Consider the following 57,102-nt stretch of genomic DNA (forward strand, 5'->3'; position numbering starts at 1 on the left):
GGTGCCGATCAACACCAGGTGGAAGGTGCACGAGGTGCTCGACGCGGCCTGGGCGTACGCGGCCAAGACCAAGCGGCGGGTGTCGATCGAGTACGCACTGATCAAGGACATCAACGACCAGGAGTGGCGGGCCGACCTGCTCGGCAAGCTGGTGAAGCACAAGCTGGTGCACGTCAACCTGATCCCGCTCAACCCGACTCCTGGATCGAAGTGGACGGCCTCGCGTCCTGAGGACGAGCGGGCGTTCGTGCGCCGCCTGGAGTTCCACGGGGTGCCGGTGACCGTTCGCGACACCCGCGGGCGCGAGATCGACGGCGCCTGCGGCCAGCTCGCCGCGGCCGAGTAGCCATCCCGTACGGCCCGCCGGTCGGTGGGGTCAGTCCTCCAGGCCGAGCCGGCGCGCGGCACGGATGGCCAGCCACACCTCGGTGAAGGCCGCGCTGGACGACAGGTCGCGCCCGGTCAGCTCGGCGAACCGCCGCAGCCGGTAGGCCAGCGTGTTCGGGTGCACGTGGAGCGCCGCCGCCGCGTCCTCGGTGCGCCGGTCGCGCTCCATCCACGTGCGCGCGGACGTCAGCAGCCGCGAGCCGTGCGCGGAGTCGTAGGCGATCACCTTTCCCAGGACGTGCTCCACCAGCGCGGTCAGCACCCACGGGTCGTCCTGCAGCCACCTGCCGGTCGTGTCGTCGCCGTAGTGGACCAGCGCTCTGCCCGACTCGGCGGCTCTGGAGGCCGCCCACACCGCCTCCCGCTGCGCCACCCGCATCGGCTCGCCAGGGGTGAACGGCCTGGACACGCCGGCCGCCACTCCGGGGAGCTCGGCTACGGCGCCGGCGAGGTCGGGGGCGCCGAGCACGTAGCGGTCGTCGCCGCGGCGCAGCATCAGGTGCGGGGCGTCGTCGAGGGCGCGGCGCAGCGCCTCGTCGGTCACCCGGCGGACCGCGAGCAGAACGATGGGCGCCTCGAGCCCCATCCTGGCCAGCCGCCGTCGCGCAGTGGCCGGGTCGAGCACGTCCTGAAGGAGCTCGGACAGCGTCTCCGCGCCCTCTCTGCGCAGCGTCTCCCTCTCGTGCCTGACCATGGCGACCTGCAACGCGGCGACGGTGGCGATGTGCTGGACGACGGCCAGGCCCGCGGGCCGCGCGCCCTCGCGCTCGAAGGCGACCAGGAACCCGGCGGGCCCTCCGGGCGACGGCACGGGCAACACGAATCCGCCGGGGATGGTCGGCGGCGCGTCGGGCGCGGAGGGCAGCACGTCGAGCGAGGGCACGGGCACGCCGGGCAGCAGGGGCCTGCCCTGCGGGGTGCAGAGGAAGACCTCGTAGCCGCTCAGCCGTTCGAGCCGCCTGAACAGGGTGGCGTGGTCGAGGTCCTCCGCGGCCAGCCAGCGCAGCGCGCCGAACACCTGCAGCTGGGCTCCGAGCCGTTGCCTGGCGTCCTCCTGTACGGCCGCGGCCACCTCCTGCGCGATGGCGATGAACGGCACCGCCAGCGGCACCTCGAGGACGGGCATGCCGCGTTCCTCGGCCGCCTCGAAGAACGCGCCGTGCAGCGGCGGCATGTGCAGCTGCGCCGACAGCGCCAGCGCGGACACTCCCGCGTCGTCGAGCCGTTCGAGGTAGGCCCGCTGTTTCGCGGCGGTGCGCGGCACGCCCAGCCCGGTCGTCATGATCATCTCGGCGCCGAGCAGCCACGGCGTCGGGTCGTCGAGCTCGCTGACGTGCGCCCACGACACCGATCGCGACAGGCCCGCCTGACCCGCGAGGAGGCGCAGTTGCAGAGCAGGGGAGCGGAGAAGATCCTCGACCGAGACCTTTGTGGCCATTCACAAAGAGTATGAAGAACTTCATGACCTGCACAATTGTTCCTCGTGGCGGCGCCCCGCACACTCGTGCAAACAGCAGCCTCGAGAAACGGAGACAGGACATGCCCAGGGGGCCCGTCGACTCCTCCAGCACCCCGCGCTTCGCGGGGTTCGCCACCTTCGCCCGCCTGCCCCGCCTCGACGAGGTCGAGCACGCGGACGTCGCGGTCGTAGGCGTGCCGTTCGACAGCGGCGTCTCCTACCGGCCCGGCGCCCGTTTCGGCCCCGCCGCCGTGAGGGAGGCCTCACGGCTGCTGCGGCCGTACCACCCCGGCCTGGACGTCTCGCCCTTCGAGCGGCTGCAGGTCGCCGACGCGGGCGACATCGCCTGCAATCCTTTCAACATCGGCGAGGCGGTGGAGACCATCCAGCACGCGGCCGCCTCCCTCGACAGCAGGCTGGTGACGATCGGCGGCGACCACACGATCGCGCTGCCGCTGCTGCGCGCCGTGGCCGCGAAGCACGGCCCGGTGGCGCTGCTGCACTTCGACGCGCACCTGGACACCTGGGACACCTACTTCGGTGCGGAGTACACCCACGGCACCCCGTTCCGCAGGGCGGTCGAGGAGGGCATCCTCGACACCGAGGCGCTCAGCCACGTCGGCATCCGCGGCCCGCTGTACGGCAAGCGCGACCTGGACGAGGACCGCAGGCTCGGCTTCGGCGTCGTCACCGCCGCCGACGTGCTGCGCCGCGGCCTGGACGAGGTCGTCGACGCGCTGCGCCAGCGCATCGGCGACCGTCCGCTCTACGTCTCGGTCGACATCGACGTGCTCGACCCCGCGCACGCGCCGGGCACCGGCACCCCGGAGGCGGGCGGCCTGACCAGCCGCGAGCTGCTGGAGATCCTGCGCGGACTGGCAGGAACGAACCTGGTCGGCGCCGACGTGGTCGAGGTCGCCCCCGCCTACGACCACGCGGAGATCACCTCCGTCGCCGCCTCCCACGTCGCGTACGACCTGATCAGCCTGCTGGCCGTGAAGGAGAAGCCGTGAGCCGCCGGGAAAGCCTCACCGAGATCGAGACCTACGGCGTCGACCGCATCCCCGACGCCGACCGTAGCGCCCGCCCCATCGACCTGTTCAGGCTCGCGTTCGGCGGCGCGAACACCTTCGCCACCTGCGTGCTCGGCGCCTTCCCCATCCTGTTCGGCCTGTCGTTCTGGCAGGGACTGGCCGCCACCGTGCTCGGCCTGGTGGTGGGCGCGCTGATCCTGGCCCCGCTGTCGCTGTTCGGTCCGCTCAACGGAACCAACAACGCGGTGTCCTCCTCGGCACACCTGGGAGTCCACGGCCGGATCGTCGGCTCGTTCCTGTCGCTGCTGACCGCGATCGCGTTCTTCTCCATCTCCGTGTGGTCGTCGGGCGACGCGCTGGTCGGCGGCGCCCACCGCCTGGTGGGCCTGCCCGAGAGCGGGCCCGCCTACGGCGTGGCGTACGCGCTGTTCGCGAGCCTCGTGCTGATCGTCTGCGTGTACGGCTTCCGCTTCATGCTCTTCGTCAACAAGATCGCCGTCGTGGCCGCGTCGCTGCTGTTCGTGCTGGGCGTCTTCGCCTTCGCCGGCGACTTCGACCCCTCCTACGCGGGCACGATCGGCCCCGGTGACCCGCTCTTCTGGCCCTCGTTCATCGGCGCGGCGCTGATCGTGCTGTCCAACCCGGTCTCGTTCGGCGCCTTCCTCGGCGACTGGTCGCGCTACATCCCGGCCGAGACGCCGCGCTCGCGGGTGATGGCCGCGGCCTTCCTCTCGCAGATCGCCACCATCCTGCCGTTCTTCTTCGGCCTGGCCACCGCCTCGGTCATCGCGGTCAAGGCGCAGGAGTACGTCGACCCGGCCGCGCCCAACTACGTCGGCGGCCTGCTGGCCATCTCGCCCGCGTGGTACTTCGTGCCGGTCTGTCTCATCGCTCTGGTCGGCGGCATGTCCACGGGCACCACCGCCCTGTACGGCACCGGCCTGGACTTCTCCAGCGTCTTCCCGCGCTTCTCCCGGGTCCAGGCCACGGTGTTCATCGGCGTGCTGTCGATCGCCTTCATCTTCGTCGGCCGCTTCGCCGCGAACCTCACCCAGAGCATCTCGACCTTCGCAACGCTCATCATCACCTGCACGGCGCCGTGGATGGTCATCATGATGCTGGGCTACGTCACCCGCCGCGGCTGGTACGACGCCGAGGCGCTGCAGGTCTTCAACCGCCGTCAGCGCGGTGGCCGCTACTGGTTCACCCATGGCTGGAACTGGCGCGGCATGACCGCGTGGCTGGCCTCGGCGGCGCTTGCCATCCTGTTCGTCAACCTGCCGGGCCAGTTCGTCGGCCCGCTCGGTGACCTGGCAGGCGGCGTGGACATCTCGCTGCCGCTCGGCCTCTCGGTCGCGGCCGTGCTCTACCTCGCCCTGCTGTTCGCCTTCCCCGAGCCGCGCGCCGTGTACGGTCCCGAGGGCCCGCGCCTGGTCGGCTCGACCGACGCGCCCGTCCCGCCCATCGTCTCCGCCGACGCGGGGGTGCTCAGGTCCGAGGCGCCGCTCGTCGGCTAGCGTGGCGGGCATGGCGCTCGACGTCCGCCCGATCGGCCGCGAAGACCGCGAGATCGTCCTGCGCGTGCTCGCCTCCCGCTGGGGCGGCCCGCTGGTGGTCGGCCACGGCGAGGTGATGGACGCGGGCTCGCTGCCGGGCCTGCTCGCCCACCTCGACGGAGACCTGGCGGGACTGCTCACCTACGCGCCGCGCGGCGACGCGTGGGAGGTCGTCACCGTCGACGCCCTCATCCCAGGAAAGGGGGCGGCGACCGCCCTGCTCGACGCGGTCAGGCAGGCCGCGCGCGAGGCGGGCGCCGCCCGGCTGTGGCTCGTCACCACCAACGACAACACGCACGCGCTGCGCTTCTACCAGCGCTACGGCTTCGATCTGGTCGCCCTGCGCACGAACGCGGTCGACGAGGCCCGCAGGCTGAAGCCTTCCATCCCGGCCGTCTCCGACGGCATTCCGATCAGCCACGAACTGGAGCTCGCCCTCACACCCTGACGTCACGCGATTCACGCACCCCGCCTTTCCCTCGACGAGAACGCGGCAACACGCGGCGGCGCAAGGGGATGTCCGAAAACCGAGAGGTTGCGCGAATGTTGCCAGGTCTTTACGTCGTGCAGTTGTCATGACATATTGGCCCAGGCTTTTCGGACACTCTCGGAGGGTTGCGTGAAAAGATCCATTGGCGCTGTCGCGGTGCTCACCGTGACCGGGATGGCGCTCACCGCGTGCGGCCAGTCGTCCTCCGGCTCTGACGCCATCGAGCTGACGATCACCCAGAACGCCATCGCGGGCGGCAAGAACGCCGCCGCCGCCGACCACATCGCCAAGTGGGTCATCCCCAAGTTCGAGGCGGCGCAGAAGGCCAAGGGCAAGAACGTCAAGGTCAAGTTCGTGCCCAGCGGCGTCGACGACGAGCAGTACAAGACCAAACTGGCTCTCGACCTGAAGTCCAAGAAGGGTGCCGATGTCATCGACATCGACGGCATCTGGGCGGGAGAGTTCGCCGAGGCCGGATACATCAAGCCGCTGTCGGAGGTCGTGGGAGCCGAGGCCGACGGCTGGGACGGCTGGTCCCAGATCCCCGAGGCCGTACAGGGGCTGACCACCTACAACGACAAGAAGTACGCCCTGCCGATCGGCACCGACGGGCGCGTCCTCTACTTCAACAAGACGCTCTTCCAGAAGGCGGGGCTGCCCGCCGACTGGCAGCCCAAGAGCTGGCAGGAGGTCCTCGACGCGGGGGCCAAGCTGAAGGCGGCGGGCATTCCCACGCCGATCCAGATCAACGCGGGCACCGCCATGGGCGAGGCCACCTCGATGCAGGGCGTGCTCCCGCTGCTGGCGGGCGCGGGCGGCGAGGTCTACAAGGACGGCAAGTGGTCGGGCGCCTCCCAGCCGCTCAAGGATGCCCTCGGCCTCTACCAGAAGATCTACGGCGGCAGCGGTCTCGGCGACCCCAAGCTCCAGCAGGAGGCCAAGGGCAGGGACAAGTCGTTCGCCGAGTTCGCGTCGGGCAACATCGGCATCCTGATGGAGGGCGACTACTTCTGGCGCGGCGTCGTCAACCCCAAGGACGGCGTGGCCAAGATGGCCGACCGTGACCAGGTCGTCGGCTTCGCGATGATCCCGGCCATGGAGCCGGGCAAGGGCATCCGCGGCCAGGACTTCGTCAGCATGTCGGGCGGCGCGCTGCGCACCGTCAACCCCAACAGCGCCCACCCGAAGGAGGCCTTCGAACTGGCCGCCTTCACCCTCTCTCCCGAGGCGCTGAAGGAGGAGACCAAGTCGAACGTGCGGATCACCCCGCGTACGGACGTCAACAAGGAGATCCTCACGGGCGACCCGCTGCTGATGTTCATCTCCGAGAAGGTGCTCCCGCTGACGGCCTACCGGCCGCCGCTCGCGGTCTACCCGCAGGTCTCGGCCGCGCTGCAGGAGGCCACCGCGCAGGTGGTCGGCGGCACGGCACCCGACCAGGTGGCCACGGCGTACCAGTCGAAGCTCGAAGGACTCGTCGGTGGCGCAGGCAACGTCGCTTCCTGAGAAGGCTCGCTACAGCGCGGACGCGGCGGGTCTGGGCACGCCCAGAGCCGCCGCGTTCATCGCACCCGCGATGGCCCTCATCGCGGTGTTCCTGGTGTTCCCCGCGCTGTGGGTCATCTACCTGGGGCTGACGAACTACCGGCTGACCGGCGTGGCGGCCGCGGAGCCGCAGTTCGTCGGCCTCGACAACTTCGTCAAGGCCATCTCGGACGGAGGCTTCTGGAACTCCGCCTGGCTGACCGTGCAGTTCGTGCTCGGTTCGGCGGTCATCGGCCAGGTCGTGCTCGGCTTCACCATCGCCTGGCTCCTGCGCGACCGGCGCGGCCCCCTCAAGCGCGTGGTCGAGGGCCTGGTCATCCTCGCCTGGATCCTGCCGGGCGCGGTCGTCTCCTTCCTGTGGATCGCGCTGCTCGACCGCGACGGCGGCACCCTCAACGCGCTGCTCGGCCTGCCCGGCTTCGCCTGGCTGCTCGACCACCCGATGCTGTCGATCATCGTCTTCAACACCTGGCGCGGCACCGCCTTCTCGATGATGCTGTACGGCGCGGCACTCGGTAACGTGCCGCCCTCGCACCTGGAGAGCGCCCGCCTGGCCGGCGCCTCGGGCTGGCAGCAACTACGTGACGTGGTCTTCCCCCACATCAGGGGTCACATCCTGACGAACCTGCTGCTGATCAGCCTCTGGACGTTCAACGACTTCACCCCCTTCCTGCTCACCGCGGGAGGGCCCGACCACAAGTCGGAGGTGCTGGCCGTCTACGTCTACAACGTGGCGCTCAAGGGCGGCGAGCTCGGCTTCGGTGCCGCCGTGTCCACGATCATCCTGCTGATCAACCTCGTGGTGGCGATCTTCTACCTGCGGCTGCTCAGGAGGAAGTCATGACCCGCTTCGTCCTCGGCAGGATCGGCTTCTACGCGCTGATCGCCGTGCTGATGGCCTTCTTCACCGTGCCGCTGCTGTGGCTGGCCGCCGCGCCGTTCACCTCGGACCCGACCTACGAGGTCTCGCTGCCGGACTTCACGCTGGCGAACTTCCAGGCGATCCTGGAGCACCCGTACGCGCTGGGCTCGCTGTACAACTCGGTGCTGCTGGCCGTGGGCACGGCCGTCCTCGTCGTGCTGCTGGCGGCGCTGGCCGCCTACGCGCTCAGCAGGGTGCGCATGCCGGGCCGCGACGCGCTGCTCTACGCGCTGCTGCTGCTGTCCTCGATCATCACGGGGACGGCCGCGATGGTGCCGCTGTTCCAGCTGGCCGTCGAGCTCAACCTCATCGACTCCCAGCTCGGCCTCATCCTCATCCTCACCGGCGGCCTGCTGCCCGCGGCGATCTTCATGCTCAAGGACTTCATGGACTCCACGCCCAAGTCCTACGAGGAGTCGGCACGGGTCTTCGGCGCCTCCCCGCTGCAGATCGTCGGCCACGTGGTCGTCCCCCTGGTACGGCCGGGCCTGGCCACGATCGGGGTCTGGGCCATCGCCAACGTGTGGGGCAACTTCCTGATGCCCTACCTGCTGCTGAGCGACGTCGAGAAGCAGCCGGGAGCGGTGATCATGTTCACCCTCTACACCGAGGGCGGTCAGGCCAACCTGCCGCTGCTGTCCACCTTCGGCCTGCTCTACTCCGTGCCGGTGGTGCTCATGTACCTGTTCGTCAGCAAGAAGTACGGCTTCCGCTTCCACGGAGGGATCAAGCGCTGATGGCCGCGATCGAACTCACAGGCCTGACCAAGGTCTATCCAGGCGGCGTGAAGGCGCTCGACTCGCTCGACCTGGTGATTCCCGACGGCGAGTTCTTCGCCCTGCTCGGGCCGTCGGGCTGCGGCAAGACGACGCTCCTGCGCACGATCGCGGGCCTGGAGACCGCCACCGACGGCTCGATCGTCATCGGCGACCGCGACGTCACGGGTGTCCAGCCGGGCGCGCGGGACGTGGCGATGGTCTTCCAGGACTACGCGCTCTTCCCGCACATGGACGTCACCGACAACATCGCCTACCCCTTGCGGATCAAGAAGGTGGGCAAGGCCGCCCGAGCGGACAAGGCGCGCGAGGTCGGCGAACGGCTCGGCCTGGCCCACCTCATGGACCGCCGTCCCGGGCAGCTGTCGGGCGGTCAGCAGCAGCGCGTCGCCCTGGCCCGCGTGATGGCGACACAGGCGCAGGCGTTCCTGTTCGACGAGCCGCTGTCCAACCTGGACGCCAGGCTCAGGCTCGAAGCCCGCACCTTCCTGAAGAAGCTCCAGCGGGAGCTCGGCGTCACCACCGTCTTCGTCACCCACGACCAGGCCGAGGCGCTGGCCATGGCCGACCGGATGGCGGTCATGGAGAACGGGCTCATCAGGCAGATCGGCACCCCCGCCGAGGTGTTCCAGCGCCCCGCCAACACCTTCGTCGCGGGCTTCATCGGCTCGACCCCGATGAACCTGCTCGACGGCGTCGTCAGGGGCGAACGGCTGGAGGTCGCGGGCTGCAAGCTGCCCGTGCCCGCCTCGGCCGAGGGCCGGCTGTCCGACGGCGAGAAGATCGTGTACGGGGTCCGCCCCGAGTACATGACCTACTCGGTCGAGCCCGTCGAGGGCGCCTTCGGCGGGAAGGTGTCGATCGTCGAGAACCTGGGCGCCGCTCACCTGGTGACGCTCGAGGTCGGCGGGGTGATCGTGCAGGTCGTCGTGCCGGAAGGCAGCGAGCCCGCGCTCGGTGCGGAAGGATTCGCGGTGCCCAGGGGTGACCGGGCGCTGATCTATCGCGATGGGGACGTGGTATGACCCTGATCCACGGCCGTTGGAGCCTGGACGACCGGTTGGAGCGGATCCTGCGGGAGCTGCCCTACGAGGTGCCGCCAGGCGCCGAGGGGGTGACCGTCAGGCTGAGCTACGACAGGTCCAAAGGCGTGCTCGACCTGGGCGCCGCCTCGCCGTACGGCTTTCGCGGCTGGTCGGGTGGCGCGCGCGACGAGTACACGATCACCCGTGACTGGGCGACGCCCGGCTACCTGCCGGGCGAGCTGGAGCCCGGCGCGTGGCAGGTGTGGCTGCGGCTGCACAGGGTGCCGCTGGAGGGGCTGGAGTTCACGCTGGAGGTGACCGTCCACCGGCGGGCGCCCCTGCGGCCCACCGAGGAGGAGCCGCCGCCGGCGGTGAAGCCGCCGCGTCGCGACATCCCCGACGTGGAGGGCCTGCGGTGGTACGCCGGCGACTTCCACGCCCACACCGTGCACAGCGACGGCTCGCTGACCATCGCGGAGCTGGCGGCGCTGGCCACCGGCAGGGGGCTCGACTTCCTCGCCGTCACCGACCACAACACCGTCAGCCACCACCCCCACCTGGCGAAGATCCGGGAGATCACGCTGATCCCCGGGCAGGAGGTGACCACCGACCGGGGCCACGCCAACGTGTTCGGCGACGTCGGGTGGGTCGACTTCAGGCAGCCCGCCGACACCTGGGGCGAGCGGGGGCTGATGTCGATCAACCACGCCCTCGGCGGCGACTGCGCGTGGCTGCAGCCGCTGTCCGAGCGGCCGCGGGTGGCGGAGGTCTGGCACTCGGGCTGGTGGGACCGGCGCTGGGGCGCGCCGCTGGCGTGGGCGCAGGCCTGGCGCGACGACGTCATCGCCATCGGCGGCAGCGACTTCCACCGGCACGGCTCCGACGGGCTGCCGGGCGCGCCCACCACATGGGTGCTGGCCGAGGACCCGGGCGCGGTCCTCGACGGCGTGCGCGCGGGCCGTACCGCGGTCTCGGCGGGGCCCGAGGGGCCGTTGCTGCTCAGGATCGGCGACGAGCTGCTGGCCCTCGATGCCGACGGGCTGGTCCTGGTGCGCCGCTCGGGGGCGCGTCAGGTCATCCGCGGCGACCGGGTCCTGGTGCCCGCGGGCGAGGGACCGTTCAGGTTGGAAACCCACGAGAACGAGGTGATGGCGCTGTGCGCGTGACCCAGGAGATCGTCGTCGTCCCGCACACGCACTGGGACAGGGAGTGGTACGAGCCGTTCCAGCGCTTCAGGCTGCGCCTGGTCGCGCTCATGGACGAGGTCCTCGACACGATGGAGCGCGAGCCCGACTACCACTTCACCCTCGACGGGCAGCTCGCCTGCGTGGACGACTACCTCGAGGTGCGGCCGGAGAACCGCGACAGGATCGTCGCGCTGGTCGAGGCGGGACGCCTGGCGATCGGGCCGTGGCAGATCCTGCTGGACGAGTTCCTGTGCTCGGGCGAGACCATCGTCCGCAACCTCGAACTGGGCATGGACAGGGCCGACAAGCTCGGCGGCGCGATGCCAGTCGGCTACCTGCCCGACATGTTCGGCCACACCGCCCAGATGCCGCAGATCCTCAGCCTGGCGGGACTGACGCAGGCGTGCGTCTACCGGGGCGTGCCCTCCTCCGTGGTCACGGACGCCTTCGCGTGGGTGGCACCGGACGGCACGGCCGTGCGCGCGCAGTACCTGCCCGCGGGCGGCTACGGGAACGGGGCCCACCTGTTCGAGGCGCCGGGCCGGCTGCTCGCGCGGGCGGAGGAGTTCGTCGCGACCATGCGGGAGTGGCAGGGCGCGGCGAAGCCGCTGCTGGCGATGTACGGCACCGACCACTCGGCCCCGGTGCGGGGCCTGCCGGAGATGGTGGCGTCGCTGGGCGCCCGCATGGACACCCTGTCCGGCTACATCGGCGCATCGGGCGTCGAGGGGCTGCCCCGCGTCCACGGCGAGCTGCGCTCGCACGCCCGCGCCAACATCCTGCCCGGTGTCATCTCGGTGCGCGCCCACGTCAAGCAGGCGATGGGCAGGGCCGAACGGATGGTCGAGCGCTACGCCGAGCCGCTGGCCGCGCTCTGGGGCCAGTCGTGGCCCGAGCGCTTCCTCGACATGGCGTGGTGGCGGCTGGTCGACGCCAGCGGACACGACTCGGTCACCGGTTGCGGCGTCGACGAGACCGCCCAGCAGGTCGCGGCCCGCATCGCCGAGGCCGAGCACCTCGGGCAGGCCGTCCGCGACATGGTGACCTCGCGCCTGGCCGCGACCGTCCCCTCCGGCGGGGTCCTGGTCGTCAACCCCTCGCCCTTCCCCCGCACCGGCGTGGTGCTGATGGACGTGGCGGGCACCGATCCGCTGGTGGACGCCGCCGGGGCGCCCGTGCCCGCCCAGACGCTCGAGTACGCGCCGACGCTGCTGCTCGACGAGGAGATGGACCCCAGGCTGGCCTTCTCGTTCGTCCACGGCACCGAGCTGTACGGCCAGCACATCACCGGCTGGTCGATCGCCGACGGGGCGCTGATCTTCAGGGTTGCCCGCGAGGCGGCGGGGCCGTTCGACGTGGCGGAGGTGTCGGCGGCGCTGGCGGAGGCGGAGGGCGAGGTCACTCGCGTCCGCATCGTCGCCGAGGCCCGCAGGACCGTCGCCGCCCTGGTGGAGGCTCCCGCCCTCGGCCACACGAGCGTCCGTCCTGGACCTCCGTTCTCCTCGGGGACCTCGGCCGGCGGGCACGGCAGGCCGCCGCTGGGAGGCGGGGTGCGGGCCGAGGGGCAGGTGCTCGACAACGGCCTGCTGCGGGTCGAGGTCGCGGGCGACGGCACGCTCACCCTGACGGGGCCTGACGGCGTGACGATCACCGGCGCGGGCCGTGTCGTCGACGGCGGCGACGTGGGCGACACCTACAATCACGCCCCGCCCGCCCTTGACCGCCTGGTCTCCGAGCCCGAGTCGGTCGAGGTGAGCCCCGTCTGCACCGGGCCGCTTGTCGCCGCCCTCGACGTGCGGCGCGTCTACGCCTGGCCCAAGGGCTCCGACGTGACCGAGGCCGACGGGCCCGCCGACCCGCTGCCCTCCGCCGCCCGCACCGAGGACGTCGAGAGCGTCGTCGTCACCACGCGGGTCGAGCTGCGGGCGGGCGAGCCGTACGTCAGGCTGCACGTGGAGTTCGACAACCGCTGCGCCGACCACCGGGTCAGGCTGCACGTGCCGCTGGCCGAGGCCGCCGGCACGTCCTTCGCCGAAGGCCAGTTCGCCGTCGTGGAGCGCGGCCTGACGGCCGAGGGCGGCTGCGGCGAGACCCCGCTGGCCACCTTCCCCGCCTCGTCGTGGGTGGCCGCCGGCGGCGTGGCCGCGCTCCTGGAGCACGTCACCGAGTACGAGCTCGTGGACGACGAGCTGGCGCTCACGCTGCTGCGCTCGGTCGGCTACCTGTCGCGCAACCGCAACGCCCTCAGGCCCGAGCCCGCCGGGCCTCAGCTCCCGACGCCGGCCGCCCAGTCGAGGGGGGCGCGCTCGATCAGGCTGGCGCTGATGCCGTACACGGGGACGTGGGCGGCGGTCCCGGAGGCGGCCGAGGTGTTCCGGCACGACGTGCTGGCCGTCCCCGGCACGGGCGACGGGGACCTGCCCCTTCCCGAGCCCGCCACGGGGCTCACGGTGTCGGGCGAGGGCGTCGTCATGACGTCGCTGCGCCGCCGCGACGGCTGGAAGGAACTGCGGGTGCTCGCCATGACCGGCGCTGACACGGTGGCGAGGATCGAGGGCGACTTCACCGAGGCCCGCCGTGCCGACCTGCGCGGCCGCCCCGGCGACCCTGTCGACCCCGGCCGCCTGCCGCTGCGCGCCTGGGAGATCGCCACGATCCAGGTGAGGTGAGTGCCGGCGCCGGGGGTCGGCTCGTCCGATCCCCGGCGCGGGGGCGATGTGACGGCGGGAGGCGGAGTCCCGCTGGAGCGCGCGTGAGGGATGGACGGCGGCCGGTGACCATGGTGGCCATGACCCGGCTTGCCGGAAAAGAGGGCAAGTTTTACCGGGTGCCCCAGGAGTAGGTCTGCTTACGCAGTTTCAGGTACACGAAGGACTCGGTGGCGCGGACTGCGGGGATCGCGCGGATTTTGCCGAGAATCTCCAGTAGATGACGATCACCCTCGCACACCACTTCGACAATGACGTCGAAGGAGCCCGCGGTGAGCACCACGTAGTCGATCTCCTCGATCGAGGCGAGCTCGTCGGCGACGCTGTCGAGGTCGCCCTCGCAGTTGATGCCGATCATCGCCTGGCGGGGGAAGCCCAGTGTGAGCGGGTCGGTGACGGCGACGATCTGCATGACGCCGTCGGTCTGGAGCCGCTGCACCCGCTGGCGTACCGCGGCTTCCGACAGCCCGACCGCCTTGCCGATCGCCGCGTACGGCTTGCGCCCGTCCTCCTGCAGCTCCTCGATGATCCGCTTGGACAGGTCGTCGAGAACGACCTGAGCCGGTCGGCCGTCAGCGTCTCTGCGTACCTTGGGCGGGGTCGTCATTGTGTGGCAATCCCTCCTGTGCCGCGCACAGCCTTCGCGCGGTCCTGGTGCGACATGTTGTCAGTTCTGGGCTCACTGTCAAGCGAATTCGTAGCAATTTGATATCTTCGCGACGAAATCCCTTGTCCTGATGCTGACGCTCTGTCAGAGTCGCGACAACTCAGCCACCTCACCAGGAGGTCAACGTTGACCACCCGTCTGCAGAACTTCATCAACGGTGAGTTCGTGGACGCCAAGAGCGGCCGATTCTCCGACATCATCGACCCCTGCACCGGAGAGGCCTACGTTCAGGCGCCCGTCTCCGGTCAGGAAGATGTCGACGCGGCTTACGCCGCCGCGGCCGCCGCGTTCGAATCGTGGGGGCAGAAAACGCCGGGCGAGCGCGCCGGGCTGCTGCTGAAGGTCGCTGACGCGATCGACGCGCGGGCCGACGAGATCAACGAGGCCGAGTGCCTCAACACCGGCAAGCCCCGAGCCCGCATGGCCGAGGACGAGACTCCGGTCGCCGCCGACCACTTCCGCTTCTTCGCGGGGGCGGCGCGCACGCTGGAGGGGCCCACGGCCGGCGAGTTCCTCGCCGAGCACACCAGCGTCATCAGGCACGAGCCGATCGGCGTCGTCGGCCAGGTCACGCCCTGGAACTACCCGATGATGATGGCGGTCTGGAAGATCGCTCCCGCGCTCGCCGCGGGCAACACCATCGTGCTCAAGCCGTCGGACACCACACCCGTCTCCACGCTCAAGCTCGCCGAGATCCTCGGCAGCGTGCTTCCTCCCGGCGTCTTCAACGTCGTCACCGGCGACAGGGAGACCGGCGCGCTGGTCGTCGGCCACCCGACGGCGGCCATGGTCGCCATCACCGGTTCGGTCGGCGCCGGCATGGCCGTCGCCAAGACCGCCGCCGAGGACCTCAAGCGCGTGCACCTCGAGCTGGGCGGCAAGGCTCCGGTCGTGGTGTTCGAGGACGTCAAGGACCTCAAGGCGGCCGCCGAGGCGATCGCCACCGCCGGTCTCTACAACGCGGGCCAGGACTGCACCGCGGCCTGCCGCGTGCTGGTCCACGAGAGCGTGCACGACGAGTTCGTCGAGGCGCTCAGCGCGGCCGCGGCGGGCACCGTCACCGGCGACCTGTCCAACGAGGAGGCCCTGTACGGCCCGCTCAACAACGAGAACCAGCTGGCCAAGGTCTCCGGGTTCTTCGAGCGGCTGCCCGCGCACGCCAAGGTCGTCACCGGCGGCCACCGGGTCGGCGACAAGGGCTACTTCTTCGCGCCCACCGTCGTCGACGGCCTCCAGCAGGACGACGAGATGGTGCAGAACGAGGTCTTCGGGCCCGTGATCACCGTCCAGACCTTCAGCGACGAGGCCGACGCCCTGGCCAAGGCCAACGGCGTGCAGTACGGCCTGTCCGGATCGGTGTGGACGTCCGACCACGGCCGCGCCATGCGGATGTCCAACAGGCTCGACTTCGGCGTGGTGTGGGTCAACACCCACATCCCGTTCGTCTCGGAAATGCCGCACGGCGGCTTCAAGCACTCGGGTTACGGCAAGGACCTGTCGGTCTTCGGCCTGCACGACTACACCCGGGTAAAGCACGTCATGCACTACATCGGCGAATAGCAACGACACAAGAGTGGGATAAATCCTGGTATGACCAGCGCTATCGACCTTGATGACGTGATCAAGGAGTACCTCTCGCATGGCGAGGTCGTCCAGGCTGTGAAGGGCGTCTCGCTCTCCATCGCCGAGGGGGAGTTCTTCTCCCTCCTCGGCCCCTCGGGGTGCGGCAAGACGACCACCATGCGGATGATCGCCGGCTTCGAGGCGCCGACGCGCGGTACGGTCAAGCTCCACGGCCAGGACGTCACCAACGTGCCGCCGAACAAGCGCGACGTGAACATGGTGTTCCAGTCCTACGCCCTTTTCCCGCACATGAACGTGTGGGACAACGTGGCCTTCGGGCTCAAGCAGAAGAAGACCCCCGACGCGGAGATCAAGCGCCGCGTCGGGGAGATCCTGGAGATCGTCGACCTGACCGGTCGCGAGAAGCGCAGGCCGCGCGAGATGTCCGGCGGTCAGCAGCAGCGGGTGGCCCTGGCCAGGGCCCTGGTCAACAACCCGAGGGCGCTGCTGCTCGACGAGCCGCTGGGCGCGCTCGACCTGAAGCTGCGCCAGGCCATGCAGATCGAGCTGAAGCGCATCCAGCGCGAGGTGGGCATCACGTTCGTCTACGTGACCCACGACCAGAGCGAGGCGCTCACCATGAGCGACCGCATCGCCGTCATGAACGACGGCCTGGTCGAGCAGCTCGCGAGGCCGCGCGAGATCTACGAGCAGCCCGCCACCGCATTCGTCGCGGGCTTCATCGGCACATCCAACCTGTTGACCGGCGCCCTCACCGCGGGCGTCCTGAAGGTCGCGGGAGGGCGCGTGCTGGTCCCGGGAGGGCAGGACGGCGATGTCACGGTGACCGTCCGCCCCGAGAAGATCACGATCGACGTCGACGAGCCCACAGGCAGCGTCAGTGCCGTTCGTGGCACCGTCTCGGAGGTCGTCTACCTGGGCACCTACAACAGCTATGCCGTACAGCTGGCCGACGGCGCAGAGGTGACCGTCTTCCAGCAGAACGCGCATGACGCGTCGACCACGGCCGAACGTGGCGACGCCGTCTGGCTCTCGTGGAAGCCGCAGCACTCATACGCGATTGGAAGTTGATATCCGTCTCATGGACGTTCGCACGAACCCCGCCTTCCTGCGCGGCATGACCACCAGTCGCCGCGACGCACTCAAACTGGCCGGCATGTCGGCCGCCGCGCTGGCCCTCGCGGCCTGCGGTGTCGAAGGGAAGAAGACCGCCGCAACACCGAAGCAGGACGCCATCGCCGACTTCTGGTCCGGCAAGAAGCAGAACGGCGTGCTGCGCTTCGCCAACTGGCCTCTCTACATCGACAAGGACGGTAAGAACTACCCGTCCCTGCAGATGTTCGAGAAGGACAAGGGCATCAAGGTCACCTACAACGAGGCCATCCAGGACAACGGCACGTGGTTCGGTAAGATCCAGCCCCAGCTGGCCGCCAACACCGACATCGGCTTCGACCTGATGGTCATGACCAACGGCAACCAGCTCGCCAAGGCCATCAACCTCGGCTACCTGGCCCCGCTGGACCACTCCAAGCTTCCCAACTTCGCCGCCAACGCGGCGCAGAAGGTGAAGAACCCGCGCTGGGACCCGAACAACACCTACACGATCCCGTGGACGGTGGGCGTCACGGGCATCGCCTACAACCCGAAGTACGTCGACGAGGTCACGAGCATGAACGACCTCTGGAACCCGAAGTACAAGGGCAAGGTCGGCATGATGCTCGACTCCCAGGAGATCGCCAACTTCGGGATGTTCGCGCTCGGCATCGACCCGGACCAGTCGAAGGAGGCCGACTGGCGCAAGGCCGCGGCCAAGCTCCAGGAGCAGCGCGACCAGGGTCTCGTGCGCAAGTACTACGAGAACGACTACATCGACGCGCTCGTCCGCGGCGACATCTGGATCACGATGGCCTGGTCGGGCGATGTGTTCCAGCAGGTCGCCGAGGGCAAGGACCTGAAGTTCGTGGTGCCTCAGGAGGGTGCCACCATCTGGACCGACAACATGTGCATCCCGAAGACCGCGCAGAACCCGGTCGACGCGCTCACGCTGATGGACTACGTCTACCAGCCCAAGATCGCCGCGATGCTCGTCGAGTACATCAACTACATCACTCCGGTGCCCGCCACCAAGGACATCGTGCTCGCCGACGCGGCCAAGGCCACGGGCGAGGACAAGGCGGCGCTCGAGCAGGTCGCGAAGAGCCCGCTGATCTACCCGACCGAGGCGGATCTGGCCAAGATGCGGTCCTACCTGCTGCTGGACAGCAAGACGGACCAGCTCTTCGAGAGCATCTTCCAGCCCATCACGCAGGGCTAGCGCGATGAAGCGCCTCACCCCCTACCTGCTGATCCTGCCGGGTGGGCTGTGGCTTGCGATCTTCCTGGTGGTGCCGATGGTCTTCATGGCCTCGGTGTCCACCCAGGAGGGTAACGTGGTCGACGGGTTCACCCAGACCTTCCACTTCGCCACCTACACCGACAGCCTCGTGCAGTACAAGACGCAGTTCCTGCGCTCGGTCGGCTACGGCCTGGCGGGTACGGTGATCTCGATCGCCCTGGCCTATCCCATCGCCTACTGGATCGCCTTCAAGGGCGGAGCGAGGAAGTCCACCTACCTGCTCCTGGTCCTGCTGCCGTTCTTCGTCTCGTTCGTGCTGCGGACGGTGTCGTGGAAGTTCCTGCTGGCCGACGAGGGCATCGTGCTGCAGCCGTTGAAGGCCATGGGTGTGGTGTCCGAGGACTTCCACGTGCTGCAGACCACGGTCGCGGTCGTCGGCGGGCTGGTCTACAACTACCTGCCGTTCATGATCCTTCCGATCTATGTGGCCCTGGAGCGGGTTGACCCGAGGGTCGTCGAGGCCGCCCAGGACCTCTACGCCACGCGGAGGGAGGCGTTCCGCAAGATCGTGCTGCCGCTGTCGCTGCCGGGCGTGTTCGCGGGCGTGCTGATGACCTTCGTGCCGATGACGGCCGACTACGTGAACGCGGGCATCCTCGGCGGCCCGGAGAACACGATGATCGGCAACATCATCCAGACCCAGTACCTGGTCAACAACAACTATCCGACGGCCTCGGCCCTGTCGTTCACGCTGATGGCGGCCATGCTCGTGGGCATCTTCGCCTACGCCAAGGCGCTGGGCACCGAGAACGTGCTGGAGGCGGCGGCCCGATGAGATCACGCGCACTCGCCGACCGGCTGCTGTTCATCTACGTCTGGGTGATCATCGCCTGGCTGTTCCTGCCGATCGCCGTCATGATCGCATTCGGCTTCAACGACACGCAGAGCAAGTCGAACGTCTCCTGGCAGGGCTTCACGCTCAAGTGGTGGGGACGGCTCGACGAGTATCCCGACCTCACCCAGGCGGTGATCAACTCTCTGCAGCTCGCGGTGCTGTCCGTCCTGATCACCACGGTGCTCGGCACCCTGATGGGTCTCGCGCTGGGCCGCTACCGGTTCAAGGGGCAGGGCGCGACGAACCTGGTCATGTTCGCCGCGATCTCCTCGCCCGAGCTGGTCATGGGCGCGGCGCTGCTGTCGCTGTTCGTCAGCAACGGCGTGGAGATGGGCTTCACGACGGCCCTCATCGCCCACGTGCTGTTCTCGGTGTCGTTCGTGGCGATCACGGTCAGGGCCCGCGTGGTCGGGCTCGACCCGTCCATCGAGGAGGCGGCGAGGGACCTGGGCGCCTCGCCGTGGATCACGTTCTGGCGGATCACGTTCCCGATGATCCTGCCCGGCGTGATCGCGGGCGCGCTGCTCGCCTTCGCGCTGTCCATCGACGACTTCGTCATCACCCAGTTCACCAGCGGCGCCATGCAGACGTTCCCGCTGTGGATCTGGGGGGCCACCCGCATCGGTGTCCCGCCACAGGTGAATATCCTGGGAACGCTCATCTTCGCGGTGGGCGTCGCGATCGCCGTCGTCAACTCGGTGACCGCGCGCCGTCGCACCTAGAAAGCGACCGTGATCCCCCGCCACGGCGGGGGTTTTCGGCATAATGCGCCTCAGGCGGTGGGGGATCGTCCCCCGCTCGTCCTGCTGGACAGGGCCCGTGGCCCGAGGTTCGTCGCGGGCTCAGGTAGGGGTGCGGGTGTACGGCCATGCGGTCCGACACCGGCACCGGGCGAGACCTTGGCAAGGAACAGGGAGGCGAGATCGGATTCAGGCGGGGGGAACCCGCGCGCGATCAACTGACTGATCGGGCAATCAATTCATTGCAGTAGTAACACTCACGTAGGGATGTGAGATTTGTGGATCCGCTGAAGGCTCTTGCTGATGCGGAGCGCAAGCCGTACTGGCTGGACACCCCGGCCAGGCCCGAGTCGCTGAAGCGGCTCATCGGCAACACGAAGGCCGACCTGGTCGTGGTCGGCGGTGGCTTTTCCGGGCTCTGGACCGCCCTGATGGCCAAGGAAAGGGACCCCGCGCAGGACGTCGTCCTGCTGGAGGGCCGCAGGATCGGCTGGGCGGCCAGCGGCCGCAACGGCGGCTTCTGCATGGCGACGCTGACGCACGGGCTGCCCAACGGCCTCGACAGGTGGCCGCAGGACATCGATCGCCTCGAGCGCATGGGCGTCGAGAACCTCGACGAGATCGAGCAGACGCTCGCCCGCTACGGCGTCGACTGCTCGTTCGAACGCACAGGAGAGCTGCACGTCGCCACCGAGCCATGGCAGCTCGACGACCTGTCCGAGCACCTCGACCTCATCCAGGACCTCGGGCTCGACTACGTTCCGATGGACCAGCAGCAGGTCAGGGCCGAGGTCAACTCGCCCACCTACCTCGGTGGTCTGTGGGAGCGCAGCGGCTGCGCGATGGTCGACCCCGCGAGGCTGGCGTGGGGCCTGCGCGAGGCCTGCCTCAAGGTCGGCGTTCGCATCTACGAGCGCAGCCCTGTCAGGTCGCTGGCAGACAACGGCGTCACGATCGAGCTGCGCACGCCGTACGGCACGGCGAAGGCGGGCAAGGTCGCGCTCGGCACGGGCGTCTTCCCTCCCCTGCTGAAGCGGCTCAAGCACTTCCTCGTGCCGGTCTACGACTACGCCCTGATGACCGAGCCGATGTCGGAGGCCCAGCTCGCCTCCGTCGGATGGCGCAACAGGCAGGGCGTCGGCGACTCGGCCAACCAGTTCCACTACTACCGGCTCACCGACGACAACCGCATCCTGTGGGGCGGCTACGACGCCGTCTACTACAACGGCGGGCAGCTCAAGCCGGAGTACGAGCAGCGAGACGAGACCTTCGTCAAGCTGGCAGGGCACTTCTACGACACCTTCCCCCAGCTGTCGGGGCTGCGCTTCACCCACCGGTGGGGCGGCGTCATCGACACCTGCAGCCGCTTCAGCGCCTTCTACGGTCAGGCGCACGGCGGCCGTCTCGCCTACGCGGTCGGATACACCGGCATGGGCGTCGGGGCGACCAGGTTCGGCGCGAACGTGATGCTCGACCTGCTGTCGGGGGAGCGCACCGAGCGGACCGAGCTGGCGATGGTGCGCGAGAAGCCGGTCCCGTTCCCTCCCGAGCCCGTGCGGTCGGGGGTGATCCAGTTCACCCGGTGGTCGATCGCCCAGGCGGATCTGCACCAGGGACGCCGCAACCTGTGGCTGCGGACCCTCGACAGGATGGGCCTCGGCTTCGACTCCTGACCTCGAAGTGATCCCAGAAAACCCCGAAGTCCGGCGGGTCGGGTCCCGTCGGCTTCGGCCGGGGTTCTTCGGGGCGGCCTGTACGGTGTTCGCTTCTTCGGGAAACCCCGGCCGGAGTCCGGCGGCGGCCGGGTGCGGGCCGGTCCCCGATCGGGCGAGACTGAACGCATGAGAGTCGAGTTCGAGGTTGACGGGATCACGCTCGTCGGCGACGTGCGCATCCCCGAGGGCGAGGGGCCGCATCCCGCCCTCGTCTTCACTGGCCCCTTCACCGGCGTCCGCGACCAGGTGACCGGCCTGTACGCGGAGCGGCTCACCGCCCACGGGTACGTCACGCTGGCCTTCGACCACCGCAACTGGGGCGAGTCGGGCGGCCGGCCCCGGCAGCACGAGGACTGGCAGGGCAAGCTGGCCGACCTCAGGGCCGCCGTGTCGCTGCTGAGGAGCAGGCCGGAGGTCGACCCCGAGCGGATCGGCGCGGTCGGCATCTGCCTCGGCGGCGGATACGCGCTCAGGTTCGCCGCGTTCGACCCCAGAGTGAAGGCGTTCGCCGGTATCGCGGGCGCCTACAACAACCCCTACGGCAGGCACTTCGAGGCCGTCCTGCCCGGGCTCACACAGGTGCTCGAACGGCAGGACCAGGGCGGCCCTGTGGAGTACCTGCCCGCCGTGGCCGAGGACGGCGACGCGGCCATGCCGGGCGAGGAGCCGTACGCCTACTACGGCGGCACCGCCTCGCCGCACTGGAGGAACAGGGTGAGTGTGGCCAGCATCCGCGAGCTGGTCACCATGGACAACATGATGGGCGCCGACTTCCTCTCTCCGCGCCCCGGCCTGGTCGTGCACGGCGTCGTCGACCGGTTCTGCTCGCCGGAGGGGGCCGAGGAGGCCTACAAGCGGATGGGGCAGCCCAAGCGGCTCGTGTGGCTGGACGCCAGGCGGCACGTCGACCTCTACGACGCCGAGCCGTACGTCACCCAGGCGGTCGAGGCGACCGCGGAGTTCATGAACGAGCACCTCGACACTGGTGTCACGCGATGATCTAGCGGGAAAGGGTCGGATACTCCCCCGTGTTCGGTGCGGGGGTGGGGAGATGCGCGCGGCGCTGCCGGTCTTGCTGCTGGTCGCGGGCTGTGCCTCGGCGCAGGTGCCCGTGGCACGGCTGGCGCCGATGAAGCTGGCACAGCCCGGCCCGTGCATGGAGACCTACAAGGACAGGAAGGCCGCCGACGCCGCCCGGGGCGCGCTCAGGACCGACGTCAGGCGCTTCCTCGCGCGGCAGCCGGGCCGGGTCGTGTTCATGGCCCACGACCTGCTCACGGGCATCAGGTTCGGCTACGGCGAGCACCAGCACGACATGATCACCGCGAGTGGCGCCAAGGTCGACATCCTCACCGCGCTGCTGTCCCGCAGGCACCGCCTCTCCCCGGAGGAGAGCGAGCTGGCCGAGCGCATGATCACGGAGAGCGACAACAACGCCGCGGACGCGCTGTGGTGGCGGGTCGGCGGCGGTGGCGGCCTGAGCGGGCTCTACGGCCGCCTCGGGCTGCGCGAGACGACGCCGGGGCCGAGCAAGTACTGGGGCGGCACGAACACCAGCCCCGCCGACCGGCTCAAACTCATGGAGGCGCTCGTGCGCGGCGGCCCCGGGCTGCGGCAGAGCGACAGGACGCAGGTGCTGCGGCTCATGGAACGGGTGCAGCACGACCAGGCGTGGGGGATCAGCGCCGCGGCCAGGCCCGGCGACAAGGTGGCGCTCAAGAACGGCTGGACGCCCAGGCCCTTCGTCCACAACACCTGGGCGGTGACCAGCTACGGCCGGGTTCACGGGCCCGGCAGGGACCTGCTGCTGGCCGTGCAGACGGATCAGCAGCCCAGCCACGGCAGCGGGATCGTGGCGATCGAGGGGGTGGCCAGGCTGATGGGGGAGCGGCTCGGCGCGCTGGACCCCGCGCGGGTGCGGCGCTGCCTGAAGGAGCCGCAGTGGCTGCGCGGCCCTAGACGGTCCTGACGAAGGCGCCTGCCTCCCCGATGGCGGCCATGCCCTCCCTGGCCAGGTCGGCGAAGACCTGGAAGGCGTGCACCTGGCCGTGCCAGATCTGCAGGCGGCACGGCACGCCCGCCCGGTCCAGCGCCGCGGCCATCAGTTCGGCGTCGGAGCGAAGCACCTCTCTCGACCCGGCCTGGATGAGGACGGGCGGCAGCACCGACAGGTCGGCGTGCGCGGGCCCCCAGAGCGGGTCGGTCGGCAGGATGCCGGGCCACAGCAGGCCGCCGAGCGCGGGCAGCCGCGACACCGGCAGGTAGGGGTCCTTGCCCGGCCTGGCCGCGTGGTCCAGATCGATGAACGGCGACAGCGCCACGATCCCGGCGGGACGCGGCAGCCCCTCGGCGACGGCGCGCAGCGGGGTGAGGAAGCCGAGGTATCCGCCCGCCGAGTCGCCCGCGATCACGATGTCGCCCGCCGCGTGGCCCCTGGCCAGCAGCCACCGGTAGGCCGCCACACAGTCCTCGACCGTGTCGGTGAACGGAACGCCGGGAGGCTTGCGGTAGGCGACCGAGAGCACGGGCGCGCCCGCCGCTCCGGAGAGTCTGGCGACCAGCCGCCTGTGCGTGCGCAGCCCGCACAGCACGAAGCCGCCGCCGTGGAAGTAGAGGATCACCCGGCCGGCACGCCGGCCGGTGCGGTGGTCCACGCCCTTCGCCGTGACCCACTCCGCCGCGCAGCCGAGCCCCCGCACCCTCGCGGTCCTGGTGCCGCGGGGCGGCCTGAGCACCACGGCCATCAGGTCGATGACCGCGGCGAACCGCATCAGCCCGAACGGCGTCCAGGCCAGCAGCGGATAGACGAACAGGCGGGCAAGCAACGGCACCAGCCGCGAGCCCAGGCTGCCGCCGGGACGCTCTTCGACGACCATGTACCGATGATGTGACATAAAATGTGGTTTTGTCGCGTTGTTCTTTGGCAGACCGCACGGCGGCCGCTCCGAGCGGTATCTACCCCGGTCGAAGCCCACCACGGCGGTGTGCCTCGCAGGGGGTTCTCCGTCATGACCTGGACGGAGACCACTCATGCAGTCCTACCTGAACGTGCTCGCCACGCCCGGCGCCTGGCGGTTCCTGGCACCCGCGCTCGTCGCGCGCCTGCCGTACGCGATGATGCAGATCGGCATCCTGCTGCTGGTGCAGTGGTCCACCGGCTCGTACGGCGCGGCGGGTGTGGCCTCGGCCGCCGCCGCGATCTCGCAGGCCGTCGTGGGACCCCAGACCGGCCGCCTCGCCGACAGGTACGGCCAGCCGCGCGTGCTGCTTCCCCAGGTCACGGTGCACGCCCTCGCCCTCGGCACGCTCCTGGCGCTGGCCGCCTCGCACGCCTCCGCGCCGCTGCTGGTGCTCACCGCCGGGCTCGCGGGCGCCTCAGTTCCGCAGGTCGGCGCCATGGTGCGGGCGCGCTGGTCGTATCTGCTCGGCGGCTCGGGCAGGCTGGGCACCGCCTTCGCCGTCGAGTCGATCACCGACGAGCTGACGTTCACGCTCGCGCCCGTCCTGCTCGTGCTGCTGTCCACCGGCTTCACGCCCGTCGTGGCACTGCTGGTCGCGCTCGTGCTCATCCTCGCGGGGACCGTGGTCTTCGCCACCGTCCGGATCGGCGCGCCCGAGCCGATGCCGGTCAAGGTGCGCTCGACGAGGGGCGTCCTGCGGCTGCGCGGCGTCGCGGTGCTCGCGCTCGGCTTCCTCGCGATGGGGTCGGTCTTCGGCAGCATGCAGGTGGGCATCACCTCCTTCACCGCCCAGCTGGGCGTTCCCGCCGTCGCGGGTCCCGTCTACGCCGCCTTCTCCGGCGCCAGCGTCGTCGGCGGCCTGCTGTACGGCGCCGTCCGCTGGCGCGTCTCCGCCGCCACCCGCCTGGCCTGGGGGCTCGGCCTGCTGGCCGCGGCGACCAGCGCGCTGATGTTCGCCGGCACCGTCCCCCTCCTTTTCGGCGCGGCTGCACTGGCGGGGCTGGTGATCGCGCCGGTCATCATCACCGGCTACACCCTCATCGAAGGGCTGACACCCGCCGAGGTGCGGACCGAGGCGTTCACCTGGCTGACGGGCGCGATCGGCCTCGGGCTCGCGACGGGGGCGTCGGTCGCCGGCCAGCTCGTCGACCGCTTCGGCCCGACGCTCGCCTTCGTGGTGCCCCCACTCATGACGGGCCTGGTCACGCTGCTCATCCTGCTCCGCCTGCCCAGCCTCCGCCCCGAGCCCGAGCCCGTGACGGCGGGCGCCGGGCCGATGACCGCCCAAGGCGTCACGCGCGGGTGAGGACGTCCTCGGGGATGACCTTGGGAACGCCGCGCAGCGCCCGGAAGGCGGCCAGCGCCAGCACGGCCAGCAGGACGCTCGTGGCGAGCGCGGTGAACTGGAGCGCCTCGACGAAGGCGAGCTTGGCGGCCGCGATGACAGAGGGCGGCACCCGGTCGGCCACGCTGAGCGCGCCGCCGAGGCTGTCGGCCACCTGGGGCGGCAGTCCCGCGGGCACCTCAAGGCCATCGCGGTAGGCGCCGGCCAGGAGGCTGCCGAGCACCGCGATGCCGAGCGAGCCGCCCAGCTCGAACGCGGTCTCGGACAGCGCGGCCGCGGCCCCCGCCCGCTCCTTGGGCACCGCGGCCAGGATCGTGTCGTTGGTGACGGCGAACGTGAACCCGACGCCGAGCCCGCCGATCACCATCCCGACGAGCAGGTAGCCGAAGGTCGTGGCGGCGTCCGCCTGGCTGTAGACGGCGAAGGAGGCGGCCGAGAACAGCAGGCCGAGCGAGACGACGGCGTTGCGGCCCCACAGCATGACCAGCTTGGCGGCCAGCGCGCCGCCGACCGCGCCCGCCAGGCCGCCGGGCAGGGAGGCGAGGCCGGCCTGCAGCGGCGTCCAGCCGAGCACGAACTGCATGTACTGCGCGAAGATCAGGTTGAGCGCGATCATGCCGAAGATCGCGAACAGATTGGCGCCCACCGCGCCCGAGAACGCCCGATGGCGGAAGAGCCGCAGGTCCACCAGCGGTACGGCCAGCCGGGTCTGCCGCCATCCGAACAGGCCGAGCGCCACGACGGCCACCGCCGAGGAGAGGGCGACATCGGCGGCGAAACCGTCGATGACCCAGCTCTTGAGCGTGTAGACGGCCGCCACCACACCCAGGATCGACAGCACCACGCTGACCAGGTCGATCGCCGTGGACGCGGGGTTGCGCGACTCGGGCAGCACGAGGATGCCGCCGACCAGCACCAGCGCCATGACAGGCAGGTTGATCAGGAAGACCGAACCCCACCAGAACGACGTCAGCAGCAGTCCGCCGACGATCGGGCCGAGCGCGAAGCCCGCCGCGCCCATGCCGCCCCAGATGCCGACGGCCATGGTCCGCTCGGCCGGGTCGGTGAACACGTTGCGGATGATCGACAGCGTGGACGGCATGATCGTGGCGCCCGCGACGCCGAGCAGCGCCCTGGCCGCGATCAGCAGCTCGGCGTTCGGCGCGTAGGCGGTGACGGCCGAGGCGAGGCCGAACGCGACCGATCCGATCAGCAGCAGCTTCTTGCGGCCGATCCTGTCGCCGAGATTGCCCATGGTGATCAGCAGTCCGGCCAGCGCGAAGCCGTACATGTCGCCGATCCACAACTGCTCGGTGACGGTCGGGTTCAGGTCGGTGGTCAGCTTGGGCAGCGCCAGGTGCAGGACGGTCAGGTCGATGGCCAGCAGCAGCTGGGCCAGGCAGGCGATGGCGAGGCTTCCCCATTTGACGTTCATGGCGGCAGCCTCGCCGCGGACGCTGACCGCTCACTCACCGAGCGCTGACAGCGCTCCCTCCGCGATGGCGGCCAGTGGCAGGTTGGTGTCGCTGACGGCGGTCAGGACCTCGGTGTACCGGCGGCGGGCGGTGTCGTGATCGCCCAGGGCAGCCGCCACCTCGCCCACGCCCAGCATGATGCGCATCCTGGTCTCCTCGGCGCTGTACCAGGTGGCGGGGCACTCCTGCAGCGCCTGCTCCATCAGCTCCTTGGCCTCCCGCAGGTCGCCGCGGATCCTGGCCACCGTGGCGAGCCCCAGATGCGCGCGTGCCAGGGTCTCGCGCGCGCCGGTGCGCGTCGCCAGCTCCACCACGCGCAGGTACTGCCATTCGGCCTCCCCGAGGTCGCCCAGGTGGACGACGGCGTCGGCCTTGCGGCAGCCGTAGTCGGCCAGGTCCTCGACGGCCCCCAGCTCCATGGCGAGTGACTCGGCCTGTGCGGAGAGCTCGACGGAGGCCGCGTAGTCACCGTCCTGGTAGGCCAGGTCGGCCATTCCCGACAGCGCCAGCGTGCTGCCCCACCGCTCCCCGAGCGCGCGGAAGGCCGCCAGGCAGTCCTCGAAGTGCGCCCATGCCTGCTCCGGCCTGCCGCGGCTCTGCTGGATGTAGGCGAGCCCCGCGTGGCTCAGCCCCCTCATCCACGGCGACAGCGTCTCGATGGCCTCGGCCGTCATGCTCGCGACCATGTCGTAGTCGTCGGGCGGGCCGTGGAACATCGGCACCATCACGTTCAGGAACTCCCACCTGAACGGCGTGTCCCCGGCGTAGCGCAGCGGCCCGATATCCACCTTGCCGTAGTCGGCCCAGGCGGCGACCAGCGCGCACATGGCGTACTCCTCGGAGGAGTCGGCCTCGACCCCGCCCAGCACCTCGGCGGCCATGGCCGCGCTCTCGGCCCTCCTGCCCCTCAACCACCAGTAGCAGCCGAGGCTGCTCACCAGTGTGAGCGCGGTGCCGGTGTCGCCGTCGAAGGCCGACCAGCGCAGCGCGGCGTGGAGGTCGTCGCGCTCCTCGTCCAGCAGCGCCAGCCACTCCAGCTGCTCGGCCCTGCGCAGGTGCGGGTCGGCCGCGACGGCCAGGTCGAGGTAGTAGGCGGCGTGGGCCCTCCTGAGCGCCTCGACCTCACCCGCCTCCGCCAGCCGCTCCACGCAGAACGCCCTGATCGTCTCCAGCATGCGGTAGCGCCCGTCGACCACCTCCACCAGGGACTTCTCCACCAGCGAGGTCAGCAACTCCTCGGGCAGCGCGCACACCCGCTCGGCCGCCTCCAGCGTCGCGCCGCCGACGAACACCGTCAGCCGCCTGGCCATCGCCTGCTCGTCGGCGTCGAGCAGGTCCCAGCTCCACGCGACGACCGCGCGCAGCGTCTGGTGCCGTGGCAGCGCCGTACGGCTGCCGCGCGCCAGCAGCCTGAACCGGTCGTCGAGCCGCGCTGCGACCTCGGCCACCGGCAGGGATCGCAGCCTGGCCGCGGCCAGCTCGATCGCCAGCGGCAGCCCGTCGAGCGCCCTGCAGATGCGGACGACATGGCCCTCGTCGTCGAGGGTGAACCCGGGCCTGACCGCGGCCGCCCTGTCGGCGAACAGCCGCACCGCCGGATACTCGAGCGCGCCCGGCCCGCCTGGAGGCGGCAGGCGCAGCGGCGAGACCGGGAAGATCGACTCGCCGGTGATGCCGAGAGCCTCGCGGCTGGTGATCATCAGCCGCAGGTGGGGGCAGGCGGCCAGCAGCCTGTCGGCCAGCGCGGCGGCCGCGCCGACCAGGTGCTCGCAGTTGTCGAGGACGAGCAGCAGCCTGCGCTCGGCCAGCGCCGCGACCAGCCTGGCCGTGGCGTCCACGGCGAACGGGTCGGGCGCGTGCAGGGAGTCGCGCAGGCCGAGCGCGCTCACGACAGCCTGCGCCAGGCCCGTCTCGTCGGAGATCGGGGCCAGTTCGACGAAGCACACGTCGCGCGGCGCGACCGCGGCCGCCTCGGCCGCCAGCCTGGTCTTGCCCGCTCCTCCTGGGCCGATGAGCGTGACCAGCCGCGCCTCCTCCAGCAGCGCCTGGACCCGCTCCAGATCCTCGGCGCGGCCCACGAAGCTGGTCAGCTGCGCGCGCAGCCCCTGGCGTGACACCGCCGCGTCGGGCGGGCGGTGCGCGGGGCCGAGCGAGGGGTCGCCGCGCAGCACCGCGAGGTGGGCGGCGGCCAGCTCGCCACCCGGCGTGACGCCGAGCTCGTCGTCGAGGATCCTGCGGCCCTCCTCGTAGGCGGCCAGCGCCTCGGCCTGGCGGCCGCTGCCGTACAGGGCCCGCATCAGCTGGGCGCGCAGGCGCTCGCGCAACGGGTGCGCGGCGACCAGCTCGCGCAGCTCCGCCGCGAGCTCGCGGTGCGCCCCGAGCTCCAGCTCGGCCTGGACCCGGTCCTCGACGGCGGACAGGCGCAGCTCGGCCAGCCTGGCCGCAGCGGCCTCGGCGTACGGCGCGTCGGCCAGCGGGGCGCCCCTCCACAGGCCGAGCGCCTCCTTGAGCACCGTGGCCGCACGCGCGGGGTCCCCCGCGCGCATGGCCTCGCGCCCTTCGGCCGTCAGGAGTTCGAAGCGGTGCGCGTCGACGTCGGCCGCGTCGGCCGCGAGCCGGTAGCCGGCGGGATGGAACTCGATCAGTTCCCTGCCCAGTGCCCTGCGCAGCCTGGAGACCTGGGACTGCAGCGCGTTGGCGGCCGTCTCGGGAGGCTCGGCGCCGTAGAGGCCGTCGATCAGCTGATCCTGGGTGACGATCCGGCCGGCGTCCACGGCCAGCAGCACCAGCAGCGCCCGGACCCTGGGGCCGCCGAGAGCGACCGGCCGCCCTTCCGCGTCGCGCACCCGGGCGGGACCGAGGATCTCGAAGCGCATACCTCGATTATCGCGGCTGGGGCAGGAGCCCGGCTATCTCCGCGTAGGTGGGCAGCGCCGCGTTCTTGTCGAGGACGGCCAGCGCGCCCTGCAGCGCGGCGCGGTAGAGCAGGGAGCCCGTGCTGATCCGTGCGACGCCCACGCCCGCGAGCTCCTCGACGGGCAGGCCGTAGAGCACGTTCAGCGGCAGAGGGGTGCTCTCGACGATGTTCGCGATCGTGCCCAGGTCGCTCGCACCGGGGACGAAGATCCCGTCGGCGCCCGTGGCGCTGTAGGCGCGCACCCGCTCGATGGTGTCGTCGCCGGTCGCGAGCCACAGGGTGTCGGTGCGGGCGTTGACGAACACGCCCCTGCCCGTGATCGCCTCCAGGATGCGGGTCTGCTCGGCGATCGGGCGCAGCGTGCCGTCGGCGCGGCCGTCCTCCAGGTTGACGCCCGCCACGCCCATGCTCGCCAGCAGGTCGACCAGGTCGGCGATGGCCGCGGGGTCGTCGCCGAAGCCGTTCTCGATGTCCACGGTGAGGTAGGCGGGCAGGCCCTTCAGCAGGTCGACGAGGTCGAGGGTCTCCGCCTTGGTGGCGGCGGCCGCGTCGGGCTTGCCGTGGACGGCGCTGACGCCAAGGCTCGTGGTGCCGATGGCGCGATAGCCGCGGGCGGCGAGGAACACGGCCGAGCCGTAGTCCCACGCGTTGGGCAGGACGAGCGGGTTGCCGGGCTGGTGGAGGTCGGCGAAGGTCATCGGGACTCCATGATCGTTTCGAGGATGCCGGTGGCGATGGCCATGGCGTGGTCGGAGCCGGGGCAGCGGCGCGGGCCGTGGCCGAAGGGGAGGTCGGGCGTCAGGTCGACCTCGACGACCGCGCCCGTGCCGTCGACCCGCTTGGTGGCCTGGACGGGCGGGTCGTGGCGCAGGGTGTCGCGCAGGAGGCCCTCCGCCGTACCGGGCTCGCTGCCGGTGGCGCGGGGCCCGGCGAGCGCGTTGCGCAGGAGGGCGGTGGTGGCGCCGTGGGCCTGCAGCAGGATGGTGATCTCGGGGACGCCGGTGAGGGTGAGCAGACGCGCGACCGCCGCGTCGCATCCGGGATCGCCGGCGCCCGACAGGTAGTCGGTGGCCGCGGTCTCGACGGCGGGTACGAGGGCGTCGAGGTCGCGGATGCCGAGAGCGGCCCCGAGAACCCTGGCGGGCACCCCGTGGGCGAGGACGCGGCCGCCCAGGTCGCCGGTGGCCTCCTGGTCGGCGGTGGCCGCTGCCTGCTCGGAGGGCGCCTCGGGGGACGGCGGGGAGGCGTTCCGGCGTCCTTCGGGAGCGGCGGCCAGGAGGGCGCGGGTGGTCGCGGCGGCGGCGACGCGGAGCGCGGCGGGATCGAGGCGCGACAGGCGCTCCTCCACCAGGGCGCGGCGTTCGGCGTGGACGGGGCCCGAGGCGAAGCGGGAGACCTGCGAGCGCAGCCACCCCAGCGTGCCGTAGGCGGCCCCTGGAGGAGGGGACGGCGGGACGTACGAGGGGTCCGACAGGAGGGCGCGGACTTCCGCGTGACCGGTGATGCGCATGGAACCGACGCTAGGCCACGGTCAGTTCGGCAGCGGCCGAAGGGTGCCGGCGGGGATCTCCAGCAGCGTGGACAGACAGGCCAGGCCGTCGTCGGTCACCATGAGCGCCCGCTGGCCGCCGATCCTGGTGACCCATCCGGCCTCGAAGGCGTGGCGGCACAGCGCGGCGCCCGCCGTACCGGCGAGGTGGGGGCGGCGCTCGGTCCAGTCGAGGCACGGCCTGGCCATCGGCCGCGTACGGCTGGCCTCCAGCGCGATCCCGAGCCGGGCGAACCAGTCGGCGCCCGACGGGCTCAGCGAGAACCCCGGTTCCAGCACACCGTGGGACAGCAGGGCGTCGGTGACGGCGACGCCGAGACGTCCCGCGAGGTGGTCGTAGCAGGTGCGCGCCCTGGCCATGGCGGCCGACGCGCTGGCCGCCCTGAGCGTCGTCGGGGAGGCGGCGAAAGCGGTGGGGTTGACGTGTGCGGCGAGGTCCTCGACGAGTTGCGCGGTGGCCGCGTCGGCAAGCCGCACGTAGCGGTGCCTGCCCTGCCGTTCCTCGGTGAGCAGGCCGCCCTCGACCATCTTGCTGAGGTGCTCGCTGGCGGTGGACGGGGCGACCTTGGCCGCCTTCGCGAGTTCGCCCGCCGTCCACGCCCGCCCGTCGAGCAGGGCCAGGCAGAACGCCGCCCTGGTCGGGTCGGCCATGAGGGCCGCGAACGAGGCGAGACCTTGAGCTGACATGCCTCTACGGTAGGCCCGTGAAGGTTCGGCTCCCGCCGAACCTTCACGCGGCCTTCGCCCGGTCGGCGGGCGCGGTCGTGGCGATGCGGGTCTCCCGCGGGGCCACGGGCAGATCGACGGGGAGACGGAAGTCGAGAGAGGCGGCCATGCCCATGGTGACCACCAGGACGACCTCGGCCACGATCACGGCCCGCTCGAGCAGCCCGTAGTAGGCCTCGCCGCCGATCAGCGGAGAGGTGAGCGCCGCGGGATGGGCGGCCAGGTAGAAGGCCAGGACGACGACGGAGGTCATGGCCAGCGACCTGACCAGGTTCCAGCGGGGGAGGGCGGCGCGACCGCGGGCCAGCGTCCATCCCGCCACGGGCAGCGAGGTGAACACCGCCGCCGAGGCCCACCGGTGCACCTCACCCGACAGGGACTTGGCCATGCCGGGGTCCGTGGGGAAGACCGCGCTCAGCATCAGGCCCCCTGCCGCGGCGATCAGCAGCATCCTGGTCGCGGCGGTGCGGGCGGGGTCGCGTACGGCCAGGCCGTAGGCGAGGAACACGCAGCCGGAGGCCAGCGCCAGCATGCCGACCACGACCAGGGGCGTCCCGCCGGGAACCAGCGCGTAGTCGCTGACCAGCGGCTGCGGGGGCAGCACCAGGTGCGCGTAGGCCAGCGCCGCCAGGCATACCAGCGACGCGACCAGAGGAGCCACCAGGATCATCGGGCGACCTCGCCGTAGATCTCCTCGAAGCGCGCCAGCGAGACCTGGTGGTCGTGGGTCAGCGCCAGCTCGCGGCTGGCCTTGCCCGCCCTGGCCCGCAGGCCCGTGTCGGTCAGCAGCGCGGTCAGGTGCCGCGCGAGCTCGATCACGTCGCCGGGTTCGAACAGGTAGCCGTTGTCCTCCACCAGGTGCGGGAGCGCCATGGCGTTCGCCGCGACGACCGGCAGCCCGCTGGCCATGGCCTCCAGCGTCGCGATGCTCTGCAGCTCGGCGACGCCCGGCATGGCGAACACGTCGGCGGCGGCGAACGCCTGCGGCATCGCCTCGTCGGGCACGAACCCGAGGAAGAACACCCGGTCGCCGACGCCGATCTTCCTGGCCAGTTGCTCCAGGTCCGCCCGCTGGTTGCCCTTGCCGACCAGCGCCACCTGCGCGTCGGTCCGGTTCAGGACATGGGGCAGCGCCCTGACCAGCTCGTCGATGCGCTTCTCCTCGTCGAGCCGGCCGACGAACAGGATCGTCTCGCGGTCCGGCAGGCCGAACGCCTTGCGCGCCCAGGACTTCGGCTCGGCGCGCGGATGGAACCTGGTCAGGTCGATGCCGCAGGAGACCGGCTCCACCTCGCGCGCGAAGCCCTGGCCGGCCAGCAGCCCCGCGGCCAGCGGAGTGGGGGTCGTGACGTGGTCGGCGCGGGAGAAGATCCTGCTGAAGTCGCGCCAGGCCAGCCTGCCCGCCTTCTCCCGCAGCTTGGCCGGGATGTGCGCGAACTGGAAGAGGTTGTCGGGCATGAAGTGGTTGGTCGCCACGACCGGCACGCCGTTCCTGCGCGCGGCGGCCATCGCCGCCCTGCCGACCACGAAGTGCCCCTGCGTGTGCAGCACGTCGGGCTGGATGGCCCTCACCAGGCGGTCGAGCCTGGTCGGGACCGTCACCCGCATCGTCGGGTGCACCAGCAGCGGCGCCGAGCGCAGCCGGTGGACGACCACGCCGTCCTCCACCGAGGCCTTGGCGGGGCCCTCGTCCGACTGGCAGATCACGTGGACGTCGTTGCCGCGTTCGGCCAGGCCCGTGGCCAGCCGGTGGGTGAAGTAGGCGGCGCCGTTCACGTCGGGTGGGTAGGTGTCGGTCGAGATCAGGACGCGGCGGGGCCTGGTGGGCACCGGCTCGAGCGCCGGGCGGGCGGACTCCGCGGAGATGAGCGGCATGGCCATGGTGGGGGACTCCTACGAGTTAGGTACGCGATTCGAGGGGGGTGGTGCGTGCGAGCGCGATCGTGCCCGCCGCCGTGAGCGCGGCGGCCGCGATCGGGACGACGCCCTGGGGGAGGGGCTCGCCGAGCAGGAGGGCGCCGAAGGCGACAGCGGTCAGGGGGTCGGCGATCTGCAGGGAGGCGAAGGACACGCCGAAGTGGCCGACGGCGTAGGCCCGCTGCAGGAGCATGAGGGCGAGCAGGGCGGGGACGGGAAGGGCCAGCAGGTACCACCAGTTCCACGACCCGTCGACCAGGACGCGCATGAGGGTCGCGGTCGCGCCGTACAGCACGCCCGCGCTGGTGGCCAGGAGCGCGGCCCGCCCCGCGGGGGAGGCGACCCGCGCACCCGCCCACAGCAGGACCGCCGCGACGCCCGCGACCGCGAGCAGCGTGACGGCCCCGTTGGGGCTGAGGTGCGTGGGACCCTCGTGCGGGGGGACCAGCAGTACCAGCCCGATCAGGCCGATGGCGACCGTGGCCGCCGCGGCCAGCTCCTTGCGGGAGGGCCGGCGCCCGTGCAGCCCGGCCGCGATCGGCAGGGCGAACAGCAGGCTGGCCACGCCCATCGGCTGGACGACGGTCAGCGGGCCGAGGCCGAGGGCCAGGATGTGCAGTCCCCCGCCCGCGGTGATCGACACCCCGCCGAGCAGCCAGCGGGGCTTCTTGAGCAGGGCCAGCAGGCTCGGCTTGGCCGAGCCCGCGCCCGCCGCCTCGAACTGCTGGAGAGCGGCGCCGAGTGCGAAGAACAACGAGCCGAACAGGGCCACGGCCGCGGCCAGCACAGTCATGCGCACTCCTTTCACCTGGATGAAGACATGTGGAGATGTCCGAGAGATCTCCGCTCAGGGACATGGGGGCGAACAGTCAGGAGTCTCCTTCGGCGCCCTGTGCGGCCACGACGAGCGCTCTGTGAGAACCCTGTGAACGCCTCTTGCGCAGCCAGCGGACGAGCTCGACGATCGCGGTGATCGACACCGCGATGCCGAGGCCGAGCAGCAGGCCCTTGAGCGGGTCGTTCTCGAAGGCCATGCCGCCGAAGAAGCCGATCAGGGCCGAGTAGACCGCCCACGACCCGGCCGCGATGGCGTCGAAGAACGCGAACGACCTGCGCGGATAGCGGACGCCGCCCATGGTCAGGGTGGCCGCGGTCCTGCCGCCTGGGATGTAGCGGGCCACGACGAGCAACAGGCCGCCACGCTCGGCGAGTGCCTGCTGCGCCCATGCGTAGGCCTTCTTGCCCTTCAGCCGCCTGCCCGCCTTGCTGCCGATGAAGTAGGAGATGTGGTCACCGGCGAAGGCGCCGAGCGCGGCGACGGCCATCACCAGCCACAGGTTCGGGTCGCCCGTGGAGGCGGCGAACACACCCGCGGTGATGACCGCCGTCTCGGCGGGCACGATGGGGAAGAACCCGTCGAGCATCGCCAGCGCGAACAGCGCGACGTACAACCACGGTGAGGTCATCACCTGGCCGAGCAGGTCGAGAATTGCGTGGGACATGTGCGCTCCGGTCTGTGGAGGAGTTCTCTCAGAGTGGCGGCGGATCAGCCCGGCGACATCGGGGATGAGCCCCCGGACGAACCCCGGCCGTCCCCTGGAAATCTCAGGGATCTACCTCCTCGAACCTAGGGATCACGCAGGTCCGCCCACATCGGACGATCGGTACGCACGACCCCCTACTTTCGTCATGTCCGTCGATCCAACCTGGGAAGGAGCTCGCACACACTGGTGCGAGGGTTGAGGTCGCGGGTGGTGCAGGCACCACCGTTTTCGTTACGGCGAGCGGTACCCCTGACTTTCGGCAGGGGCGGTGATCAGGGATGGCCCGATAGCGTCTCCCGCATGCGCCGCCGACCCCGCCACCTGCTCTACGACGTGCTTCTGTGGCTCGTCATGTCCGTCCTGGCCGCCGCGTCGGGCCCCGACCCGTTCGTCGACCCCTCGCGTTTCCTCTTCGTGACGGGCGGGCGGGTCCTGCTGCTCGGGCTGGCGATCGCGGTGGGCAGGCCGTGGCCGCTCGCCGCGGTCGTGATCCTGCTGCCGGTGGGGCCGTGGGACTTCCGTGAGGGGCTCGCCACGGTGGGCTGGGACTTCAGCGGGGGCCAGGCCACGGGCGATCAGGCGTGGCCGCTGTCGCTGCTCGCGGTGAAGATCTTCCCGCTGACGCCCACCACGCCCGCCGTGATCTGGTACGCCTACCTGACCGGGCGCAGGCTCGCGCGGATCTGGCCCGCGGTGGCCGTCCTGGGCCTGGCCGCCATGGTCGGCGTGGGGGTCGTGCTGGCCAAGGGGGCGCACCTGCGGGACTGGTTCACGATGGTCTCGGCGCTGCTCGGCTTCTACGTCGTGCCGTACCTGCTGGGAGCGCTCAGGCGGCGGCTGCTCCAGCAGCGCGAGCGGGCGCAGCAGTCGGTGGCCGCGCAGGCCAGGCTGCGCGAGCGCACCCGCATCGCGCACGACATGCACGACTCGCTCGGGCACGACCTGGCCCTGATCGCGGTGCGGGCCGCCGGGCTCGAGATCGCGCGGGGCCTCACGCCCGCCCAGGCCAAGGCCGCCGGCGAGCTGCGGGTGGCGGCGTCGGAGGCCACGGAACGGCTGCGGCAGATCGTCGGGCTGCTCCGCGACGACATCGAGCCCGCGCCGCTCGCCCCCGTGGACGAGGACGTCACCGCCCTGGTCGAGCGGGCCAGGGAATCGGGGATGGAGGTCAGCGTGGAGATGGCGCCCGCACCCGTGCCCGCGCTGGCGCACAGGGTGGTCCAGGAGGGGCTGACGAACGCCGCCAAACACGCCCCAGGAGCGTGGGTGCGGGTCGCGATCGCGCCCGAACGGATCTCGGTGCGCAACGGCGCCGCCCGCGGCGGGTCCACCGCGCTCCCGGGCGGCATGGGGCTGACCGGCCTGCGCGAGCGGGTTCGGCTGGCCGGCGGCACGATGACGGCCGGCCCGGTGGGCGACGGCTTCGAACTGGTCGTTATCCCCCACGCGGGGGAGCCGGATCCCCACGACGCGTGAGGCGGCCCCCGTCCGTGACGGGCAGATTCGTCGGCATGGACGTTCCCCAGGCAGGCATCGGCAGGATCACCGCCGCGGTCGTGGCGATGGCCGTCACCCTGCCCTACCTCACCATCAAGATCCTCTGGCTGACCGGCCACATGGTCGGCGTGCTGGACCCCTCGCTGATGAACTCGGGCACGATGGTCGGGCTGAACGCCATGACCTTCGGCATGGACCTCGTGGGCCTCTGCCTCGCGCTGGCCTTCACCACGCGATGGGGGATGCGCCTGCCCGCGTGGCTGGTGCTGCTCCCCATCTGGGTCGGCATCGCGCTGCTGTCGCAGATCCTCATCGCGCTGTCGCTGACGCTGCTGATCCAGGGCCCAGGGGTCTTCTTCGGCGGCGGCATGCTGGAGGGCTGGGTCTACCTGGCCGTCTACGGTGGATTCTCGCTGCAGGGGATCGGGCTGACCGTCGCCTTCGTCCTCTACGCCCGCGACAGGTGGCCGTGGGTCTTCTCCCGGGGCGCCGGGCGGACGGCCGTGCCGTTCCAGCACGCGGTGGGGCGCGGCAGCCTGCTGGTGGCCGCGATCGTGGGCGGCGCGAACCTGTACTGGGCCTTCGGCGGCACGGCGGGTCTGGACCCGGCGGTGGTGGCCGCCCGGAACCTGCCCGGCGTCATCACGCAGGCCGTCGCGGCGGTGCTCGTCATCGGGGGCGCCGTGGCCTACCTGCGCCTGCTGCGCGGGCACGCGCCGTGGGCGGTGGCCTTGGCGTGGATGGGCAGCGGCTACCTGTTCGCGTGGGGCCTCTACAGGATGATCATCGTCGTGACCGCGGGCCCGCTGGCCTCGAAGACGCCGATGGTCGCGCCCAACCTGGTGGAGCTGTTCTCGATGCTGACCGGCCTGGTGCTGGGACTCGGCGGAGCGTTCCTGCTGATCGAGAGGTCAGGCGGGGGCGTGGTGGAGGCGGTGAAGGACGCGCTTGAAGGCCCACAGCGAGAAGGTGATCGCGAGCCCGCTGATGGCGGCCACCGCTGAGGTGCGCAGCAGCATGTAGGCGCCGATGGACTCGTTGAGGAACAGCCAGATGCTCACCGTGGAGTTGGCCAGGAGCACGAACGCCCACAGCAGGGTGATCCTGGCGAAGAACCTGCGCATCCGCTCGTGCTTGAGCACCGCCTGGGGAAGGTGGATGTAGTCGAGGGTGAGCTTCTGGACCATCGGCCTGTTCAACCTGACCGAGGCGAGGAAGATCATGCTGATGCAGATGGTCCCGAACTCGGGCGTCAGGAAGAAGACGGCGTTGTTGCCGGTCCACAGCGCGACCAGCGCGCGTGCGGTGATCGCGACCGCGGCGAGGAACATCGTCGCGGGCACCCTGACCCTCCTGACGAGCCGCCATCCCACGCCGAAGTACACCCACGCCACCGCCGCTATGAGGGCGCCCGTCTCGCCGAGGAGCATGAGGCCGGTGTAGAAGACGGCCAGCGGGGCGACGACGCCTTCGAGCAGGCGTGGGACGGCCTGCTTCGCCATGGCGGTCAGGCGTGGCAGCACGACAGGGGGATGGTTCAAGTCTGCTCCGTAGTTCGGCCCACGGACAGCGCCTACCCAGAGATGGCGGTACCAGGCATCAGCGGACGCTGCCGTCGGGATTACGGGACGGTTCTCCCGGAGCGCAGGGACGCACCGGTGGCTTACCGTACCTGACGTTCGCGGATGCCACTGTCAGATTGTGCACATTCGGCACTTGTTGATCATGGCGTGGTCGAATGTCATGATTCGTCACATACGTCCAGATAGGCCCGTTGGGTGACAGCGGCCCCCGCGGGGCGGACCGCCCGTCAACCCAGGCTGGCCGTGGCGAGCTTGGCGCCGAAGCCGAGGAAGAGCGCGCCGACTCCTGAGGTGAGCGTCGCCGACAGCTTCCTCCTGGCGCGGAACTGCCCGGCGAGGAAGGTCCCCCCGAAGATCAGCGCCGACAGGTACAGCGCGCTGAACACCTGGATGATCGACCCCAGGATCACGAAGGAGACCACGGGGGCCCCGTAGGAGGGATCCACGAACTGGATGAAGAAGGAGACGAAGAACAGGATCGCCTTCGGGTTCAGCAGGCTGATCGTCAGCGCCTTCCTGAAAGGATGCGCGCCGCGCTCGTCCACCAGCGCGTTCGCCGGAGCATGGGCCAGGTCGGGGGACCGCCACGCCTTCCACGCGCCCCTGATCATCTGGAAGCCGATCCACGCCAGGTAGCCCGCCCCGGCGTACTTCACGATCGTGAACAGCACCGGGTTGGAGCGCAGCAGCGACGCGGCGCCCGCCGCCGCCAGCACCATGAGGACGGTGTCGCCGACGAAGACGCCCGCCGCCGCCTTGTACCCCTCACGCACGCCGCGCTGGGCGGCGAGGGCGAGGACGTAGAGGGAGTTGGGTCCGGGCAGCAGGATGATGAAGAAGGCTCCTGCCACGTACGTCCAGATGTCGGTCACGCCGAAGAACATGGTCGCTCCTGCTCAAACGAGTCGTTTCACAGTAGCGCGTCGTTTGTCCGGAGATGGTCAGAGCGGCCGGTACCACAGGCCGCCCGGCGCCTGCCGGTGCCCCGTCGACCTGTAGGCGGCGTCCACGAGCGCCTGGCCGCGCGGGTTGATGCCGAGCCCTGGGCCCTGGCGGTTCATGGTGTAGGCGAAGGCCAGGCGAGCGGGAGGGTCGCAGAAGCCCACCGAGCCGCCCATGCCCGCGTGCCCGAACGCGGTCTCGGTCAGCAGCGCGCCCTCGCTGTCGGCGGGCGGCAGATACCCGTTGTCGGCGGCCTTCATGAAGCCGAGCGAGAACCTCGTCGGCACCAGCAGGACCGCGTCCACCGAGCTCGCCGACCTGGCGGGCGACATGACGGCGAGCTGGTCCTGGCTGACCAGGTCGCCGCCGCCGAGCGACAGCGGCCGGTACATCCCGGCCAGCCCGCGCGCGTTGGTGACGCCCCCGACCGCGCCGATCTCGGCCGCGTGCGCGGCCCTGCTGTCCGACTCTCCGGGGGTCATCATGTACCCGCCGTCGTTGCCCAGCAGCAGCGCGGGGATCGAGGTGGGGTCCGAGAACGCCTTGGCGTAGAAGCCGGGCAGCTCGGCCGGAGGTTCGGCGGGGATCGTCGGCGCGACCCTGCCCTCCTGCTCCTCGGGCAGTCCGAGCCAGAAGTCCAGCCCGAGAGGCTCGGCGATCTCCTCCCGGAAGAAGGTCCCGAGGGAGCGGCCGCTCACCCTGCGCACGACCTCTCCGACGAGGAAGCCGAAGGTCAGCGCGTGGTAGCCGTGTCTGGTGCCCGGCTCCCAGAACGGCTCCTCGCCCGCCAGCCGTTCGGCCATCAGCTTCCAGTCGTAGAGGGCCCCGCTCGGCAGCGGGTCCCTGAGCGCGGGCAGCCCCGCCTGATGGGCCAGCAGGTGACGCACCAGCGTGCCCGACTTGCCGCGCGTGCCGTACTCGGGCCAGTAGGCGGTGACGGGGGCGTCGAGGTCGAGTTCCCCTCTGGAGGCGAGCACGTGGGCGCACAGCGCGGTGGCGCCCTTGGTGCACGACCACACGTGACCGACGGTGTCGTGGAGCCACGGAACACCGGGGGCCGCCTCGCCACCCCACAGATCGACGACCGTCCGGCCGTCGACGATCACGCACACCGACGCGCCCACGTCCCCGCGGTCGGTGAGATTGCGCTCGAACTCCTCCGCGACCTGCTCGAACCGGGAGTCGCAGGTGCCCTGAACCGTCATCTCCTGAATTCACCATGAAACCGGAACCTCGTCCAGACACCCCGTCCCGCCCCGTCCACTGACCGCCCTCCGGAAGCCCCACGAGAGTGGCGCGACCGTCGGCCGACCTGGCGAGTGGCGATGGGGCGTCCCATAAGGTCGGACCATGAGCAGCGAGCAGGACGCGATCGACGTCATCCTCACCCAGTGGCGGCGCGAGCGTCCGGATCTCGACCTGTCGGCGATGGGGGTCTTCGCCCGCCTCGCCCAGGTGTCGCGGCTGGTGGAGACGGAGGTGGAGCGGGTCTTCCGGCGCCACGGCCTGCGCCCGGGCGAGTTCGACGTGCTGGCGGCGCTGCGCCGGTCGGGCCCGCCGTACACGCTGATCCCGTCGGAGCTGTCCGAGGTGCTGATGATGTCCCGCGCGGGCATGACCAACCGCGTCGACAGGCTGGAGGCGGCGGGGCTGGTCGAACGCAGCCTCGATCCCGCCGACCGGCGCAGCTTCCGGGTCTCGCTCACCGAGCAGGGCCGCGAGGTCATCGACGCCACGCTCACCGAGCACGCGGCCGGCCTGGCCAGGCTGGCCGCCAAGCTCGGCGAGCAGGAGGCCGACACGCTCAACTCCATCCTGCGCGGAATGCTGCGCGCCTGACCGACCTGCGCGCGTGACCCGGGCGCCTGATCTGGGCGCCTAGCGCGCCTGCCGTACCCCGCGCCGCCAGACCTCGCTGATGGCGCGGGTGGCGGTGATGTCGGTGGTCGGGTCGCCGTCCACCAGCAGCAGGTCCGCGCGGAGGCCCGGCGCGATCCTGCCCCGGTCGGCCAGCCCGAAGCGGCGGGCGGGGAGGCTGGTGGCGGCGGCGAGCGCCTCCTCGGCGCTGAGGCCCGCCTCCGTCAGCAGCAGCACCTCGCGGTGCATGCTCGCCCCGTGCAACGGCGCCCACGGGTTGGCGTCGGTCCCCGCCAGCAGCGCCACTCCCGCTCTGTGCAGCGTCCCGACCGCCTGTACGGCGTTGCGGACCCCGTCGGGGTGCACGGGGATGACGCTCCCGTCGCGGTCGAGCGCGGCCTTGGCCTGGTCGGACAGCTTCGAGCCGATCCGCTCGTCGCGCACCAGCTCGGCGCCGCTGGGATCGTTCAGCACGGCCTCGAAGTAGGTCAGCGTGCTGACCACGAACACGCCCTGCGCGGCGATCCTGGCGGCGAGGTCGTCGGTCAGCGGGTCGGTGACGACGTGCGCCAGGCCGTCGACGCCCGCGTCGAGGGCGACGAGGGCGTCCCGCGTGGTGACGGCGTGCGCGATGGCCTGCAGTCCGGCCGCGTGACCGGCCTCGACGAGGGCGGTCACGGTCTCGGGGGACAGAACGGGCAGGTCGAGGCCGCCCACGTGGCCGTTGTCGATGACGATCTTCAGATAGTCGGCGCCCTCGGCCAGCCTGGCCTCGACGAAGCCCTTGGCCTGGCTCGCGTCGGCGACGGTGTCGAACGGTCCCGCCGCGTCGCCGAGGTCGCGCACGCCGGGCGCGTCCATGATCTGGCTGGGGTGGCCGCCCGGCGCGGTGGCGAGGACGCCGGAGCTGCGCAGGTCGGCCACGTCGTCGTGGTCGGCGGCGGCGCGGCGCTGGCGGGCGAGGTTGCCCGGCAGGCAGAACATGTCGAGCTCGGTCGTGACGCCGAACCGCAGCGCCTGGGCGAGGTCGCCGTCGAAGACGTGGGTGTGGGCGTCGATCAGGCCGGGCAGCAGCGTCTTGCCCGAGCCGTCGATCTCGACGTCGGCGGGCAGGTCGTCGGGTGCGGCGATGCGGCCCCCGTCGATGAGGACGTCGGCCTGCGCGGTGGTCGTCAGCCCGTCGAAGACTCGGGTGTTGCGAATCCTGGTTCTCATGCACCGGATAGTAAGACGTCTAACTATCTTACGTCAAAGCACTTTGGGCGAGAGTGAGGATTACTTTGTAAAGGCCGTAAGGGTTTCTGATCGCGCCAGTCAATTGGGCCTTGTGCGGAGAAGTGGTCGGACCTATTCTCCGATTGATCGTTAGTTAAGTTTCCTAATAAACCGGAGACGCGATGCTCCGACCCATCCGCTTCCTCGCCCTGACCGCGATCCTCACCACCGCGTTGGCGGTCCCCGCCCTCGCCCAGGCGCCCACTCGCCACGAGGCGGAGAGCGCCACCGTCTCCCAGGGGGTGGTCGAGTCCAACCACGCCGGTTTCAGCGGCACCGGCTTCGTCAACTACGACAACGTCCAGGGCTCCTACGTCGAGTTCACCGTGAACGCGCCGGCGGCGGGCACCGCCTCGATCGTGCTCCGCTACGCCAACGGCACCACCGTCAACCGCCCCATGGCCATCGCGGTCAACGGGGCCGGCGTGAACAGGGACTTCCCCGGCACGGGGGCCTGGACCACGTGGGCCTCGACGACCGTCACGGCGCCGGTGAACGCGGGCGCCAACACCATCCGCGCGACCGCCACCACCGCCAACGGCGGGCCCAACCTCGACTACGCAGAGATCGACGTGACCGCCCCGTCGAACGAGTACCAGGCGGAGAGCGCGATCATCTCGCAGGGCGTCGTCGACACCAAGCACGCCGGGTACACCGGTAGCGGTTTCGTGGACTACACCAACGTCGAGGGCTCCTACGTCGAGTTCACCGTGAACGCCGCGGCGGCGGGGAACGCGGCGCTGACCTTCCGTTACGCCAACGGCACCACCGTCAACCGCCCCATGGCCATCGCGGTCAACGGGGCCGGCGTGAACGGGGACTTCCCCGGCACGGGCGCGTGGACCACGTGGGCGGAGACCACGGTCAACGCGGCGCTGAACGCGGGCGCCAACACCGTCCGCGCCACCGCGACGACCGCGAACGGCGGGCCCAATCTGGACCGGCTGACGGTTTTCGCCGCCGGTCCTCCCGACACGGAGAAGCCGTCCGTCCCCGGCGGCCCGCACTCGACGGCCACCACCTCCAGCTCGATCACGCTGGCATGGAACGCCTCCACCGACAACAGCGGGACGATCAAGGACTACCGGGTCTACGAGGGCTCGGCGCTGAAGGCGACCGTGAGCGGCACGTCGGCCACGATCACCGGGCTGGCGCCCTCATCGACCCACACCTACACCGTGACCGCGCGTGACCCGTCGGACAACGAGTCCGACAGGAGCGCCGCCGTCACCGCCACCACCCAGGCGGGCGGCTCGGGCACTCCCGTGGAGGCCAACGGCCGGCTGGCGGTGTGCGGGGTACGGCTGTGCAACGAGCGTGGCGAGCAGATCCAGCTGCGCGGCATGAGCTCGCACGGCCTGCAGTGGTACTCGCAGTGCCTCAACGCCGCCTCGCTGGACGCGCTGGCCACCGACTGGAAGGCCGACGTCCTGCGGATCTCGATGTACATCCAGGAAGGCGGGTACGAGACGAACCCGCGGCTGTTCACCGACCGGGTGCACAACCTGATCGAGATGGCCACGGCGCGCGGGATGTACGCGATCGTCGACTGGCACATGCTCACCCCCGGTGACCCGACGGTGAACCTGAGCAGGGCCAAGACGTTCTTCACCGAGATCGCCCAGCGGCACAACGGCAAGAACAACCTGCTGTACGAGATCGCCAACGAGCCGAACGGCGTGTCGTGGTCGACGATCAGGAACTACGCCCACCAGCTCATTCCGGTGATCAGGCAGCACGACCCCCGGACGCCGATCCTGGTGGGGACGCGTGCGTGGTCGTCGCTCGGCGTCTCCGACGGCGCGAACGAGAGCGAGGTCGTCAACAACCCGGTCAACGCGACCAACATCATGTACACCTTCCACTTCTACGCGGCCTCCCACGGCTCGGAGTACCTGAACGCGCTGTCGAGGGCCGCCGACAGAATCCCGATGTTCGTGACGGAGTTCGGCACGCAGACCGCTTCCGGTGACGGGTCGAACAACTTCACCAGGTCCCAGCAGTACATCGACCTGATGGCGCAGAAGAAGATCAGCTGGGTGAACTGGAACTACTCCGACGACGAGCGTTCGGGTGCGGTCTTCACGGCGGGCACCTGCCCGAACGGGCCGTTCGCCGGCACCTCCAGGCTGAAGCCCGCGGGCGTGTGGGTCCGTGACAGGGTGCGGGCCGACTAGGGCTATTTACCTATAAAACCCACTGAGTTACTATGAAATAGCCGGTATCAAGGGCCCGCGCGGCTGGGGTGGCTGCGCGGGCCTTGCCGGACGGCAAGATGTGGGTATGCGTGTTGCGATTCTCGGTCCGCTGTCGGTGGAGGGACCCGAAGGGCCGATCGAGGTCGGCGGCGCCAGGGTCAGGGCCCTGCTGGCGCTGCTCGCGCTGGAGGAGGGGCGGCTGGTCACCGCCGAACGGCTGATCGGCGCGCTGTGGGCCGACGAGCCCCCCGCCAACGCCGTCAACGCCCTGCAGACGCTGGTCAAGCGGCTGCGCGCGGCGCTCAGGCCGTACGACGTGGTGGAGAGCAGGCCGGGCGGCTACCGGCTGAGCGCGCAGGTGGACGCGCGCTCCTTCCGCGACCTGGCCCGCGTGGGCGAGCTGGACGCGGCGCTGGACCTGTGGCGCGGGCCCGCCCTCGCCGACCTGGCGGCGGTGCCGCACCTGGCCAACGTGGCGGCCGCGCTGGAGGAGGAGAGGCTCGCCGCCGTCGAGGCCAGGGCGGAGGCGAGGCTGGCCGCGGGGCTCGCCGTGGACCTGGCGGCGGAGGTCGCCGCCCACCCGCTGCGCGAGCGGTTGTGCGCGATCGCCGTGCGCGCCATGGCCGCCGCCGGACGGCAGGCCGACGCGCTCGCGCTCTTCGCGCGCACCAGGGCGCGGCTGGCCGACGAGCTGGGCGTCGATCCGGGCCCCGACCTGCGCGCCGCGCATCTGGCCGTGGTCTCGGGGGACCTTCCTGTGGCGCCGCCGGCCGTCGCGCCTGCCGTACGGCGCCGCGGTTCGAGCGTGAAGCGCCCGCTCACGAGCTTCATCGGCCGTGAGGAGGAACTGGAGGAGCTGACCGCCCTGCTGTCGGCCGCCAGGATGGTCTCCATCGTCGGCCCGGGCGGCGCGGGCAAGACCAGGCTGGCGACGGAGGCCGCGCTGCTGGCCGACGAGGCCTGGCTGGTCGAGCTGGCCCCCGTCACCGACCCGGCCGACGTGCCGGGCGCCGTGCTCGACGCTCTGGCTCTGCGCGGCGCCGAACGTCCTGCGCTCGGCGTGCAGGAGGAGGAGGTCACTCCGACGGACCGGCTGCTGGCCGCGCTCGCCGACCGCAAGGCGCTGCTCGTGCTCGACAACTGCGAGCACCTCGTGGAGGCGGCGGCCGTCCTCGCCGAACGCCTGCTCACCGACTGCCCGGGGCTGCGCGTGCTGGCCACCAGCAGGGAGCCGCTCGGCGTGCAGGGCGAGCGGCTTGCGCCCATCCCGCCGCTGGAGCTGCCGCCGGTGGGCGCGGGCCCTTCCGTGGCGGGCACCTGTCCCGCGGTCAGGCTGCTGCTCGACAGGGCCGACGGCGTCACGCTCGACGAGCGGAACGTCGCCGCGATCATCGCGATCTGCCGCAGGCTCGACGGGATGCCGCTGGCGATCGAGCTGGCCGCGGCCAGGCTGCGCACCATGACGCCCGCCCAGCTGGCCGACCGGCTCGACGACAGGTTCAGGCTGCTGACCGGCGGCAGCCGTACGGCGCTGCCGCGCCAGCAGACGCTTCGCGCGGTGGTCGAGTGGAGCTGGGACCTGCTGACCGCGCGGGAGCGGGCGCTGGCCGAGAGCTTCGCCGTCTTCGCGGGAGGCGCGACGCCCGAGGCGGTCGAGGCGGTCTGCGGCGCGGGCATGGAGGTGCTCGGCGCGCTGGTGGACAAGTCACTGGTCAGGATGGACGCCCAGGGCCGCTACACGATGCTGGAGACGATCAGGACCTACGCCATGGAGTGCGGTGAGCAGCCGCGCAGGGCGCACGCCGTCCACTACATGGAGCTCGCGGAGGCGGCGGTGCCGCACCTGCGCGCCCACGAGCAGCTGGAATGGATCGAACGGCTGGCGGCCGAGCGCGACAACCACGCGGCTGCGCTGCGCTGGACGATCGACAGCGGCGAGGTCGAGCTCGCCGTGCGCATGTGCGGGGCGCTGACCTGGTACTGGTGGCTGTGCGGGTACCGGGCCGAGGGCGAGGCGTGGTCCGCGCAGGTGATCGAGCTGGCGGGCGGCGATCCGCCCGAGGGGCTCGCGGCCGCCTACGCCTCCTGCATGTTCGGCATCGGGACCGGCCACATCGGGCGGCTGCTCAGCGAACCGGACTCGCTGCTCGAGGTCGTGGCGGAGCTGGAGCGGGTGGTCGCCCAGGCCCGCGCCGAGGGTCCCGTCCATCCGATGCTGCTGCTGGGCAGGGCCGTGATGGCCGCGATGACCCGGCAGGACGACCGCCTGGCCGAGTTGCTCGCCGAGTACGTGGCGGCGGAGGACCCGTGGCTGGCGAGCGCCGCGCTGATGGTCAGGGGCGGCTGGCGGTCGGCCGATCCGACGGCGGAGGAGGACCTGGAGCGGGCGGTCGCCGGGTTCAGGCGGCTCGGCGACCGGTGGGGCCTGAGCGAGGCGCTGCTCACGCTGGCCGGGGTTCGGGTCGCCCATGACAGGCCCGCGGCGGACCTGGTCGCCGAGGCGGGAACGCTCACCATCGGCTGGGTGAGCGTCGACGAGGCGATCTCCACGCTCACCACGGTGGCGCTGCTGCGCGCCCAGGGCGGTGACATCGAGGGCGCCACCACCGACCTGGCCAGGGCCAGGGCGGCGATGTCCGACGATACGTCGGAGCACGTGGCGCTCCGGCTGCGGCTTGGTGAGGCCGATCTGGCGCGGCTGGCCGGCGATCCTGCGGACGCGCTGGCGATCTACGAGGAGGTGATCGTCACCCTGCCGGCGATGGAGGACGTGCTGCCGCAGCAGCTGAGCTGGGCGCTGACGTCCTACGGCAGGGCGCTGCTGGAGACGGGCGACCTGGGGGGCGCGAGGCGGCAGTTGCTGCTGGCGGTGGAGGCCTTCGGGGCGGCGCCCGATCTGCCGATCCTGGCCTCGGCGCTGGCCGGGTTCGCCGCGGTCGCGCTTGCCTCGGGCGACGCCGAGCGGGCGGCCGTCCTGCTCGGCGGGGCGAGCACGGTCTACGCCGGCTTGAGCGGCGGCGACGCGGACGCGGCCAGGACCGTCGCGGACACCCGCGCCGCGCTCGGCGACGCCGTCTTCGAGGAGGCGTACGAGCGCGGCGCCCGCATGTCGCGCGATCAGCTGACCCGCCTGCTGTAGGCGCGAAGGGCGAGCGGCACGAACACCGCGGCGATGACGGCGGTCCAGCCGAGGCTGATCCACACGTCACCGGCGCGCAGGCCGCCGACCATCAGCCCGCGCAGCGCGGAGGCCAGGTGCGAGACGGGGTTGACGCCCATCCACCACTGCAGCCAGCCGGGCATGTCGGTGGCGGGGATGAAGGCGCTGCTGCCGAAGGTGAGCGGGAGCAGGACCGCGGTCGCCATGCTCTGCATCGTGGTCACGGACTTGATCACCAGCCCCAGGTAGGCCGATCCCCAGCTCAGCGCGAAGGCGAACAGCACGATCAGGCCGACGGCCGCCAGCGCCTCCAGCGGGCCGGTCTGGACTCTGAAGCCCACGACGTAGCCGATCAGCAGGGACATCGCGATGGTGAGCATGAGCGTGGTCAGGTCGGCCAGGATCCGCCCGGCCAGGGGCGCGGCTCTGGCGATCGGCATGGTCCTGAACCGGTCGAACACTCCGTTGTCGATGTCGGTGGCCAGGTTCATGCCGGTGCTGATCGTGGCGATCAGCGCGACCTGGGTGAGCACGCCGGGCAGCATGTAGAGCACCGCGCCGGCCCTGTCGCCGCCGGAGCCGCCGAACAGGTAGACGAACACGACGATCATGAAGACCGGCTGCATCAGGAGCCCGATGAGCTGGCCTGGGCTGTTCTTCATCGGGATGAGGCTGCGCCAGGCGAGGGTGAGGCTCTGCGAGATCATTTCGATGCTCCTGTCAGGCTGAGGAAGACGTCGTCGAGGGAGGGCAGGCGCAGCGCGTGCTCGGCGAGCACGATGCCCGCGTCGTCGAGCTTCCTGAGCAGGGCGGGGGCCTCGGCCAGGTCGTGGACGGGAACGGTCAGCCCGCCCATGATCGTGACGATCTTCTCGGTGTCGCGTTCGTGCAGTGGCCTGACCTCGAGGCGGTGCCCGCCCGCCGTCGCCTTGAGCTCGTCGGGTGTGCCGGAGGCGGCCACGCGGCCGCCGTCGATCAGCAGGATGTCGTCGGCGAGCTGGTCGGCCTCCTCCAGGTACTGCGTGGTCAGCAGCACGGTCACCCCGTCGGCGACCAGGTCCCTGACCACCTGCCACAGCTCGTTGCGGGCGTGTGGGTCCAGCCCGGTGGTCGGCTCGTCGAGGAAGAGCACGCGCGGGCTGCTGACCAGGCTGGCCGCCAGGTCGAGGCGGCGGCGCATGCCTCCCGAGTAGCCGCCCGCCTTCCTGCCGCCCGCCTCGGTCAGCCCGAACCTGTCCAGCAGCTCCGCGGCCCTGGCCCTGGCCCTGTCGCGGGGCAGGCCGAGCAGGCGGCCCATCATCACCAGGTTCTGGGTGCCGGTCAGCTGCTCGTCGACGGAGGCGTACTGGCCGGTCAGGCCGATCAGCTCGCGCACCTTCGCCGCCTGCCTGCGCACGTCGAACCCGCCGACGCTGGCGCTGCCCTCGTCGGGGCTCTGGAGGGTGGCGAGGATGCGCACGGCCGTGGTCTTGCCCGCGCCGTTCGGCCCGAGGACGCCGAGCACCGTCCCTGTCCTGGCGCGCAGGTCGATCCCGGCCAGGGCCACCTTGTCGCCGTATCGTTTGACGAGCCCTTCGGCTTCGATCGCGTAGGTCATGCCCCTACGGTGTCGCCGGCCGCTGTCAGCGGCGTGGCAGGCGGCTGGCAGGCCGCCGTCGGGTCATCGCGCGATGCCTGCCAGGGGGTGGACCCGGTGCGCGACGACCTCCGACAGCGTGATGACGGTCGTGCTGCGCCGTACGCCGGGGATGGCCAGCATGCCGTCGATGACCTGCTGGACGTGCTCGTTGTCGCGCCCGGCGATGCGACACCACACGTCGCCTGGGCCCGTGACGATGTAGGCCTCCAGCAGTTCGGGGATGGCGTGCAGGGCGGCGGAGATGTGTTCGCGGGAGGCCTGTTCGACCTCCAGCGTGGTGAAGGCCTGCACGGGGTAGCCGAGCGCGGTGGGGGACAGGGTGGGGCCGAACCCGGTGATCACGCCGTCGGCGGCCATCCTGTCCAGCCGCGCCTGCACGGTTCCGCGCGCGACCCCTGCCAGGCGGGCGATCTCCAGCAGGCCGGTGCGCGGCCGTTCGCGCACCAGGCGCAGGATCAGCAGGTCGAGTTCGTCGAGTCCATGACGACGTGCTGGCAATCCGTCTCCTCCATCGCCCTTTGGCTGCCTGTTTGCCAGCATAGAGGCCCAGGTGTTGTCATCATCGTCACCTGTGCGGACACTGCGGAGCCATGGAGCACAAGTATCCGTTCATCCCGTATGTGGCCGACCGTTATGACGAGGCGGAGATGATCCGCAGGGGCCGCGCGTTCTACGAACACGTGGACAGGCGGCGCAGCGTGCGCTTCTTCAGCGGCGAACCCGTGCCGAGGGAGTGCGTCGAGCTGGCGGTCCTGGCCGCCAACACCGCTCCCTCCGGCGCGCACCAGCAGCCGTGGAAGTTCGTGCTGATCGGCGACCAGGCGACCAAGAGGCGGATCAGGCAGGCCGCCGAGGTCGAGGAGCGACGGAACTACGAGGGCGGGCGGCTGACCCCCGAGTGGCGGGAGGCGCTGGCTCCGCTGGAGACGACCTCAGACAAGGGCTATCTCGAAGTGGTGCCCTGGATCGTGGTGTGCTTCGCCGAGAAGTACGGCGTGCGGCCCGACGGCAGCCGGGTCAAGCACTACTACGTCAACGAGAGTGTGGGCATCGCGTGCGGGCTGTTCGTCACCGCGTTGCACACCATGGGCCTGTCGACGCTCACGCACACGCCCAACCCGATGGCCTTCCTCAGCGAGATCTGCGCACGGCCCGGCAACGAGCGGCCCTACATCCTGTTCCCGATCGGTTACGCCGCCCCCGACGCCGAGGTGCCCGACCTGACGAGGAAGCCTTTGCGCGAGGCGCTGCTGCACTTCTCCTGCACGTCCTGAAATTTGGGCCTTTTCCGGTTGAGGGACCTTCTTCACTCTCAGTGCAGACGCACGTCAAGCCTGAGGAGGCTGAAGGTGAGAAGCCGATTACTCATCCTGCTGTCCGTTCTGGCCCTGATCTGCCTGACCGGCGTGACAGGGGCAGGGGCGAGCGCGGAACCGCCGCCCAACAAGCAGTACAGGGTGCAGGGTCCGGCCGACGCGAAGCAGCGCAGCGCCGTGGCGTCCACGGGCGCGGCGATCGAGGAGATCGCCGCCGACTCCGTGGTGGTCACCGCCACCGCGGCCGAGCTCGCCGCGATCAAACGGCTCGGCTACCGCGTCGCGGAGCTGTCGTCCCCGTTACCCCGGTCCGAGGCGAGGGCCTTTGACTTCCCTCCGTCGGACTCCGGTTACCACAACTACGCGGAGATGACCGCGGACGTGAACGCGCTGGTGGCCGCGCACCCGGGGATCGCCAGCAAGTTCGTCTACGGCAACTCCTACGAGGGAAGGCAGCTGATCGGCGTCAAGATCAGTGACAACGTCGGCTCCGACGAGGCCGAGCCCGAGGTGCTCTTCACCGCCCACCAGCACGCCCGTGAGCACCTCACGGTCGAGATGGCGCTGTACATCATGCACCTGCTGACCGAGGGGTACGGCACCGACGCGCGCATCACCAACCTGGTCAACAACCGCGAGATCTGGATCATGCCGGACCTCAACCCGGACGGCGGCGAGTACGACATCGCCACCGGCTCCTACCGGTCCTGGCGCAAGAACCGGCAGCCCAACGCGGGCTCCTCGGCGGTCGGCACCGACATGAACCGCAACTGGGCCTACAACTGGGGCTGCTGCGGCGGCTCGTCGGGGTCCACCTCCAGCGAGACCTACAGGGGCGCGTCCGCCGAGTCCGCTCCCGAGGTCAAGGCCGTCGCCGACTGGGTGCGCGGCCGGGTCGTCGGCGGCGTCCAGCAGATCAAGGCGCACATCGACTGGCACACCTACAGCGAGCTGATCCTGTGGCCCTACGGCTACACCTTCAACGACACCGCGCCCGGCCTGACCCAGGACGACAGGGACGCGCACGCCACGCTCGGCCAGAACATGGCCTCCACCAACAGCTACACCCCTGAGCAGGCCAGCGACCTGTACATCACCGACGGAACGATCGACGACTGGCTGTGGGGCGTCTACAAGATCTTCAGCTTCACGTTCGAGATGTACCCGACCGGGGCCAGCCCCGGCTTCTACCCGCCCGACGAGCAGATCGTCCCGCAGACCACCCGTAACAGGGAGGCCGTGCTGCGTTTCCTCGAGTACTCCGACTGCGTCTACCGGATCATCGGCAAGGAGACCCAGTACTGCGGAACCGGCGGCGGCACCACCGTCTACTCCGACACCTTCGAGACCGCCACCGGCTGGACCAGCAACCCCGGCGGCACCGACACCGCCACCCTCGGCCAGTGGGAGCGCGGCGACCCCGCCGCCACCACGTCCTCGGGCGCCAAGCAGCTCGGCACCACGGTCAGCGGCGTCAACGACCTGGTGACGGGACGGCTCGCGGGCTCCTCCGCGGGTGCCTACGACGTCGACGGCGGCGTCACCACCATTCAGTCGCCGCCGATCACCCTGCCGGCCTCGGGCACGCTCAACCTGTCGCTGTCGTGGTACCTGGCGCACGGCTCGAACTCCTCCAGCGCCGACTACTTCAGGGTGCGGGTCGTCGGCTCCACCACGACCACGGTCGTCAACCAGACGGGAGCCGCCTCCAACAGGAACGGCTCGTGGACGGTGGCGACGGCCGACCTGAGCGCGCACGCGGGCCAGACGGTCAGGATCGTCATCGACGCGGCGGACGCCTCCACGGCCTCTCTGGTGGAGGCCGGCGTCGACGATGTGAAGATCACCCAAACGCCGTAACCGAAACCTGAGGGACGCCCACCTCTCCCGGCTTCTTCGCAGGCCAGGAGGGGTGGGTTTTTGGGTCTTGTAAGGGGTCGATGTCAAGGCTACGATCGCGACAACTCTTAGGAAACTTTACTAAAAGAAATCATGAAGGAAGTCGTCCAGGACGATCGCACCCTCGACCAAGCCACCCCACCTGCGAAGACAGTCACGCCCCTCGACGCGGCCCGTCGAGGAGCCCGGCGCGCCGCGCGAGCCCACCGCCGTGGGAGGTCTGCGGCGGCGCCCCCTCGCCTGACCCACCCTGACAGCCCCTGCAAAGGGAGCGCACCCCCCGAAAAGAAGGAACGGCGTGAGATTACGCGCATCAGTGGTAGCACTGATCACCCTCGCTCTCACCTTGGTCGCCCTGCCCGCGCAGGCCGCGGGCCTCACCGCGACCTTCACCAAAGCCGCCGACTGGGGCTCGGGCTTCGAGGGCAAGGTGACGATCACCAACGGCACCGCCGCCCCCGTCGCGTGGAACGTGCAGTTCGACGTACCGGCCGGATACTCCATACCGTCGGCATGGGACGCGACCATGTCCCGCAGCGGCCAGCACTACACCTTCACCCCGCCGAGCTGGGCCGGCCCGCTCGCCGCCGGAGCCAGCACGAGCTTCGGCTTCAACGGCGGCCCAGGCAACTTCCCCGGCATCACCGGCTGCACGATCAACGGCGCCTCCTGCGGCGGCGGCGAACCCCAGCCCGGCGTCCCAGGGCAGCCGGGCGTCGCGAGCGCCACCTCCACCACCTCCGCCATCTCCCTGTCCTGGGGTACGGCGAGCGGCACGGTCACCGGCTACCGGGTCTACGAGGGGTCGACGCTCAAGACCACCGTGACGGGCACCAGCGCCACCATCACCGGCCTGGGCGCCTGCGAGACGCACACCTACACCGTCAAGGCCTACAACTCCGTCGGCGAGTCGGCGGGACGCGACGTCAGCGCCACCACCGCCGGATGCACGACGGGCCCGCTGCCCAGGCACTTCCTCACCGGCTATTGGCACAACTTCGTCAACCCGGCCGTCGAGCTGAAGCTCTCCGCGGTCCCCGCCGAGTACGACCTGGTCGCGATCGCCTTCGGCGAGGCCACCTCGACCGCGGGCGAGGTCGTCTTCAGCGTCGACCCCGGCCTGGCCACCGCGGTGGGCGGCTACACCGACGCCCAGTTCAAGGCCGACGTCGCCGCCCTCCACCAGCGCGGCAAGAAGGTCATCCTGTCGGTCGGCGGCGAGGCGGGCCGCGTCCAGGTCGCCAGCGCCGCGGCGGCCACGAAGTTCGCCGACTCCGTCCACGCCCTCATGCAGAACTACGGCTTCGACGGCGTCGACATCGACCTGGAGAACGGGCTCAACGCCACCTACATGGCCCAGGCCCTCAGGTCGCTGCGGTCGAAGGCGGGCTCCGGCCTGATCATCACGATGGCCCCGCAGACGATCGACATGCAGTCGACGGGCGCCGAGTACTTCAAGCTGGCCCTGTCGATCAAGGACATCCTCACCGTCGTCCACACGCAGTTCTACAACTCCGGCTCCATGCTCGGCTGCGACCAGAACGCCGCCTACTCGCAGGGCACCGTCAACTTCATGGTCGCGCTGGCCTGCATCCAGCTCGAGAACGGCCTGCGCCCCGACCAGGTCGCCCTCGGCCTGCCCGCGGGCCCCGGCGCCGCCGGTGGCGGCATCGTCGCCCCGAGCCTGGTCAACCAGGCGCTCGACTGCCTGGCCAAGCGGACGAGCTGCGGCTCGTTCGTCCCACCCCGCGCCTACCCCGACATCAGGGGCGCGATGACCTGGTCCATCAACTGGGACGCCAGTAACAACTGGAACTTCTCCAAGACCGTCAAGCCGCACCTTCAGGGAATGCCATGAGACGCATCATGCTCGCCTTGGTGGCCGCCTTCGCTCTCGCGGGCGCAGGCCTGGCCACGATCAACCCCGCCGCCGCGCAGAGCGTCACCGTCGCCGCCTACCCCGCGTGGCAGGCCTGGACGCCGTACACGATCGGCACCCGCGTCACCTACAACGGCGTCGACTACGAGTGCATCCAGGCCCACACCTCGCAGCCCGGCTGGGAGCCCGCCAACGTGCCCGCCCTGTGGAAGACGGTCTCCGGCGGGGGCGGCGACACCACAGCGCCCTCGGTGCCGGGCGACCTGCGCACCACGGGGAGCACCTCCAGCAGCATCTCGCTGGCGTGGAACGCCTCGACCGACAACGTCGGCGTCACCGGGTACAACGTCTACCGCGGTTCGACGCTGGTGACGACCGTCACCGGCACCACCCACACCGACACGGGCCTGGCCTCGGGCACCAGCTACACCTACACCGTGCGCGCCCGTGACGCGGCGGGCAACCTGTCGGCCGCGAGCACCGCCGTCACCGCCTCCACCTCGGGCGGGACGGGCACACCAGGACAGCCCGGCGCGCCCGGCGTCACCGGCGCCACCAACACCTCGATCTCCCTGTCGTGGGGCGCCTCCAGCGGCACGGTCACCGGCTACCGGGTCTACGAGGGTTCGACCCAGCGCGCGCAGGTGACCGGCACCTCGGCCACGATCTCCGGCCTCGGCGCCTGCCAGTCGCACACCTACACCGTCAGGGCCTACAACTCGGCGGGCGAGTCCGGTTCCAGCGCCTCCGTCACCGGCTCCACGACCGGATGCCCGACCGGCAGCCGCATGCCGGGCGCGCCGTACCTCTACATGGGCTGGGGCAACCCGCCCAACCCCGGCACCGTCATGGACGCCACCGGCGTCAAGTCCTTCACCATGGCCTTCATCCTGTCCAGCGGCGGCTGCAACGCCGCATGGGACGGCAACCGCCCGCTCACCGGCGGCGCCGACGCCCAGGCCATCTCCACGATCAAGTCGAAGGGCGGCAGCGTCCAGGTCTCCTTCGGCGGCTGGCAAGGCAACAAGCTCGGCCCGAACTGCTCCACCCCGCAGGCCTTCGCCGGCGCCGTCCAGCAGGTCATCAACGCCGTCGGCCCCGCGGTCGTCGACTTCGACATCGAGAACACCGACGAGTTCGAGAACTACACCGTCCAGGACCGCATCCTGAACGGCCTGAAGATCGTCAAGCAGAACAACCCCAACATCAAGATCGTCGTCACCTTCGGCACCACCACGACAGGCCCGAACTCCCACGGCATCCGCCTGATCAACCGCTCCAAGGAGCTCGCGGTCCCGATCGACAACTACACGATCATGCCGTTCGACTTCGGCAGCTCCAACATCTACAACGACACCGTCAACGCCTCCGAAGGCCTGAAGAACGCGCTGAAGAGCGCCTTCGGCTGGACCGACGCCCAGGCGTACGCCCACATGGGCATCTCCGGCATGAACGGGCTGTCCGACCAGCAGGAGCTCACCACCCCCGCGACCTGGACCCAGATCACCAACTGGGCCAAGTCCAAGGGCCTGACCCGCCTGGCCTACTGGGCGGTCAACCGCGACCGTCCGTGCCCGGGCGGCGGCGTCGTCTCCCACTGCAGCGGCATCGCCCAGTCCGACTGGGAGTTCACCAGGACCACCGCAGGGTTCTGATCCAGGCGCACCCCCCGGCGCTCGACCCTCCCGAGCGTCCGCCCGGCTCCCGTCCCGGGAGAGCGCGCCTCCTCTCCCGGGACGGTGAGCCGCACCCCCCACGCACCACGATCGAGGAACCTCACGCATGAACCTGAGGAAGCCGGCGGCCGTGGCCGCCCTCGCGCTCGCCATGACCGCGCTCCCCGTCACGCCCGCGCTCGCCGCCAACATCGCGACCAACCCCGGCTTCGAGTCGGGCCTTGCGGGCTGGACGTGCTCGCTGGCGCAGACCGTGTCCAGCCCCGTGCACGGCGGCACCAAGGCTCTGCAGGGCAGCCCCGCAGGCGACGACTTCGCCCGCTGCCGGCAGACCGTCACCGTCCAGCCGAACACCGCCTACCAGTTGTCCGCGTGGGTCCAGGGCGCCTACGTCTTCCTCGGCGCGACCGGCACCGGAGTGAACGCCAGCACGTGGGGCGCGCCAGGCGCCACCTGGCGGCAGCTCACCACCTCCTTCACGACCGGCGCGAGCACGACGGCCGTCGCCATCCACGTCAACGGCTGGTACGGCCAGGGCCCCTACCTCGCCGACGACGTCGTGCTCGACGGCCCGGGAGGAGGCGGCGGAGGCCAGGACACCACCCCGCCGACCGTCCCCGGAGGCCTCGCCGTCGGCAGCCCCACGAGCGGCTCTCTCACCGCCACCTGGTCGGCCTCCACCGACGACTCAGGCACGATCGCCCGCTACGAGATCTCCAGGGA

48 protein-coding genes and 1 pseudogene (2 of these 49 running past the window's edge) are annotated in these 57,102 nt (G+C 70.8%); 30 read left to right on the forward strand and 19 right to left on the reverse strand.

The features are described 5' to 3' along the window. A protein-coding gene (gene rlmN, locus ACFSKW_RS27740; protein WP_379575387.1) for a dual-specificity RNA methyltransferase RlmN crosses the window boundary here: on the forward strand, nt 1–346 show its end. The gene continues 764 nt to the left of window position 1, outside the view; the window shows 346 of its 1,110 coding nt (coding positions 765–1,110); the start codon falls outside the window, past its left edge; the stop codon is at nt 344–346. Between the two features lie 30 nt (nt 347–376). Here the strand turns inward: rlmN and ACFSKW_RS27745 are convergent, their stop codons facing one another. Further along, a complete protein-coding gene (locus ACFSKW_RS27745) occupies nt 377–1,825 on the reverse strand; it encodes a PucR family transcriptional regulator (RefSeq protein WP_379575388.1) in 1,449 nt (482 codons plus the stop codon). A gap of 101 nt (nt 1,826–1,926) precedes the next feature. Here ACFSKW_RS27745 and speB point away from each other — a divergent pair, with 101 nt between their 5' ends. From speB to ACFSKW_RS27790, 9 genes are all read left to right on the forward strand, one after another. After that, entirely contained in the window at nt 1,927–2,859 is a 933-nt protein-coding gene (gene speB, locus ACFSKW_RS27750; protein WP_379575389.1) for an agmatinase, read from the forward strand. Further along, nucleotides 2,856–4,397: a purine-cytosine permease family protein gene (locus tag ACFSKW_RS27755; RefSeq protein ID WP_379575390.1), complete on the forward strand. Its 1,542-nt coding sequence runs from the start codon at nt 2,856–2,858 to the stop codon at nt 4,395–4,397. The genes speB and ACFSKW_RS27755 overlap by 4 nt, the downstream gene beginning before the upstream one ends. Before the next feature lie 10 nt (nt 4,398–4,407). Beyond that, nucleotides 4,408–4,884, forward strand: coding sequence for a GNAT family N-acetyltransferase (locus ACFSKW_RS27760; RefSeq protein WP_379575391.1), 477 nt, complete (start codon nt 4,408–4,410; stop codon nt 4,882–4,884). Between the two features lie 171 nt (nt 4,885–5,055). Beyond that, a complete protein-coding gene (locus ACFSKW_RS27765; RefSeq protein WP_379575392.1) occupies nt 5,056–6,432 on the forward strand; it encodes an extracellular solute-binding protein in 1,377 nt (458 codons plus the stop codon). Then, nucleotides 6,407–7,315: a carbohydrate ABC transporter permease gene (locus ACFSKW_RS27770; protein ID WP_379575393.1), complete on the forward strand. Its 909-nt coding sequence runs from the start codon at nt 6,407–6,409 to the stop codon at nt 7,313–7,315. The genes ACFSKW_RS27765 and ACFSKW_RS27770 overlap by 26 nt, the downstream gene beginning before the upstream one ends. Beyond that, nucleotides 7,312–8,130 carry a carbohydrate ABC transporter permease gene (locus tag ACFSKW_RS27775; RefSeq protein ID WP_379575394.1) on the forward strand — a complete coding sequence of 273 codons (819 nt, stop codon included), beginning with the start codon at nt 7,312–7,314 and terminating at the stop codon, nt 8,128–8,130. The genes ACFSKW_RS27770 and ACFSKW_RS27775 overlap by 4 nt, the downstream gene beginning before the upstream one ends. Further along, nucleotides 8,130–9,194 (forward strand): ABC transporter ATP-binding protein, encoded by a 1,065-nt coding sequence (locus ACFSKW_RS27780; RefSeq protein ID WP_379575395.1) that lies wholly within the window; start codon nt 8,130–8,132, stop codon nt 9,192–9,194. Before ACFSKW_RS27775 ends, ACFSKW_RS27780 begins: the two co-directional genes overlap by 1 nt. Next, nucleotides 9,191–10,360: a CehA/McbA family metallohydrolase gene (locus ACFSKW_RS27785; RefSeq protein ID WP_379575396.1), complete on the forward strand. Its 1,170-nt coding sequence runs from the start codon at nt 9,191–9,193 to the stop codon at nt 10,358–10,360. The genes ACFSKW_RS27780 and ACFSKW_RS27785 overlap by 4 nt, the downstream gene beginning before the upstream one ends. Continuing rightward, nucleotides 10,351–13,050: a glycoside hydrolase family 38 N-terminal domain-containing protein gene (locus ACFSKW_RS27790; RefSeq protein ID WP_379575397.1), complete on the forward strand. Its 2,700-nt coding sequence runs from the start codon at nt 10,351–10,353 to the stop codon at nt 13,048–13,050. The genes ACFSKW_RS27785 and ACFSKW_RS27790 overlap by 10 nt, the downstream gene beginning before the upstream one ends. A 151-nt stretch (nt 13,051–13,201) precedes the next feature. On the opposite strand, the gene ACFSKW_RS27795 is transcribed toward ACFSKW_RS27790, so the two are convergent. After that, nucleotides 13,202–13,696: an Lrp/AsnC family transcriptional regulator gene (locus ACFSKW_RS27795; RefSeq protein ID WP_379575398.1), complete on the reverse strand. Its 495-nt coding sequence runs from the start codon at nt 13,694–13,696 to the stop codon at nt 13,202–13,204. A 186-nt stretch (nt 13,697–13,882) separates the two neighbouring features. Here ACFSKW_RS27795 and ACFSKW_RS27800 point away from each other — a divergent pair, with 186 nt between their 5' ends. The 8 genes from ACFSKW_RS27800 (at nt 13,883) to ACFSKW_RS27835 (ending at nt 22,994) form a co-directional block, all read left to right on the forward strand. Further along, entirely contained in the window at nt 13,883–15,316 is a 1,434-nt protein-coding gene (locus ACFSKW_RS27800; RefSeq protein WP_379575399.1) for a gamma-aminobutyraldehyde dehydrogenase, read from the forward strand. A gap of 30 nt (nt 15,317–15,346) precedes the next feature. Next, nucleotides 15,347–16,411, forward strand: a complete 1,065-nt coding sequence (locus tag ACFSKW_RS27805; RefSeq protein WP_379575400.1) for an ABC transporter ATP-binding protein — start codon at nt 15,347–15,349, stop codon at nt 16,409–16,411. 10 nt (nt 16,412–16,421) lie between these two features. Beyond that, entirely contained in the window at nt 16,422–17,654 is a 1,233-nt protein-coding gene (locus ACFSKW_RS27810) for an ABC transporter substrate-binding protein (protein ID WP_379575401.1), read from the forward strand. A gap of 4 nt (nt 17,655–17,658) precedes the next feature. Next, complete coding sequence (locus tag ACFSKW_RS27815; RefSeq protein ID WP_379575402.1) at nt 17,659–18,510, forward strand: ABC transporter permease; 852 nt, start codon at nt 17,659–17,661, stop codon at nt 18,508–18,510. Then, the gene (locus ACFSKW_RS27820) at nt 18,507–19,292 is read left to right on the forward strand and encodes an ABC transporter permease (RefSeq protein WP_379575403.1); all 786 of its coding nucleotides are present in this window, start codon (nt 18,507–18,509) and stop codon (nt 19,290–19,292) included. Before ACFSKW_RS27815 ends, ACFSKW_RS27820 begins: the two co-directional genes overlap by 4 nt. A gap of 296 nt (nt 19,293–19,588) precedes the next feature. Continuing rightward, nucleotides 19,589–20,983 carry an NAD(P)/FAD-dependent oxidoreductase gene (locus ACFSKW_RS27825; protein WP_379575444.1) on the forward strand — a complete coding sequence of 465 codons (1,395 nt, stop codon included), beginning with the start codon at nt 19,589–19,591 and terminating at the stop codon, nt 20,981–20,983. A gap of 168 nt (nt 20,984–21,151) precedes the next feature. Next, the gene (locus tag ACFSKW_RS27830; protein WP_379575404.1) at nt 21,152–22,024 is read left to right on the forward strand and encodes an alpha/beta hydrolase; all 873 of its coding nucleotides are present in this window, start codon (nt 21,152–21,154) and stop codon (nt 22,022–22,024) included. A 52-nt stretch (nt 22,025–22,076) separates the two neighbouring features. Then, the gene (locus ACFSKW_RS27835; RefSeq protein ID WP_379575405.1) at nt 22,077–22,994 is read left to right on the forward strand and encodes a serine hydrolase; all 918 of its coding nucleotides are present in this window, start codon (nt 22,077–22,079) and stop codon (nt 22,992–22,994) included. Here ACFSKW_RS27835 and ACFSKW_RS27840 read toward each other — a convergent pair. Continuing rightward, nucleotides 22,981–23,901: an alpha/beta hydrolase gene (locus tag ACFSKW_RS27840; RefSeq protein ID WP_379575406.1), complete on the reverse strand. Its 921-nt coding sequence runs from the start codon at nt 23,899–23,901 to the stop codon at nt 22,981–22,983. The genes ACFSKW_RS27835 and ACFSKW_RS27840 overlap by 14 nt on opposite strands. A 154-nt stretch (nt 23,902–24,055) precedes the next feature. Here ACFSKW_RS27840 and ACFSKW_RS27845 point away from each other — a divergent pair, with 154 nt between their 5' ends. After that, nucleotides 24,056–25,291 carry an MFS transporter gene (locus ACFSKW_RS27845; protein WP_379575407.1) on the forward strand — a complete coding sequence of 412 codons (1,236 nt, stop codon included), beginning with the start codon at nt 24,056–24,058 and terminating at the stop codon, nt 25,289–25,291. Here ACFSKW_RS27845 and ACFSKW_RS27850 read toward each other — a convergent pair. The 9 genes from ACFSKW_RS27850 to ACFSKW_RS27890 all read right to left on the reverse strand — a co-directional run bounded on the left by ACFSKW_RS27850 (nt 25,278) and on the right by ACFSKW_RS27890 (nt 35,416). After that, nucleotides 25,278–26,765 (reverse strand): MFS transporter, encoded by a 1,488-nt coding sequence (locus ACFSKW_RS27850; protein WP_379575408.1) that lies wholly within the window; start codon nt 26,763–26,765, stop codon nt 25,278–25,280. The genes ACFSKW_RS27845 and ACFSKW_RS27850 overlap by 14 nt on opposite strands. A 30-nt stretch (nt 26,766–26,795) precedes the next feature. Further along, a complete protein-coding gene (locus tag ACFSKW_RS27855; RefSeq protein ID WP_379575409.1) occupies nt 26,796–29,681 on the reverse strand; it encodes an AfsR/SARP family transcriptional regulator in 2,886 nt (961 codons plus the stop codon). Between the two features lie 7 nt (nt 29,682–29,688). Then, the gene (locus tag ACFSKW_RS27860) at nt 29,689–30,420 is read right to left on the reverse strand and encodes an isocitrate lyase/PEP mutase family protein (RefSeq protein WP_379575410.1); all 732 of its coding nucleotides are present in this window, start codon (nt 30,418–30,420) and stop codon (nt 29,689–29,691) included. Beyond that, on the reverse strand, nt 30,417–31,232 hold the full coding sequence (locus ACFSKW_RS27865) for a hypothetical protein (protein ID WP_379575411.1): 816 nt from the start codon (nt 31,230–31,232) through the stop codon (nt 30,417–30,419). The genes ACFSKW_RS27860 and ACFSKW_RS27865 overlap by 4 nt, the downstream gene beginning before the upstream one ends. A gap of 21 nt (nt 31,233–31,253) precedes the next feature. Further along, a complete protein-coding gene (locus ACFSKW_RS27870; RefSeq protein WP_379575412.1) occupies nt 31,254–31,958 on the reverse strand; it encodes an ArsR/SmtB family transcription factor in 705 nt (234 codons plus the stop codon). Nucleotides 31,959–32,001: 43 nt separating this feature from the next. After that, nucleotides 32,002–32,667: a DUF998 domain-containing protein gene (locus ACFSKW_RS27875; RefSeq protein WP_379575413.1), complete on the reverse strand. Its 666-nt coding sequence runs from the start codon at nt 32,665–32,667 to the stop codon at nt 32,002–32,004. Further along, the gene (locus ACFSKW_RS27880) at nt 32,664–33,878 is read right to left on the reverse strand and encodes a glycosyltransferase (RefSeq protein ID WP_379575414.1); all 1,215 of its coding nucleotides are present in this window, start codon (nt 33,876–33,878) and stop codon (nt 32,664–32,666) included. Before ACFSKW_RS27880 ends, ACFSKW_RS27875 begins: the two co-directional genes overlap by 4 nt. Before the next feature lie 19 nt (nt 33,879–33,897). Continuing rightward, nucleotides 33,898–34,707: a DMT family transporter gene (locus ACFSKW_RS27885; RefSeq protein WP_379575415.1), complete on the reverse strand. Its 810-nt coding sequence runs from the start codon at nt 34,705–34,707 to the stop codon at nt 33,898–33,900. Between the two features lie 76 nt (nt 34,708–34,783). After that, on the reverse strand, nt 34,784–35,416 hold the full coding sequence (locus ACFSKW_RS27890; protein ID WP_379575416.1) for a DedA family protein: 633 nt from the start codon (nt 35,414–35,416) through the stop codon (nt 34,784–34,786). Between the two features lie 342 nt (nt 35,417–35,758). On the opposite strand from ACFSKW_RS27890, the gene ACFSKW_RS27895 reads away from it, so the two are divergent. Both ACFSKW_RS27895 and ACFSKW_RS27900 read left to right on the forward strand, forming a co-directional pair. Continuing rightward, entirely contained in the window at nt 35,759–36,934 is a 1,176-nt protein-coding gene (locus ACFSKW_RS27895) for a sensor histidine kinase (RefSeq protein ID WP_379575417.1), read from the forward strand. Nucleotides 36,935–36,969: 35 nt separating this feature from the next. Next, nucleotides 36,970–37,959 (forward strand): hypothetical protein, encoded by a 990-nt coding sequence (locus tag ACFSKW_RS27900; RefSeq protein ID WP_379575418.1) that lies wholly within the window; start codon nt 36,970–36,972, stop codon nt 37,957–37,959. Here the strand turns inward: ACFSKW_RS27900 and ACFSKW_RS27905 are convergent. From ACFSKW_RS27905 to ACFSKW_RS27915, 3 genes are all read right to left on the reverse strand, one after another. Continuing rightward, nucleotides 37,867–38,496, reverse strand: coding sequence for a VC0807 family protein (locus ACFSKW_RS27905; RefSeq protein WP_379575419.1), 630 nt, complete (start codon nt 38,494–38,496; stop codon nt 37,867–37,869). The genes ACFSKW_RS27900 and ACFSKW_RS27905 overlap by 93 nt on opposite strands. A gap of 269 nt (nt 38,497–38,765) precedes the next feature. Continuing rightward, nucleotides 38,766–39,422 (reverse strand): leucine efflux protein LeuE, encoded by a 657-nt coding sequence (gene leuE / locus ACFSKW_RS27910; protein ID WP_379575420.1) that lies wholly within the window; start codon nt 39,420–39,422, stop codon nt 38,766–38,768. 57 nt (nt 39,423–39,479) lie between these two features. Beyond that, nucleotides 39,480–40,685, reverse strand: coding sequence for a serine hydrolase domain-containing protein (locus tag ACFSKW_RS27915; RefSeq protein WP_379575421.1), 1,206 nt, complete (start codon nt 40,683–40,685; stop codon nt 39,480–39,482). Nucleotides 40,686–40,830: 145 nt separating this feature from the next. Here ACFSKW_RS27915 and ACFSKW_RS27920 point away from each other — a divergent pair, with 145 nt between their 5' ends. Continuing rightward, the gene (locus tag ACFSKW_RS27920) at nt 40,831–41,319 is read left to right on the forward strand and encodes a MarR family winged helix-turn-helix transcriptional regulator (protein ID WP_379575422.1); all 489 of its coding nucleotides are present in this window, start codon (nt 40,831–40,833) and stop codon (nt 41,317–41,319) included. A gap of 39 nt (nt 41,320–41,358) precedes the next feature. Here ACFSKW_RS27920 and ACFSKW_RS27925 read toward each other — a convergent pair whose 3' ends face one another. Beyond that, on the reverse strand, nt 41,359–42,552 hold the full coding sequence (locus ACFSKW_RS27925) for an amidohydrolase family protein (protein ID WP_379575423.1): 1,194 nt from the start codon (nt 42,550–42,552) through the stop codon (nt 41,359–41,361). A 182-nt stretch (nt 42,553–42,734) separates the two neighbouring features. Here ACFSKW_RS27925 and ACFSKW_RS54950 point away from each other — a divergent pair. The 3 genes and pseudogenes from ACFSKW_RS54950 to ACFSKW_RS27935 all read left to right on the forward strand — a co-directional run. Beyond that, a pseudogene (locus ACFSKW_RS54950) lies at nt 42,735–43,541 on the forward strand (CBM35 domain-containing protein); the annotation flags it as partial. Between the two features lie 15 nt (nt 43,542–43,556). Beyond that, nucleotides 43,557–44,789, forward strand: a complete 1,233-nt coding sequence (locus ACFSKW_RS54955) for a cellulase family glycosylhydrolase (protein ID WP_417629462.1) — start codon at nt 43,557–43,559, stop codon at nt 44,787–44,789. 106 nt (nt 44,790–44,895) lie between these two features. Next, entirely contained in the window at nt 44,896–47,949 is a 3,054-nt protein-coding gene (locus tag ACFSKW_RS27935; RefSeq protein ID WP_379575425.1) for an AfsR/SARP family transcriptional regulator, read from the forward strand. Here ACFSKW_RS27935 and ACFSKW_RS27940 read toward each other — a convergent pair. The 3 genes from ACFSKW_RS27940 to ACFSKW_RS27950 all read right to left on the reverse strand — a co-directional run bounded on the left by ACFSKW_RS27940 (nt 47,928) and on the right by ACFSKW_RS27950 (nt 50,107). Beyond that, a complete protein-coding gene (locus ACFSKW_RS27940) occupies nt 47,928–48,677 on the reverse strand; it encodes an ABC transporter permease (protein ID WP_379575426.1) in 750 nt (249 codons plus the stop codon). The two genes, ACFSKW_RS27935 and ACFSKW_RS27940, sit on opposite strands and share 22 nt — an antisense overlap. Then, nucleotides 48,674–49,567: an ATP-binding cassette domain-containing protein gene (locus ACFSKW_RS27945; protein WP_379575427.1), complete on the reverse strand. Its 894-nt coding sequence runs from the start codon at nt 49,565–49,567 to the stop codon at nt 48,674–48,676. The genes ACFSKW_RS27940 and ACFSKW_RS27945 overlap by 4 nt, the downstream gene beginning before the upstream one ends. A gap of 63 nt (nt 49,568–49,630) precedes the next feature. Continuing rightward, nucleotides 49,631–50,107: an Lrp/AsnC family transcriptional regulator gene (locus ACFSKW_RS27950; protein ID WP_379575428.1), complete on the reverse strand. Its 477-nt coding sequence runs from the start codon at nt 50,105–50,107 to the stop codon at nt 49,631–49,633. A 92-nt stretch (nt 50,108–50,199) separates the two neighbouring features. Here ACFSKW_RS27950 and ACFSKW_RS27955 point away from each other — a divergent pair, with 92 nt between their 5' ends. From ACFSKW_RS27955 to ACFSKW_RS27975, 5 genes are all read left to right on the forward strand, one after another. After that, complete coding sequence (locus ACFSKW_RS27955) at nt 50,200–50,883, forward strand: nitroreductase family protein (RefSeq protein ID WP_379575429.1); 684 nt, start codon at nt 50,200–50,202, stop codon at nt 50,881–50,883. A gap of 75 nt (nt 50,884–50,958) precedes the next feature. Continuing rightward, the gene (locus ACFSKW_RS27960; protein ID WP_379575430.1) at nt 50,959–52,785 is read left to right on the forward strand and encodes a M14 family metallopeptidase; all 1,827 of its coding nucleotides are present in this window, start codon (nt 50,959–50,961) and stop codon (nt 52,783–52,785) included. Between the two features lie 337 nt (nt 52,786–53,122). Further along, nucleotides 53,123–54,682 (forward strand): chitinase, encoded by a 1,560-nt coding sequence (locus tag ACFSKW_RS27965; protein ID WP_379575431.1) that lies wholly within the window; start codon nt 53,123–53,125, stop codon nt 54,680–54,682. Continuing rightward, the gene (locus tag ACFSKW_RS27970; RefSeq protein WP_379575432.1) at nt 54,679–56,358 is read left to right on the forward strand and encodes a fibronectin type III domain-containing protein; all 1,680 of its coding nucleotides are present in this window, start codon (nt 54,679–54,681) and stop codon (nt 56,356–56,358) included. Before ACFSKW_RS27965 ends, ACFSKW_RS27970 begins: the two co-directional genes overlap by 4 nt. 127 nt (nt 56,359–56,485) lie before the next feature. After that, nucleotides 56,486–57,102 carry the 5' end (the start) of a chitinase gene (locus tag ACFSKW_RS27975; protein ID WP_379575433.1) on the forward strand. It continues 1,183 nt past the right edge of the window, so 617 of the gene's 1,800 nt are visible here — the first part of the coding sequence; it begins with the start codon at nt 56,486–56,488; its stop codon lies beyond the right edge, outside the window.

This window comes from Nonomuraea mangrovi (genome assembly GCF_042681425.1).
In the GTDB taxonomy this organism is placed as follows: Bacteria; Actinomycetota; Actinomycetes; order Streptosporangiales; family Streptosporangiaceae; genus Nonomuraea; species Nonomuraea mangrovi.

What these genes read in the sequence shown, in the direction of transcription:
- ACFSKW_RS27745 (WP_379575388.1), bottom strand. Translation starts at nt 1,825, where the DNA reads ATGGCCACAAAGGTCTCGGTCGAGGATCTTCTCCGCTCCCCTGCTCTG.
- speB (WP_379575389.1), top strand. Translation starts at nt 1,927, where the DNA reads ATGCCCAGGGGGCCCGTCGACTCCTCCAGCACCCCGCGCTTCGCGGGG.
- ACFSKW_RS27760 (WP_379575391.1), top strand. Translation starts at nt 4,408, where the DNA reads ATGGCGCTCGACGTCCGCCCGATCGGCCGCGAAGACCGCGAGATCGTC.
- ACFSKW_RS27775 (WP_379575394.1), top strand. Translation starts at nt 7,312, where the DNA reads ATGACCCGCTTCGTCCTCGGCAGGATCGGCTTCTACGCGCTGATCGCC.
- ACFSKW_RS27780 (WP_379575395.1), top strand. Translation starts at nt 8,130, where the DNA reads ATGGCCGCGATCGAACTCACAGGCCTGACCAAGGTCTATCCAGGCGGC.
- ACFSKW_RS27785 (WP_379575396.1), top strand. Translation starts at nt 9,191, where the DNA reads ATGACCCTGATCCACGGCCGTTGGAGCCTGGACGACCGGTTGGAGCGG.
- ACFSKW_RS27795 (WP_379575398.1), bottom strand. Translation starts at nt 13,696, where the DNA reads ATGACGACCCCGCCCAAGGTACGCAGAGACGCTGACGGCCGACCGGCT.
- ACFSKW_RS27805 (WP_379575400.1), top strand. Translation starts at nt 15,347, where the DNA reads ATGACCAGCGCTATCGACCTTGATGACGTGATCAAGGAGTACCTCTCG.
- ACFSKW_RS27810 (WP_379575401.1), top strand. Translation starts at nt 16,422, where the DNA reads ATGGACGTTCGCACGAACCCCGCCTTCCTGCGCGGCATGACCACCAGT.
- ACFSKW_RS27815 (WP_379575402.1), top strand. Translation starts at nt 17,659, where the DNA reads ATGAAGCGCCTCACCCCCTACCTGCTGATCCTGCCGGGTGGGCTGTGG.
- ACFSKW_RS27820 (WP_379575403.1), top strand. Translation starts at nt 18,507, where the DNA reads ATGAGATCACGCGCACTCGCCGACCGGCTGCTGTTCATCTACGTCTGG.
- ACFSKW_RS27830 (WP_379575404.1), top strand. Translation starts at nt 21,152, where the DNA reads ATGAGAGTCGAGTTCGAGGTTGACGGGATCACGCTCGTCGGCGACGTG.
- ACFSKW_RS27835 (WP_379575405.1), top strand. Translation starts at nt 22,077, where the DNA reads ATGCGCGCGGCGCTGCCGGTCTTGCTGCTGGTCGCGGGCTGTGCCTCG.
- ACFSKW_RS27840 (WP_379575406.1), bottom strand. Translation starts at nt 23,901, where the DNA reads ATGGTCGTCGAAGAGCGTCCCGGCGGCAGCCTGGGCTCGCGGCTGGTG.
- ACFSKW_RS27845 (WP_379575407.1), top strand. Translation starts at nt 24,056, where the DNA reads ATGCAGTCCTACCTGAACGTGCTCGCCACGCCCGGCGCCTGGCGGTTC.
- ACFSKW_RS27850 (WP_379575408.1), bottom strand. Translation starts at nt 26,765, where the DNA reads ATGAACGTCAAATGGGGAAGCCTCGCCATCGCCTGCCTGGCCCAGCTG.
- ACFSKW_RS27855 (WP_379575409.1), bottom strand. Translation starts at nt 29,681, where the DNA reads ATGCGCTTCGAGATCCTCGGTCCCGCCCGGGTGCGCGACGCGGAAGGG.
- ACFSKW_RS27860 (WP_379575410.1), bottom strand. Translation starts at nt 30,420, where the DNA reads ATGACCTTCGCCGACCTCCACCAGCCCGGCAACCCGCTCGTCCTGCCC.
- ACFSKW_RS27865 (WP_379575411.1), bottom strand. Translation starts at nt 31,232, where the DNA reads ATGCGCATCACCGGTCACGCGGAAGTCCGCGCCCTCCTGTCGGACCCC.
- ACFSKW_RS27870 (WP_379575412.1), bottom strand. Translation starts at nt 31,958, where the DNA reads ATGTCAGCTCAAGGTCTCGCCTCGTTCGCGGCCCTCATGGCCGACCCG.
- ACFSKW_RS27875 (WP_379575413.1), bottom strand. Translation starts at nt 32,667, where the DNA reads ATGATCCTGGTGGCTCCTCTGGTCGCGTCGCTGGTATGCCTGGCGGCG.
- ACFSKW_RS27880 (WP_379575414.1), bottom strand. Translation starts at nt 33,878, where the DNA reads ATGGCCATGCCGCTCATCTCCGCGGAGTCCGCCCGCCCGGCGCTCGAG.
- ACFSKW_RS27885 (WP_379575415.1), bottom strand. Translation starts at nt 34,707, where the DNA reads ATGACTGTGCTGGCCGCGGCCGTGGCCCTGTTCGGCTCGTTGTTCTTC.
- ACFSKW_RS27890 (WP_379575416.1), bottom strand. Translation starts at nt 35,416, where the DNA reads ATGTCCCACGCAATTCTCGACCTGCTCGGCCAGGTGATGACCTCACCG.
- ACFSKW_RS27895 (WP_379575417.1), top strand. Translation starts at nt 35,759, where the DNA reads ATGCGCCGCCGACCCCGCCACCTGCTCTACGACGTGCTTCTGTGGCTC.
- ACFSKW_RS27900 (WP_379575418.1), top strand. Translation starts at nt 36,970, where the DNA reads ATGGACGTTCCCCAGGCAGGCATCGGCAGGATCACCGCCGCGGTCGTG.
- leuE (WP_379575420.1), bottom strand. Translation starts at nt 39,422, where the DNA reads ATGTTCTTCGGCGTGACCGACATCTGGACGTACGTGGCAGGAGCCTTC.
- ACFSKW_RS27915 (WP_379575421.1), bottom strand. Translation starts at nt 40,685, where the DNA reads ATGACGGTTCAGGGCACCTGCGACTCCCGGTTCGAGCAGGTCGCGGAG.
- ACFSKW_RS27920 (WP_379575422.1), top strand. Translation starts at nt 40,831, where the DNA reads ATGAGCAGCGAGCAGGACGCGATCGACGTCATCCTCACCCAGTGGCGG.
- ACFSKW_RS27925 (WP_379575423.1), bottom strand. Translation starts at nt 42,552, where the DNA reads ATGAGAACCAGGATTCGCAACACCCGAGTCTTCGACGGGCTGACGACC.
- ACFSKW_RS27935 (WP_379575425.1), top strand. Translation starts at nt 44,896, where the DNA reads ATGCGTGTTGCGATTCTCGGTCCGCTGTCGGTGGAGGGACCCGAAGGG.
- ACFSKW_RS27940 (WP_379575426.1), bottom strand. Translation starts at nt 48,677, where the DNA reads ATGATCTCGCAGAGCCTCACCCTCGCCTGGCGCAGCCTCATCCCGATG.
- ACFSKW_RS27945 (WP_379575427.1), bottom strand. Translation starts at nt 49,567, where the DNA reads ATGACCTACGCGATCGAAGCCGAAGGGCTCGTCAAACGATACGGCGAC.
- ACFSKW_RS27955 (WP_379575429.1), top strand. Translation starts at nt 50,200, where the DNA reads ATGGAGCACAAGTATCCGTTCATCCCGTATGTGGCCGACCGTTATGAC.
- ACFSKW_RS27970 (WP_379575432.1), top strand. Translation starts at nt 54,679, where the DNA reads ATGAGACGCATCATGCTCGCCTTGGTGGCCGCCTTCGCTCTCGCGGGC.